The 57,671-nt window shown below is 58.6% G+C and carries 49 protein-coding genes and 2 pseudogenes (2 of these 51 only partly in view); 19 read left to right on the top strand and 32 right to left on the bottom strand.

Annotation, left to right across the window (positions count from 1 at the left end; all coding sequences use genetic code 11):
• Window positions 1-371: the 3' portion of a sensor histidine kinase gene (locus QMK54_RS15410; protein ID WP_110660120.1), read on the top strand. 1,117 nt of this gene lie to the left of the window's left edge; the window shows 371 of its 1,488 coding nt (coding positions 1,118-1,488); its start codon lies beyond the left edge, outside the window; its stop codon occupies window positions 369-371.
• On the opposite strand, the gene QMK54_RS15405 is transcribed toward QMK54_RS15410, so the two are convergent.
• From QMK54_RS15405 to QMK54_RS15380, 6 genes are all read right to left on the bottom strand, one after another.
• The gene (locus tag QMK54_RS15405) at window positions 368-1,069 is read right to left on the bottom strand and encodes a response regulator transcription factor (protein ID WP_320402863.1); all 702 of its coding nucleotides are present in this window, start codon (window positions 1,067-1,069) and stop codon (window positions 368-370) included. The genes QMK54_RS15410 and QMK54_RS15405 overlap by 4 nt on opposite strands.
• 325 nt (window positions 1,070-1,394) lie before the next feature.
• Window positions 1,395-2,471, bottom strand: coding sequence for an alpha/beta fold hydrolase (locus QMK54_RS15400; RefSeq protein WP_320402862.1), 1,077 nt, complete (start codon window positions 2,469-2,471; stop codon window positions 1,395-1,397).
• The gene (locus QMK54_RS15395; RefSeq protein ID WP_320402861.1) at window positions 2,455-2,859 is read right to left on the bottom strand and encodes a hypothetical protein; all 405 of its coding nucleotides are present in this window, start codon (window positions 2,857-2,859) and stop codon (window positions 2,455-2,457) included. Before QMK54_RS15395 ends, QMK54_RS15400 begins: the two co-directional genes overlap by 17 nt.
• 14 nt (window positions 2,860-2,873) lie before the next feature.
• Window positions 2,874-4,190, bottom strand: coding sequence for an alpha/beta hydrolase (locus tag QMK54_RS15390; RefSeq protein WP_320402860.1), 1,317 nt, complete (start codon window positions 4,188-4,190; stop codon window positions 2,874-2,876).
• 267 nt (window positions 4,191-4,457) lie between these two features.
• On the bottom strand, window positions 4,458-6,074 hold the full coding sequence (locus tag QMK54_RS15385; RefSeq protein WP_110660124.1) for a multiheme c-type cytochrome: 1,617 nt from the start codon (window positions 6,072-6,074) through the stop codon (window positions 4,458-4,460).
• A gap of 492 nt (window positions 6,075-6,566) precedes the next feature.
• Window positions 6,567-7,055, bottom strand: coding sequence for an Lrp/AsnC family transcriptional regulator (locus tag QMK54_RS15380; protein WP_103393470.1), 489 nt, complete (start codon window positions 7,053-7,055; stop codon window positions 6,567-6,569).
• Between the two features lie 131 nt (window positions 7,056-7,186).
• Between QMK54_RS15380 and QMK54_RS15375 the strand changes: the two genes are divergently transcribed.
• The gene (locus QMK54_RS15375) at window positions 7,187-8,647 is read left to right on the top strand and encodes a transporter (RefSeq protein WP_320402859.1); all 1,461 of its coding nucleotides are present in this window, start codon (window positions 7,187-7,189) and stop codon (window positions 8,645-8,647) included.
• Window positions 8,648-8,650: 3 nt separating this feature from the next.
• Here the strand turns inward: QMK54_RS15375 and QMK54_RS15370 are convergent.
• Window positions 8,651-9,040: pseudogene (locus QMK54_RS15370) on the bottom strand (MarR family winged helix-turn-helix transcriptional regulator); the annotation flags it as partial.
• Between the two features lie 150 nt (window positions 9,041-9,190).
• The gene (locus QMK54_RS15365; RefSeq protein ID WP_110660913.1) at window positions 9,191-9,835 is read right to left on the bottom strand and encodes a hypothetical protein; all 645 of its coding nucleotides are present in this window, start codon (window positions 9,833-9,835) and stop codon (window positions 9,191-9,193) included.
• Between the two features lie 721 nt (window positions 9,836-10,556).
• Here QMK54_RS15365 and QMK54_RS15360 point away from each other — a divergent pair.
• Complete coding sequence (locus tag QMK54_RS15360; RefSeq protein WP_320402858.1) at window positions 10,557-11,954, top strand: DUF2252 domain-containing protein; 1,398 nt, start codon at window positions 10,557-10,559, stop codon at window positions 11,952-11,954.
• Window positions 11,955-12,045: 91 nt separating this feature from the next.
• On the opposite strand, the gene QMK54_RS15355 is transcribed toward QMK54_RS15360, so the two are convergent.
• Both QMK54_RS15355 and QMK54_RS15350 read right to left on the bottom strand, forming a co-directional pair.
• Window positions 12,046-12,741 (bottom strand): tRNA (adenine(22)-N(1))-methyltransferase, encoded by a 696-nt coding sequence (locus tag QMK54_RS15355; RefSeq protein WP_320402857.1) that lies wholly within the window; start codon window positions 12,739-12,741, stop codon window positions 12,046-12,048.
• A gap of 111 nt (window positions 12,742-12,852) precedes the next feature.
• Complete coding sequence (locus tag QMK54_RS15350) at window positions 12,853-13,809, bottom strand: threonine dehydratase (protein WP_320402856.1); 957 nt, start codon at window positions 13,807-13,809, stop codon at window positions 12,853-12,855.
• A gap of 97 nt (window positions 13,810-13,906) precedes the next feature.
• Between QMK54_RS15350 and QMK54_RS15345 the strand changes: the two genes are divergently transcribed.
• Window positions 13,907-14,725, top strand: a complete 819-nt coding sequence (locus tag QMK54_RS15345; protein ID WP_320402913.1) for an AraC family transcriptional regulator — start codon at window positions 13,907-13,909, stop codon at window positions 14,723-14,725.
• A gap of 24 nt (window positions 14,726-14,749) precedes the next feature.
• On the opposite strand, the gene QMK54_RS15340 is transcribed toward QMK54_RS15345, so the two are convergent.
• Entirely contained in the window at window positions 14,750-20,587 is a 5,838-nt protein-coding gene (locus tag QMK54_RS15340) for a DUF3320 domain-containing protein (RefSeq protein WP_320402855.1), read from the bottom strand.
• 383 nt (window positions 20,588-20,970) lie between these two features.
• Between QMK54_RS15340 and QMK54_RS15335 the strand changes: the two genes are divergently transcribed.
• The 3 genes from QMK54_RS15335 to QMK54_RS15325 all read left to right on the top strand — a co-directional run bounded on the left by QMK54_RS15335 (window position 20,971) and on the right by QMK54_RS15325 (window position 23,402).
• Window positions 20,971-22,179, top strand: a complete 1,209-nt coding sequence (locus QMK54_RS15335) for a patatin-like phospholipase family protein (protein ID WP_320402854.1) — start codon at window positions 20,971-20,973, stop codon at window positions 22,177-22,179.
• A gap of 220 nt (window positions 22,180-22,399) precedes the next feature.
• Complete coding sequence (locus QMK54_RS15330) at window positions 22,400-22,690, top strand: hypothetical protein (RefSeq protein WP_320402853.1); 291 nt, start codon at window positions 22,400-22,402, stop codon at window positions 22,688-22,690.
• A gap of 151 nt (window positions 22,691-22,841) precedes the next feature.
• Window positions 22,842-23,402, top strand: a complete 561-nt coding sequence (locus QMK54_RS15325) for a magnesium transporter (RefSeq protein ID WP_110659543.1) — start codon at window positions 22,842-22,844, stop codon at window positions 23,400-23,402.
• 32 nt (window positions 23,403-23,434) lie between these two features.
• Here the strand turns inward: QMK54_RS15325 and QMK54_RS15320 are convergent, their stop codons facing one another.
• From QMK54_RS15320 to QMK54_RS15300, 5 genes are read right to left on the bottom strand one after another with little or no spacing between them, the layout of a single operon-like run.
• Entirely contained in the window at window positions 23,435-23,752 is a 318-nt protein-coding gene (locus QMK54_RS15320; RefSeq protein WP_110659542.1) for a cytochrome C oxidase subunit IV family protein, read from the bottom strand.
• 13 nt (window positions 23,753-23,765) lie between these two features.
• A complete protein-coding gene (locus QMK54_RS15315) occupies window positions 23,766-24,479 on the bottom strand; it encodes a heme-copper oxidase subunit III family protein (protein ID WP_110659541.1) in 714 nt (237 codons plus the stop codon).
• Window positions 24,480-24,485: 6 nt separating this feature from the next.
• A complete protein-coding gene (locus QMK54_RS15310) occupies window positions 24,486-25,178 on the bottom strand; it encodes a cytochrome c oxidase subunit 3 (RefSeq protein ID WP_320402852.1) in 693 nt (230 codons plus the stop codon).
• Window positions 25,175-26,950, bottom strand: a complete 1,776-nt coding sequence (ctaD, locus tag QMK54_RS15305) for a cytochrome c oxidase subunit I (protein WP_223588658.1) — start codon at window positions 26,948-26,950, stop codon at window positions 25,175-25,177. Before ctaD ends, QMK54_RS15310 begins: the two co-directional genes overlap by 4 nt.
• Window positions 26,951-26,992: 42 nt before the next feature.
• Window positions 26,993-28,456, bottom strand: a complete 1,464-nt coding sequence (locus QMK54_RS15300; protein ID WP_223588509.1) for a cytochrome c oxidase subunit II — start codon at window positions 28,454-28,456, stop codon at window positions 26,993-26,995.
• Between the two features lie 305 nt (window positions 28,457-28,761).
• On the opposite strand from QMK54_RS15300, the gene QMK54_RS15295 reads away from it, so the two are divergent.
• The gene (locus QMK54_RS15295) at window positions 28,762-29,100 is read left to right on the top strand and encodes a hypothetical protein (protein WP_110659548.1); all 339 of its coding nucleotides are present in this window, start codon (window positions 28,762-28,764) and stop codon (window positions 29,098-29,100) included.
• A gap of 175 nt (window positions 29,101-29,275) precedes the next feature.
• Here QMK54_RS15295 and QMK54_RS15290 read toward each other — a convergent pair.
• Window positions 29,276-29,695 (bottom strand): annotated as a pseudogene (locus tag QMK54_RS15290) (tetratricopeptide repeat protein); the annotation flags it as partial.
• 245 nt (window positions 29,696-29,940) lie between these two features.
• On the opposite strand from QMK54_RS15290, the gene QMK54_RS15285 reads away from it, so the two are divergent.
• Window positions 29,941-30,339, top strand: a complete 399-nt coding sequence (locus QMK54_RS15285; protein ID WP_110659537.1) for a hypothetical protein — start codon at window positions 29,941-29,943, stop codon at window positions 30,337-30,339.
• A gap of 39 nt (window positions 30,340-30,378) precedes the next feature.
• On the opposite strand, the gene QMK54_RS15280 is transcribed toward QMK54_RS15285, so the two are convergent.
• Complete coding sequence (locus QMK54_RS15280; protein ID WP_223588506.1) at window positions 30,379-30,771, bottom strand: GFA family protein; 393 nt, start codon at window positions 30,769-30,771, stop codon at window positions 30,379-30,381.
• A gap of 72 nt (window positions 30,772-30,843) precedes the next feature.
• Complete coding sequence (locus QMK54_RS15275; protein WP_413787371.1) at window positions 30,844-31,644, bottom strand: transporter; 801 nt, start codon at window positions 31,642-31,644, stop codon at window positions 30,844-30,846.
• Between the two features lie 306 nt (window positions 31,645-31,950).
• On the opposite strand from QMK54_RS15275, the gene QMK54_RS15270 reads away from it, so the two are divergent.
• The 3 genes from QMK54_RS15270 to QMK54_RS15260 all read left to right on the top strand — a co-directional run bounded on the left by QMK54_RS15270 (window position 31,951) and on the right by QMK54_RS15260 (window position 33,606).
• Entirely contained in the window at window positions 31,951-32,631 is a 681-nt protein-coding gene (locus QMK54_RS15270) for a DUF3313 domain-containing protein (protein WP_103393493.1), read from the top strand.
• A gap of 115 nt (window positions 32,632-32,746) precedes the next feature.
• Window positions 32,747-33,208: a YMGG-like glycine zipper-containing protein gene (locus QMK54_RS15265; protein WP_110659547.1), complete on the top strand. Its 462-nt coding sequence runs from the start codon at window positions 32,747-32,749 to the stop codon at window positions 33,206-33,208.
• 56 nt (window positions 33,209-33,264) lie between these two features.
• Entirely contained in the window at window positions 33,265-33,606 is a 342-nt protein-coding gene (locus tag QMK54_RS15260; RefSeq protein ID WP_320402851.1) for a hypothetical protein, read from the top strand.
• A 797-nt stretch (window positions 33,607-34,403) separates the two neighbouring features.
• On the opposite strand, the gene QMK54_RS15255 is transcribed toward QMK54_RS15260, so the two are convergent.
• The gene (locus QMK54_RS15255) at window positions 34,404-35,462 is read right to left on the bottom strand and encodes an IS110 family transposase (RefSeq protein WP_320402891.1); all 1,059 of its coding nucleotides are present in this window, start codon (window positions 35,460-35,462) and stop codon (window positions 34,404-34,406) included.
• Window positions 35,463-36,355: 893 nt separating this feature from the next.
• On the opposite strand from QMK54_RS15255, the gene QMK54_RS15250 reads away from it, so the two are divergent.
• The 7 genes from QMK54_RS15250 (at window position 36,356) to QMK54_RS15220 (ending at window position 42,129) form a co-directional block, all read left to right on the top strand.
• On the top strand, window positions 36,356-37,177 hold the full coding sequence (locus QMK54_RS15250; RefSeq protein WP_320402850.1) for a transcriptional regulator: 822 nt from the start codon (window positions 36,356-36,358) through the stop codon (window positions 37,175-37,177).
• Window positions 37,174-37,656, top strand: coding sequence for a hypothetical protein (locus QMK54_RS15245; protein WP_223588496.1), 483 nt, complete (start codon window positions 37,174-37,176; stop codon window positions 37,654-37,656). Before QMK54_RS15250 ends, QMK54_RS15245 begins: the two co-directional genes overlap by 4 nt.
• Before the next feature lie 173 nt (window positions 37,657-37,829).
• Entirely contained in the window at window positions 37,830-38,120 is a 291-nt protein-coding gene (locus tag QMK54_RS15240) for a hypothetical protein (RefSeq protein ID WP_110658722.1), read from the top strand.
• Window positions 38,121-38,273: 153 nt separating this feature from the next.
• Window positions 38,274-38,606, top strand: a complete 333-nt coding sequence (locus QMK54_RS15235) for a hypothetical protein (RefSeq protein WP_110658716.1) — start codon at window positions 38,274-38,276, stop codon at window positions 38,604-38,606.
• A 76-nt stretch (window positions 38,607-38,682) separates the two neighbouring features.
• A complete protein-coding gene (locus tag QMK54_RS15230; RefSeq protein ID WP_320402849.1) occupies window positions 38,683-39,720 on the top strand; it encodes a helix-turn-helix domain-containing protein in 1,038 nt (345 codons plus the stop codon).
• 242 nt (window positions 39,721-39,962) lie between these two features.
• The gene (locus QMK54_RS15225) at window positions 39,963-41,558 is read left to right on the top strand and encodes an EAL domain-containing protein (protein WP_320402848.1); all 1,596 of its coding nucleotides are present in this window, start codon (window positions 39,963-39,965) and stop codon (window positions 41,556-41,558) included.
• 70 nt (window positions 41,559-41,628) lie between these two features.
• Complete coding sequence (locus QMK54_RS15220) at window positions 41,629-42,129, top strand: outer membrane beta-barrel protein (RefSeq protein WP_110658710.1); 501 nt, start codon at window positions 41,629-41,631, stop codon at window positions 42,127-42,129.
• Window positions 42,130-42,247: 118 nt separating this feature from the next.
• Here QMK54_RS15220 and QMK54_RS15215 read toward each other — a convergent pair whose 3' ends face one another.
• The 12 genes from QMK54_RS15215 to QMK54_RS15160 form a co-directional block, all read right to left on the bottom strand.
• Window positions 42,248-42,376 carry a hypothetical protein gene (locus tag QMK54_RS15215; protein WP_263295988.1) on the bottom strand — a complete coding sequence of 43 codons (129 nt, stop codon included), beginning with the start codon at window positions 42,374-42,376 and terminating at the stop codon, window positions 42,248-42,250.
• A 25-nt stretch (window positions 42,377-42,401) separates the two neighbouring features.
• On the bottom strand, window positions 42,402-44,012 hold the full coding sequence (locus tag QMK54_RS15210) for a mechanosensitive ion channel family protein (RefSeq protein WP_320402847.1): 1,611 nt from the start codon (window positions 44,010-44,012) through the stop codon (window positions 42,402-42,404).
• A gap of 287 nt (window positions 44,013-44,299) precedes the next feature.
• Window positions 44,300-44,755 carry a YMGG-like glycine zipper-containing protein gene (locus tag QMK54_RS15205; protein ID WP_223588487.1) on the bottom strand — a complete coding sequence of 152 codons (456 nt, stop codon included), beginning with the start codon at window positions 44,753-44,755 and terminating at the stop codon, window positions 44,300-44,302.
• A 1,333-nt stretch (window positions 44,756-46,088) separates the two neighbouring features.
• A complete protein-coding gene (locus QMK54_RS15200) occupies window positions 46,089-46,799 on the bottom strand; it encodes an NAD(P)H-dependent oxidoreductase (protein WP_320402846.1) in 711 nt (236 codons plus the stop codon).
• 9 nt (window positions 46,800-46,808) lie between these two features.
• Window positions 46,809-48,455 (bottom strand): ABC transporter ATP-binding protein, encoded by a 1,647-nt coding sequence (locus QMK54_RS15195; RefSeq protein ID WP_320402845.1) that lies wholly within the window; start codon window positions 48,453-48,455, stop codon window positions 46,809-46,811.
• Between the two features lie 2 nt (window positions 48,456-48,457).
• Entirely contained in the window at window positions 48,458-49,285 is an 828-nt protein-coding gene (locus tag QMK54_RS15190; RefSeq protein WP_110661183.1) for an ABC transporter permease, read from the bottom strand.
• A 3-nt stretch (window positions 49,286-49,288) separates the two neighbouring features.
• Complete coding sequence (locus tag QMK54_RS15185) at window positions 49,289-50,248, bottom strand: ABC transporter permease (RefSeq protein WP_320402844.1); 960 nt, start codon at window positions 50,246-50,248, stop codon at window positions 49,289-49,291.
• 423 nt (window positions 50,249-50,671) lie between these two features.
• Window positions 50,672-52,273, bottom strand: coding sequence for an ABC transporter substrate-binding protein (locus QMK54_RS15180; protein WP_223596445.1), 1,602 nt, complete (start codon window positions 52,271-52,273; stop codon window positions 50,672-50,674).
• 99 nt (window positions 52,274-52,372) lie between these two features.
• Complete coding sequence (locus QMK54_RS15175; RefSeq protein WP_320402843.1) at window positions 52,373-53,788, bottom strand: aldehyde dehydrogenase family protein; 1,416 nt, start codon at window positions 53,786-53,788, stop codon at window positions 52,373-52,375.
• Entirely contained in the window at window positions 53,781-54,971 is a 1,191-nt protein-coding gene (locus tag QMK54_RS15170) for a pyridoxal phosphate-dependent aminotransferase (protein ID WP_110659246.1), read from the bottom strand. Before QMK54_RS15170 ends, QMK54_RS15175 begins: the two co-directional genes overlap by 8 nt.
• Before the next feature lie 24 nt (window positions 54,972-54,995).
• Window positions 54,996-56,603 (bottom strand): 5-guanidino-2-oxopentanoate decarboxylase, encoded by a 1,608-nt coding sequence (locus QMK54_RS15165; protein ID WP_320402842.1) that lies wholly within the window; start codon window positions 56,601-56,603, stop codon window positions 54,996-54,998.
• A gap of 10 nt (window positions 56,604-56,613) precedes the next feature.
• Window positions 56,614-57,671: the 3' portion of an acetate--CoA ligase family protein gene (locus QMK54_RS15160; protein ID WP_320402841.1), read on the bottom strand. It continues 1,042 nt past the right edge of the window; 1,058 of the gene's 2,100 nt are visible here — the last part of the coding sequence; the start codon falls outside the window, past its right edge; it ends in the stop codon at window positions 56,614-56,616.

Raw genomic sequence — 57,671 nt, 5'->3', positions numbered from 1 at the left:
TGGTGGCGCAACGGCATGAGCAACGCACTGGCACCAAGGTCAAATTGACCCTGGGGCCGCTGCCGAAAGCCGCGCCACTGCCGCTCAAACTCTGTCTGTACCGTTTTGTGCAAGAAGCCCTCAACAACGCCTACCGTCATGCCAACGGCGAGGGCCAGGTCATCCAGGCGAAATACATCGACGGCGTATTGAACATCAGCGTCAGGGACAGTGGTCCAGGCATGGCGGCAGACGCCATGCTGCTCGAGAAATCCGGCAGAACCCGGTTGGGGCTCGCCGGTTTGCGTTATCGCGTTGAATCGCTGGGCGGGTTGTTCAACATCGACTCCTGCGCCTCTGGCACGTCGGTAAGGGCACAGTTCAAACTCTAGTCAGGTGCCGTTTCGGCATCCATTGGTGTTTTTGCCACGTCGATGTGAAGTCGCCCGAACGCTTCGCGCTCCCTGTAATGCCGTAGCGCCGTGACCGCCTCGACACGATTTCGGGCGTTGAGCTTCTGCATCACACAGCCCATGTGGTGCTTGACGGTTTTTTCACTGATCAACAGCTTTGACGCCACTTCCCTATTGGTCAGCCCTTTTGAAACCTCACGAATGACCTCCTCCTCGCGGTGGGTCAGATCACACTTGTGAGTTTCCGCTTCGTGCTTCTTGATATTACTCAGCAGTTTGTTGGCAAAATCGGGGGTGATATACGTCTCACCCTTGGCTACCGACCTGATCGCCTGGACCAGGTCCGGTCCGCTGACACCTTTGAGCACATACCCGCGCGCGCCGGCCTCCATGGCCAGGAAGGCGTCATCTTCGGATTCCGAAACCGTCAGCATCAGCACCTTCACTTCCGACAGTTCTGTGGAAATGAAGCGCACTGCGGCGAAAACGTCCCCCGGCATATTGACGTCCATCAACATCACATCCGGTCGCACCCTCGTGGCAATGTCCTTGGCATCCTGCGCATTGGCGCCCTGCTCCACGACCTGGAGATCCGCCCGTTTTCTCAGCGTATTGGCAACGCCCTCACGCAACATCGGATGATCGTCGACAATGCCGATGCGAATGAATGGATTCATGACGCGCTCCCCAAAAGATAAGCACTCGAACATTCATTGATTAATAGCAGGGAATCGGTGATGCCGCCGGTCAGCAGTCGTGTGTCCCGGGTTCATGGCGTCCGGATATCAGACTTAAGTCTGAGCGGATTCGAGCGTCAACAAGCCATCACCTTCACAACTATTTTAATTTGTCACCACAACCTTTTGTTTTAAAACACAGCGGAAATTGTCAATAAACAGACACTCCTATAAAACCTGGATCTTTATTTCATCCGACCAACAGTCGCCCTCCTGCGCATGGGTACAGAGGAAGCCCCGTGCCAATCACACTGCCCTGCTGTATTTACAGGGATCGTCCACTCAACCACTGATCGAGCCTGGGCCACATCCGTTTGACCGCTGCCGACCCCGCCACCAGGCTGACATGGCCGCCCGGCAACATCAGTTCTTCCTTGTCGAGCGAACTCACTCGGGCCACCAATGGTTGCGCACAGTCCGGCGGCACCAGGGAGTCGTATTGCGCGATGATGTGCAGCAACGAGACCTGGATGTTTTTCAGATCGACTTCCCGGCCACCGATGCGCAAGCCGCCTTCGTACAGCGAATTGTTTTGCCCCAGCTCCAGGTGAAGCTGGCGGAAGTATTCGCCGGGAAGCGGCAAGGTTTCGTCATTGAAACGCGCCATCATGCGGTAACCCCTGACGTAATCGTCGTTCCACATGTTGTCCCAAAGCCGGGCCTGACCGGCAATTCGGCCTGCGGGGCGATGCAGCTCAATCGCCTTGATGATCGTCTCTGCCGCGACGAGGCCAGTCGCATCGATCAAGCGCTCGGCCTTGAAGTGGCGCTGTTTGGCCAGGGGCATCTTCGTCCAGTCGATGGGCGTTGTGAAACACACCAGGTTTTTCAGCGGGCCATCGGGATGCAGTGCAGCGTAGAGGGTCGAAAGGACACCGCCCATGCAGTAGCCGATCAGCGTCACGTCTTCCACACCGGTGTCTTGCTGGACTCGGCGAATGCAATCGGGAATGAAGTCGAGCACGTAGTGCTCCAGCTTCAGGTGGGACTCATCCCGGCTCGGCGCATTCCAGTCCATGACATAAACGTCGTAACCCCGGGCGAGCAGAAACTCGATCAGGCTCTGCCCCTTTGTCAGATCGAAAATGGCAGCCTTGCTGGTCGTCGCCATGACGAACAACAGCGGCACGCGGTAAATCTCGTCCGATGTTGCGTGATAGTGGTACAGACACAAGGTGCCGCGACGGTGCACCAGCGTCTTGGGCGTCAAGCCCACCGCTGGCGGCGGCGTGCTGAGGTACTCGAGGCCCTTGAGACCGCGCTTGACCATCATGCCGACCTCCGAGCGAAGTCTATCGGCCAGCGACAGGTCGGCGATCTTGTTGTCATGTGGCCGGGGCATTGTCACTTCCCTCCTTGCTCTTGCGTTTGGATACCCGTTTCAGGGGCGTCTGGCGCTCTACCGCCAGTGGCCGCCGCGTGCGTGGCGGGCGTGACGCAAACGGCGTACTGCCGGGTACTGGCAGCAACTGGTCGAGCTTGTCTTCCACACGCCGCAAGGAGGCGGCAAGCGCGTCGACTTCGGCACGGCTGGGCAGGCCCAAACGCTTGTGCAGCCGCTCCAGCGACGTCTGCGGCAGATGCTGCAAGCCGAGCGTGACCCTGGAGTACTGGTCGATCACCAGGCCAACTTCCTTCGAGTCGATATTACGGGCGGCCAAGGCATTGACGCTGTTTTCGAACCGGGTGATGGCCTCGCGGTACAACTTGAACGGATCAGGTAATGCCATGACGTACTCCTCGATCAAGGGTTCACAGTGCAGTTTTTTTCTGTTGGCCAGGTTTGGCGTGCGGCCAGCCGGTCGAGGCCGGTAATGGCTTTGCGCCGGATCATGACCGTGGGTATCAGCCAGGGTCTGATCAATAGCCGGCAGGCACTGGCCGCCTTTGGCGACAGTAGGCGCAGTAACGCGATACCCCAGCGTTCGGTGACAATCCAGGAGGTCAACGTGGCGGTTGCCAGTTCGTCGGCAGTGACGCGCAGGCGCGAATGCTTGCGTGGCATTCTGTCGGCGATCTCGATCGTTCTGTCCGCTGCCGGTTGCCGTGCGAATACCGTCGCCAGCGCATTGCCGATGCGTTGCAGCGCGTCACGGCTGGCACCGTTGACCGAATCAAAATTGAGGAAACCGTGGAACTGCCCCCGGTAGTGCAACAGTTCCACCGGCACGTCGGCTGCGCGCAAGCGAGCGGCATAGTCCAGACCGTCGTCGCGGATCGGATCGAAACCGACACTGACCACAACCGCCGGCGCCAGGCCGCGCATATCGGGGCTACGGCGAGGCGAATACCAGGGGTCGACCAGGTCGAGAGTCTCAAGCGACGGGGCCAGGGTCTGTTCGATCCATTGCACCGCATGATCGGTCAACAGCGCACGCCCATGGGCGTTCTCTGCGTAGGAGGGAAATTTCTCCAGCAGGTCGGTGGCCGGGTATACCAGCACTTGCAGGTTCGGTACCGGGCCGCCGCGGCGCAGGCTTTCCTGGGCGACCGCAGCACAGAGATTGCCACCTGCCGAATCGCCGCCAATCGCCAGGCGAGTCGTATCGATCCCCCAGTGCGCTCCATTTCTTGCCATCCATTGGAACGCTGCGAGGGCATCGGCGCGGCCGGCAGACAGATCGTGCTCCGGTGCCAGGCGATAGCGCACGGCGATCACGATGCAGTCAGCCGCCAGGGCAATGCTGCGGCAGATGCCATCGGCAGTGTCCAGATCGCCGATGATGAACCCGCCGCCGAAAAACCACATGAACGCAGGTCGCGGTTGGGTGCCATTGTCAGGCTTGAATATGCGCACGGTGATTGCGCCGCCCGGACCGTCGATCAGTTGTTCGGTCACCGAGCCCACCGGCGGATTACGCGCAAGGGCAAGCGCCGTCAATCGCCAACCCAGGCGCAGCTTGGGCAGCGAGTAGTCTTCTGCGCGACGCAGGCTCATGGAGAGGTTGGCCAGGCGCAGGAACGCGCGCGCCTCGCGGTCGGGTTGATGTGCGCGCAATACGCGAGGCATCCCGATGGCCGGTCGCTCAGGGTGCACCTGTAGTTCTTTGTTGTTTTTCATTGCCACTCCGTCCGCAGGGAATCCGTATACCGCGCATCAGCAATAGCTTACGCAGCACCACGGTTGCAGTGGCTACCCTTGTTGGGGGGGAAACCCCGGGCTACTCCGGAAAAGCAGGCAGCCGCAGAGGCACACGCTTGATTGCCGAAGGGAATGGCGCAGCGAATCGCTTCGATGCATCAGGCGAGCAGCAAGCAGTCACGAAAACCTGAATCAGCAGCCTCTGCGGTGAGTGACCGGCCCACCCTGGACGTCGACACGGCTTGGCTAAAAATGCCGCGTATCCGAGCCGACGACTGACACAGTTGTCGCCAGGGGTACGCTCTGCGTGACGTTGGCCATCCGGGTGATTTCCACCTGCACCTTATCCTTGCCGAGCAGGTAGTCGGCCAGCTTCTGGGAAAACGGCCAGTAGTTCAGGTCAGCGGTCAGGGTCAGCGGCCCGACGGCGTCGGCCGGCACCAGGAAGGAGAACTCCCCGACATCGTAGCCCTTGGGCAGGATGCGGTTGTCCGAGAGAATCTGCGTGGCATTCCACACCTCGACGTCCAGCGGATTGCCGTCCTTGTCGCCGATGTGCACTTTGAAATTTCGCGTGTTGTCCTCGGTCTTGCCGTCCTTGATCGAACCCAGTCGATAGAGCTCGCGACCATTGGCATCCTGCACCCGGAAATCGATCCACATCTCCCGGCCCTCCGGAAAGCCGGTCGGCAGCTTGTGCCCGGCACCGACGTTGGTCACCTTGACCGCTATCGAGGTGTATTGCCCGGGGATGATGACGGCCGGCAATTGCTGGAAGGTTATTTCCCCCGCTCGCCCGAGCATGTCGCGGGCGCGTTGCGAGCCCTCTTCCTGACCGAGATGCTTGAGCATCATCGCGTTGGCTCCGCTGAACCAATGCGAGGCGACTTCCTCGCGGTCCGGCCCCATGATTGCGGCCTTGCCCTTGAAGCCCGGCATGTGGCAACTCTGGCAGGTGACATCGTTAAGGCTGTAGGTGCTTTCCTGCCATTCGTCATAGGTGCGCTCGACCGCCACGCTGCTGAACGGGTGCGTGACGTTGTGGCAGGTGCCGCAAAAATCCGAGCGAGTGTGCAGGGCGGAATACACGGTGTCGTGATAAGGCGAAACGGCATCTTTGCGCGGGCCGAACTTGGTCGGTTTACCGTGGGCGCGAGGGCTCATGACATAAGCGCCGTTATCGAGGCCGGTGCGGGCGCTGATGTTGTGGCAGGTCTCGCAATCGACCCCGGGCATCGGATGATTCTTCGCGCTGTCTTCAATCGAGGAGCGGTTGATGTCCGAAGTGATCTGTCCGGTCGTGAGACCGATCGGGGTATGGCAGCCGGTGCAGAAAGTATCGACCTTGCCCTCGGTGGCCGAACTCGCACGCTTGAGCAAGGCTCGATAGATGGGTTCATCCCAGGCCTGGGACATCATTGACGAGCGCCACTGCTTGTAGATCTCCGTATGGCAAGCGCCACATACCTGGGCATTGTCGAAGTCCTTCACATTCAGGACCAGGTTGCCGGTGGTATTGGCCCGGTGCGGAAAGAACGGCATCCCGCCATTCACGTGCATGAGCCTGGAGCGTGCCGGCTCCAGCCACTTCTCATTGCTTTGATTGTCATTGCCGGAAGGCTCGTCAGCCACCACCAGCGTTACCGTCAGCAGGCAAACCACAAAGCAGAAAAGACGGCGAACGAAAGGTCTGATCAGCAGGAGAAAGGGTATGAACAACGTCGCCAGGGAGATATTCAAGTCGACAATGGCCAGCTTGAGGCCTTCCGGGACATTGAAAAAGGCCATGTAAAAACTGGTGCACATCGTCCATGGAATGATCAAGGCCGATAACAGGTGCAGCGCTGACTTGGATGGGTTCATTGGCATTTCCCCTGGACGGTTGCAGAGGATGACTGCAGCACTTCTATTGAGTAGCCAGGGGTATTTCGTGATGCAAACCGATGGTCACGTGCAATCACTCAATGTAGGTACTAACAGATCCACAGTTTCCCGACTCTGCACCTTCGTGCTCGGGTTAGGCTCACTGAGCAATTACCCTGCCATCGATGTAACAACATATGTCACCTGGCCTGGACGCCCTCGCAAACATTGCCCGAGATTTGCAATTCCTGAGCTGATGCATGCGCGAATTCAGCTGGGGAATCGCGCCCATTAGTGGGGGAGTTCACTCCAGAATCGGGGGCGTGGCCTCAGACAAAGGTCAAGTCCTGCCGGACAACCGCCCCGCGACAGCAGCGGTGGCAGAGCAGTCACCAATCCCGGGGTCAGAATCCAGCCGCCACCCCGTGCCCGCATCCGGAGTATTGCGGCCTGGCTCAGGGTCAATGGCACTCGCAAGGATTGAACCAGCGGTTAGCCTGGCGTGCTCGGCACCGCAAGCCCGACTTTCACCCGGTCCAGCGCCACAATGGTCTTGAACCAGGTCACGTTGGCATTTTCGGCGAACAAGCGCCGCGCCAAGGCCTGGTATTCCTGCATGCTGGCAACGGTCAGCACCAGGACGAAATCCACTTCGCCGGTAACGTAGTAGCACTGCTGAACTTCAGGCACCGCGAAGTGTGCCTTCATCGCTTCCAGTTCCGCGAGACTGGTGCGCTCGGTCATCACTTCGACAATGATCGTGATCGGGCGCCCTACGGCGGTGGGGTCGACGATCGCGATGTTGCCCGTGATGACGCCCTTCTCTTCCATCCGTTTGATGCGACGCTGGACCGCGGCCGTGGAGAGATTGACCTGTTCGGCTATCAGGCGTAGCGCCATGGTGTTGTCGCGCTGGACCAGTTCCAGGATTGCGCGATCGAATTTATCCAGTGATTCAGATGCAGCGTCGTGTTTTGCCATGATCGCCCCGCGAGAAATTTTCTCGAAAACTAGCAGAAAACCGCGACCCTTTATCCAGACGTGAGAAATATTATCTTGCCCAGAGCCTGCATTCGCAGCCTGGAAGGGAACTCACACAGGATATTTTTCCCATGGTCGCACTGTTCCATCTCTCCCCTGTCCTGTTGGTGACGGCCATGCTCGTCGTACTGCGCCGGCCGCCCGTTCACGCCGCCATCGCCGGTTCGCTGCTGGTCGTGGTGCTTTGGCTCGCCGGCGCTGCCGACGCCTGGCACTTGGGCAGCATGGTGGCTGCCGCAAAAGATACCGCCGTACTGTTCGCCAGTACCGCGTTCGTGATCGTGCCGGGCCTGGCTTTCGTGATTTATATCGAGCGCCTGGGCATCAACCTGGCGGTCAGCCAATGGGTGCGTTCACTGGGATTGCGACGTGGCGATCAGGTGGCATTCATCGTCCTCGGGTTGGCACCGTTGCTGGAAGCCATGACCGGCTTCGGTGTGTCGTTGATCGCCACAGTGCCGCTGCTGCTCAGCCTGTTCGAGCGCAAGGTGGCACTGCGCATGGCGCTGGCCGGCATGGCGATCATGCCGTGGGGAACGCTGGGGTTGGCATCGGTCATCGGCGCCTCACTGGCTCACCTGGACGTCACCGCGCTGGCTTCGATCTCGGCACTCACCAGCGCACCGGTGTTCCTGGCCCTCAGTGCGATGTCGCTATTTCTGGCCGGCGTCCGTGAGCCACGGCAATGGACGGCGCTGGGCGCTTTCTGGCTGTTGTTTGTGGGGGTGCTCTACGGTGCCAGTCGCTGGCTGGGGCCGGAAGTTGCCGGTGTTGCCGCGGGCCTGGTGACGGCAGCCGCTGTACTCTGCGCCGGGCTGTGGCGCCTGCACCGCAGCGACGGTGAACGCAGTGCGGTGCAGTGGCCACGTCAGGCATGGCCGTATCTGGCGCTGATTGTCTGCATTGTCGCGCTGAAGACGCTGTGGACGCTCACCGCCTGGCAGGATCTCTGGGTCGTACAGGGCGCCCAGGTCTCCTGGAAACCACTGGCCTCCCCCGGGCTGGCACTGCTTCTGCTGTTGGTCTGGCTGGGGGTGCACACGCGCGACAGTCAACGCCGGGCCGCGTCAGATGTCAGCGTGCCTGCCGCGTTGGCAGCGCGCGCGAAGCGGCCGCTGTTGACCATTTTCTTCTTTCTCGCGATGTCGCAGATGATGGTGAAGGCCGGCTTCCTGGCGGGTTTGATGCAGCTGCTCGCGGGTCTTTCGCCCGCCGCCGCGACATCGCTGGTGGCGCTGCTCGGCGCGCTGTCAGGCTACATGACCGGGTCGAACGTGGGCGGCAACGCGATTTTCATGCCGGCTATCGCCATGTTGCCCGAACCCTCTCGCCTGTTGCTGGCAGCGGTACAGAACAGCGCGGCAGGCCACGCTGCACTGGGATCGCTGTCGATTGTCATGCTGATCCTGGGACTGGCTAAAACCCAGGCTACGGAAGAAAGCGAGCTGGTGAGGTTTGGCTTCGCGCTGGCCTGTCTCAACACCGCGTTGGTTGCATTGGGCGCAGCGTTGCTGAGCGGATGGCTTGGATAGCGCTTACTCGCGGTCTTTCGTCGTGCGGATGAGATTACCGCGTAACTTCACAATGGCCTTCTGCATTTGCACGAAGTCGTCGGGATCAAGACCGGTCTGCGGGAAACCGTCTTCACGGAGGCCTTCTCGCAGTTTTCGCCCCTCGTTGGTCAGATTGATCCGCACCTGGCGTTCGTCTTCCGGATCGCGCTGGCGCAGCAAATAACCCATCGCCTCGAGCTTCTTCAGGATTGGCGTGAGGGTATTGGATTCCAGAAACAGCTTTTCGCCGAGGCTGCCCACGGTCTGGTTGTCTTCCTCCCACAGCGCCACCAGGGTGATGTATTGCGTATAGGTCAGGCCGAGCCGTTCGAGCATCGGCTTGTAGGCCTTGCCGAAGGCCAGGTTGCTGGTGAGTCTTGCGATTCGCGAGCCTTCGTCACCGTACCAGGGGCTGAACGGACAACAATCGGCCGCAAAAACAATAACCCCCTCGCATGGAGGGGGTCTGATGTTTCAAAGGTGCAAACGGCTTGAACCGTCTTTACCTGGACTAACGTCCGCTCATCGTGCAGGAATTCCCGCGAACAACCAGGTTTCCTCGGCAGGCTCTGCCGCGCTGCGGCCGCGGGCCCACTGGGTCAGCGCCAACATCATTGCAAAGCCGAGTACGATCAATACCGGATAGGCCATCAGCAACTCGGTCAGCGAGTACTTCCAGGCCAGTGGTCGACCGACACCGAGCATGGCGGCATACAACCAGGACACGCCGGACAGTGCGCCAGAGAACAGGGCAAACATGCGTACATTGACGTGGAGATCAAGCAACGATCCGGCCTTCAGCATTGCCGGCAATACATAACGGTGCAACAGCATGCCGTTGAATGTCAGCAACAAGACAATAATGACTTTGGCTTGAAGTTTAGGGTTGGCAAAATAGGTCATGCCTTTATCAAGGTAATCAATGCCTATAATCGCAGCACCGGAGATCCACAAGAACAGCAACGCATTGGAAACAGACTTCTGCAGGCTGGCCATATGATCATTATCGTGCCCGGACGACACACGGCCCTTCAATAGATCCTTGACCATTGCAACATCGCTGGCAAACACCAGACCAATAGCTACGCAACAAGCCAACAGGTGTACGTATACAACTCCTAAACGCATAAACTCCATGGATTCTTTCTGGCCAAGCAGGCCGATCATTGTATTAATATCCACGATTACATCTCCACTTATTGCGGCAGTGTGAATTGACCATGCCCCAGGCACGCGAAATAATTAATCACGCCTGCACAATCAAACTCACATTGATTAAAGCAACTAGAATTAAAGCAACTAGAATAGTTGGGTATTAGCCGTACAGGAGAGAGCGACTCGACCAGCGAGTCAGTGATGACAACATACTATCACTCCAGGTCTCAGGTAAAAAAAATCCCCATGAGCATTCCATTCAATGCAGATGAGGTATTCGTCCAATTTTTTTCTTAGTTACTAGGGAGTACAGTGCGAAGCTCCAGGGATCCGCCTGCTGGTAGATCAGAGCCCAGCATATCCCGATCGTTCATTTTTCGAACAAAAACCTCGACAGACGGTACTCCATCCAAGCCCTCGCAAGCCCGGTTTCATTGGCTGAAACTGCCGTCCCATGCGGCTGAAACGTTTCATTTTTCAGGCCAAAAAAAAATTCGATTTTTGCACGGAACTCACTCCGTCTGACCCTGCAAACAGCGAACTTTGCCCCCTCGCCGTCACGCCCATTCAATGCTGGCAATACAGCATCCCGGAACGGAACTGCTACGCTTGAACAACGGCTTCGACTCTTTCCGAAACACCCGTGCAGGCGTGCCCTGAAGGCTGATGGAACAGTCGCATTACCAGATCCTGCGCCCGAGGGAGTCAGCCTTCGTTGAGCAAAGGAGTGGACATGCCCCCCCGCAAAAGCAAGTCTGTCGACGACGACACCGGTGACGAGTCGGTTTTTCTCTCGCGCAAGGAGCGCCTGTTCGCCGGTGAACAACTACGCGAACGCCTGCCCCATGCGGCTCACTGCGAATGGAAACCGCCAGGCAAACACCGCGACCCTATCGAACTGCTCGAAGAATCCAACCGTTATCGACTGTCCAACCTGGTACCGCTGCGCTACGGGCGCATGCTGCGCAGCCCTTTTACTTTTCTGCGCGGTTCCGCGGGGTTGATGGCGCATGACCTGGCCACTACCCCGACCACTGGCATCGAGGTGCAGGCCTGCGGCGATTGCCACCTGATGAACTTCGGGTTGTTCGCGACACCCGAGCGCAATCTGATTTTCGACATCAACGATTTCGACGAAACACTCCCTGCCCCGTGGGAGTGGGACGTCAAACGCCTGGCAATCAGTTTTGTCGTGGCCGCACGTGATAACCGGCTCAGCGACAAAGAGGCGCGGGGCATTGCCGTCAAATGCGTGTGTGCTTACCGCGAAGGCTTGCGCAAATTTTCGAAAATGGTCCCGCTGGATGTCTGGTATGACCGCCTGGATGCCCAAGCGATCATCGACATGGCGCCCAATGCGCAAATCAGGAAGATACGCGAACAACTGGTAGCAAAGGCCAGGATGCGTCTGGGGGATTACCTCTACCCCAAGATCAGCAGCGAAGTCGGCGGGAGACGGCGCCTGATCGATCAACCACCCGTGCTTTTTCATGTGTATGAAAAAGGCTTCAAGCAACGAGTTCGTGTCGCATTGCAGGATTATCGTTTGTCGCTGTCCCATGAACGACGCGTGCTCTTCGATCGGTACCGCCTCGAAGACGTTGCGGTCAAAGCGGTCGGCATCGGGAGCGTGGGCACCTACTGTTTTGTCGGCCTGTTTTTTTCTGCGGAAAACCACCCCTTGCTCCTGCAATTCAAGGAAGCCTGCCCCTCGGTATTGGCACCTTATGCAGGCAACAGCGAATACGAGAACCAGGGGCAGCGTGTGGTCACCGGGCAGCGGCTGATGCAGTCTTCCAGCGACATTTTCCTGGGCTGGACACGCGGACAGAATGGCCGGCACTTCTTCGTACGCCAATTGCGCGACATGAAAATGTCAGCCCCCATCGAAGGCATTTCCGCCGCTCGGATGAAGATATACGCCGAGTGGTGCGGGCATACCCTGGCCCGTGCCCATGCCAAATCCGGGGATGCCGCGCTCATCAGTGGCTACCTGGGTAAACTGGACTCCTTCGACCAGGCCATCGGCAAATTTTCCATCGCCTATGCCAATCAAAATGCGAAAGACCATGCCGCACTGCTGGCGGCAGAAAAGTCAGGGCGGATCAACGCACTCCGGGAAGAAGAGTGATGCGCCCGATCCATCACTTTGATGTGTCACGCTGGACTCTGCCACGCCCATCCTGAATCGAGGGTCTTGAGGAGCAGTGCCCTACTCTTCCTCAAGCCAACAACTGGTTGATCCACTGCACCTCACGCGCGAGGTCCTGCACCTTTTCCTCGGGCACGGCCTGCTGCGCCCGGGCAAAGTGGCTCAGGGTCTTCTGCTTCTGGCGCAGCTTGCGCTGCCACTTGAGCAGGAACGCCGGACTGCGGGCCTGCATCTGCAACGGGCCGAAGTACAGCTCCTGGGCGGTGTAGGTCACCGGACCGGCGCGCTCGGCGACGATGATTTCGTAGTCGAATCGATTTTCCCGCAGCACGTCCTCGCAGAGGATGCGATAGCCATTTTCCATCAGCCATTGGCGCAGTGGCTGCTCGCCGCCGTTGGGTTGCAGGATCAAGCGCTCCTGGCCGCTCAGGTAGGCCTTGCCACTGTCGAGGATGTCGCGGATGGTTTCGCCGCCCATGCCGCAGATGCTGACTGCCGTGATCCCGTCGCCCGGCTCGATGGCCGCCAGGCCATTGGCCAGGCGCACGGTGATCTGCGGCTCCAGGCCGTTCTCGCGCACGGTGCGGTTGGCCGCGTGGAACGGCGTCAACGCTACCTCGCCGGCCACCGCCGCCGCGATGGCGCCACGGCGCAGCAACGCCACCGGCAGGTAGCCGTGATCCGAGCCGATATCAGCCAGGCGCGCGCCGGCGGGCACATGTGCCGCCACGCGTTCCAGGCGCATGGACAATGTCTGTTCGTTCAACTGCGGCCCCTTTTCACCACGAGCGTCCGGCGCCTTTGGCCGGATCGGGGCGCGATTGTGTCGGGCAACGCCGTGCATTTCAAATTTATGCGACCACGGCCATAGCCCCCTTCACGAAATCACCCGCGCATACACCGATCTGTCGACGTTGGCGCCGGACAGGATCACACCCACCCTCCTCCCCGACATTGCTTCACGCTCCGCAATGAGCGCCGCCAGCGCCGCCGCACCGGCCCCTTCAGCCAGGTTGTGGGTGTCGGTGTAATACACGCGCATGGCTTCGGCAATCTGCGCATCACTGACCGCGACAATCCGCGCCGCACCTTGCGCGTAGACGGCAAAGGCTTCAGGCACCGGCTTGCGTACGGCCAGACCGTCGGCAAAGGTGGTTGCCGAGGCGGTTTCGCACAGGGCCCCGGAGTCAAACGATAGCTGTGCGGCCGCCGCCTCTGTGGAAACCACGCCCACCACCCGGGTTTTCAGGCCCAGCGCATCGCGGGCGGCGATCACCCCGCAAATGCCCGATCCACAGCCAATCGGTACATACACGGTGTCCAGGTCCGGCGCTGCGTTGAACAGCTCCAGCGCATAGGTGGCGACGCCCTTGACCAGCTCAGTGTGAAATGGCGGCACCAGGAACAGGTCATGCACCAGCGCAAGGCGTGCGGCCTCTTCACGGGCATCATCGAAATCGCGGCCATACTCGACCACTTCCGCGCCAAAGCCGCGCATGGCGTTGTTCTTTTCCAGCGAGTTACCTTCCGGCACAACGATCAAGGCCCGCAACCCCAGTGCGCCCGCCGCCAGCGCCAGGCTCTGGCCATGGTTGCCGCGGGTAGCGCTGACGATGCCCTTCGCCCCCGGGTGCTCGCGTTTGAGCCAGTGCATGAAGGTGATACCGCCACGCACTTTGAATGCACCGGTAGGCGTGTGATTTTCATGCTTGACCCACACCGTGCAGCCCAATCGCTGAGCCAGCAAGGGCCAAGGGTACTGGGCGGTGGCCGGCATGACCTGGTAAACGTGGCGTGCAGCCTGTTCGATATCGTCGCGAGTCAGTCTGTGCATGAGTCATGCTTCCTGGGATTTTGCCCAGTCTGCACACGGGTGCAGTACGCAGGCTTTCAAAAAACCGACCTGACTTTTGTGCCCTCTCTTCACTACTATGGCGTTCATGAGCCATCGAAACCGCCTGCCACCACTTCTGTCCGAACCGGTCCGCCGCATCGAGGCCGGCCCCTGGGCGATCGAATTGCTCCCCGGCTGCGCCTACTCGACCCGATATGTAGCGACCCAGGCGGGAATTGGCTTTGCCTTCGACAGCCAGCGAGGCCGGCACGCGATCGGCAGCGACCGGGTGCAACCGTTCGATGCCATGCCCAACGGCCTGGCGTTCGTCCCGGTCGGGTGTGACGTGTTGTCCGAATCACCCAGGGGCGGTGAATACCTGCGGGTGATGCGCACTGACGGTACCGCATTGTTGGGGGATCGCGCTTTCAACAATCGCATCGATCAGCCAGCCACAGCCCTCGCATGGCGAATACGCGCCGCGCTGTTGCAGGCCTCGGTGGAGGACGATTGGGAGGCCTGGGCACTGGCATTGTCCGAACGGGTGACGGGGAGCGAAGCCGAGTCTACGGCACCCCATGGCTCGATAACCGGCAACCGCATGCGCTTGCTCGATGAGTTCATTGATGCCGGCCTCGATGGCCCGTTGAGTGTATCGGCGATGGCGGGCCTGCTTGGATTGTCCGAAGGCTATTTCATGCGGGCCTTCAAAAACGCCACCGGCAAAAGCCCCCATGCTTACCTGATCGACCGACGACTCGCCAGGGCCCGGGCCCTGATGCACGACTCGACGGCCACGCTGACGCAGATCGCCTACGCCTGCGGGTTCAACTCCCAGGCGCACATGACGACCACCTTCAAGCAACGCCTTGGCGTGAGTCCGGCGCAGTTGCGTCAATATTCAAGGTCCGGTTAGCGCCGGGCTCCCTGTGATCCGATCCTATGCGTTGAGGATTCGCTCAATGCGCTCACGCGCCGCCCCAGTGAGTCGTCTGACGCCTAATAACCTGGCGACCTCCAAGGCTGGGTCCCCCGCATCGATAATGCTCGCGGCGGTACGCAATTCCTCCGCCGCAATCTCCTCGATTGATCGCGAGTCATTGGCCGATGCCGGAACACGGTATGTCGCCCATTCCATCACATCACCCTCGGCGTGCCAGACGAATACCTCCTCAAATCCCGCCTGCTGAACGTGATGGTGCTGTTCGGCCAGTTCCAGCACCCTGTCTCGAATAAGGCGCCCTGATCGCTGGAAACCGTGCGCGCGAGCGATACGCTGGACCAAAAGTGCGTCGAGAATTGGGGCTTCCTGGCGCAGCACCTCTTCAATGATCTGACGGAGCACCGGGTTGTAATCAGGCAAATGAAATTGCTCGGGCTGGATCATGTGCGCAAGAGAAGAAAGATCGGCGACACGATATTCACCTCTCTGCCCCAGATTAATAGGCTGATCACTGTGAGCGCGAGCTATGCGAACGTCTGCAATCTCCACCGGCAATTTACTCACGGAGCTAACGGGCACTGCTGGCAACTCATCACTGATGCTGGAGTCGGTTGAGAAATCGATAACGATAGGAGCGACCGGTGGTTCCTCGGATACTTGACTACCGACTGCCTCGACTCGGGATTGCGCCAGAAGGTCGTTCAGAGCCAAGTGCAGCTTCTGCAACGCGCCTTCCTTGTTTACCCACCATTCCGTGGACCACAGTCGCACCAGATTCCATCCCAAGCCGCTGAGAATCGCGCCTCTGACTTTATCCCGATCCCGAGCAGTGGCGGCACTGTGGTAAGTAGCGCCGTCACATTCGACGCCAGCCAAGTAGTCGCCTGGACGGTCAGGGTGAACAATGCCCAGGTCAATGCGGAAACGCGACACTCCAATTTGTGGGACTACCTGCCAGCCGAGACGGCGTAGCCCTTGGGCAACAGCTTCTTCGAACGGCGAATCGTATCCTCCAACCGAGCCATGTACCGCCTCTGCCAAGGCTCCAGGCCCTCGCTGCGCAAACTCTATGAAGTGCTTCAGATCCCGGACCGCGCGAGCATTGGTCCGGTTAAGGTCGATCATTGATGGATCGAAGGATGAGAACACCAACATCTCTCGTCGGGACCTGGTGATGGCGACGTTCAGCCTGCGCCATCCACCGTCCTTGTTGAGGGGGCCGAAATTCATCGACATGACCTGGGCACCCGGCTCGGTGGGGCCATACCCTATCCCGAGCATGATCAGGTCTCGCTCATCGCCTTGGACCGTCTCCAGGTTTTTGACGACAACCGGTTCTGTCTGGGTGTCCTGGAAGAACGGCTCGATCTGTGGGTATTGCTTACGGGCAGCGTCCAACAGGTCGTTGATCAGCTTTTGCTGATCAGAGTTGAGCGTGATGATCCCGATTGAATGACCCGCAGCGATGAACGCAGGATCGGTCAGACGTTTGACTGTCTCGCTGACGATGGCTTCTGCTTCAACCTGGTTGTAACGCCCTTTCCCTTTTGCATACACGCCTTCAACCCTGCGCCACTCAACAGCACTTGCCCGGGTTTCAGCAGCCGGGAAGGTAATCAGGTTACTGTCGTAATAACGATGGTTGGAGAACGCAATCAGGCTTTCATGGCGACTGCGGTAGTGCCAGCTCAAACTGTGGCTCGGCACCCCGGCTCCCAAGCATTCGTCCAGGATGCTCTCCATGTCTTCTGCTGTGTCGTCATCGCCTGCATTCGGGCCACGGCTGAAGAAGTTCGTAGGCGGCATCTGACGAGGGTCACCGGCGATAACTACCTGCTTGCCACGCGCTATCGAACCGATCGCGTCCCATGGAGCAATCTGCGAAGCTTCATCGAAGATGACCAGATCGAATGGGGGCTGGTCGGCAGGCAAGAACTGCGCAATCGACAGTGGGCTCATGAGCATGCACGGTGCGAGGCGATTCAGCGCGTCCCCCATCTCAATAGCCAACTGTCGGACGGGTTTGTGCCTGCGGGACTTCTGCAATTCATGCTTGAGAATGGCGAAGCCGCTGCTCTTGGGGATGTCATTCTTGGAAGGGATCAGGCCACATAGTTTGGCCCGGATATAACGCACCGTCAGTTTCGCGAGTTCGTCGTCCAAACGAACGAAAGTCCCGATGTCACTCATGTGCTCGGCAGCCACGAAGTTTCTCAAAACCGGTTCGCTGTCGATGCCCTGTGTCGCAAACCAATGAGCATAGGCAGTGACAAAGGTATGCTCGGTTGCCGATGGTGAAAGGCTGCCTGTTTCCAATGCTTGAGCCAGACTGGTCAAACCGGCCTCGCCAGCCTGCTCGCGCACACGACACCAGTCACACCAATCTTTTAGCTGCGATTCTTGCTGCTGTATGGAAAGAGAAGTGGCCCGCAGGGCAGCAACGCTCGGATGCGTCTCTGTGCTCGTTGCAGCCAAACCAGCAAACAACCTGGCGGCCTCCTCGTAGCGTGACAAGCTCTGTTGCAACGCTGATAACGCTGCACTGATTTGCCCGCCCGACGCCAACATTTCATTGGCATCGATGACCAGGCGCGCAACTGCGCCGCGCAATGAAACCAAATGGTCGGGTGATTCAGCCAAACCACTCAGCAGCCCGCGCAGACTTTCAGCCAGTGTGATGGCTCGTAGTGTACGGGAAGTGTCGCTGGTCAGACCTTGCCAGCCAGGGATCGACTGCATGTCACTTGCCAAAGCGTCCAGTTCCACTAGCTGAGAATGCAGGCGCTCGAAAACGGCGAGGTCACCAAGCGTGTCCGGCAAGCCCGCCGCGCCACCCAAAACGGCGAGTTTCTTGGCGACCTTTTTCTTGGCGAAAGTAGCCAGGAACCAGAACTTACCCTCAGCCTCTCGCCATTCATTGTTAATTACTTCGAATGGAATGCGACGGCAGGCTTCGTCGGCATAATTTAGCGACAGGCTTTCTTCCAGCTCGCGATAGCTCTCGATCAGCTGGCAAGCACGTCGGGCTGCGTCGATTCGTGTGACCGCATCGGGAGCGAATGCGAACGAAAGGTTCAGGCCATGGGATTCCAGGATCAGAGTAGCCAGTTCATTTAACTGCTGGACCTGGATTACTTCGGCCGTCGACAACGGCAGGTGCGTAAGCTTAAGCAGCCTTTCACTCGAATCATTCAAGGCGTCAAGAGCCTGCGGCAACTCACGTGAGGTGCTGGCGATCTCTGCCTGCCAGGCATTTGACCATTGGGTCTGCGCCAGAGCGCCAAACTTTCCTGACAGGTCGCGCGCAGCAACACCGTTAAGTCCGAGCCGACGCGAGAGGTCAAGTAACTGGCCGTACTCGGCGGCATCGTGCTGCGTGCTTGGAGGCCAAGCCAGTCTCGGCGTCTGAGGACCATGATCACGCACGACGCGACCAATCGCTTGATGCAGGGAAAGACCGTTGCTCCAGCGTCGATGCAAGACCTCGACCAACTGATTAAGTCGCGACCGCAGCGTTTGCAATCGAGCGGCCTCACGCTCCCAATCCTCGGCGCTCAATGCGTCACTCACATCCCATGCGCGATCCAACTGCTTGAGTACTTCAACTTTGGACGCTTTGCTTGAGTGCAGCTCCAGGCAAAACTCGCCCAGCCCCTTCTCTGCCAAGCGACGATAAACCACGTCAAGGGCGGCCCGTTTCTCTGCCACGAACAAAACGCGACGGCCTAGCGCAAGGTTATGCGCAATCATGTTGGCAATGGTCTGCGACTTACCGGTTCCCGGAGGCCCATCCATTACAAAGCTATGAGTGCTGGCCGAAGCCACCACGGCAGACAACTGCGAAGAGTCAGCTGGCAATGGAGCAAAAAGCTGAGCAGGCGTTACTGATGAGTCCAGGCGATCCGGCCGAGGAAACTCGTCTGAGCCAGAGAAGCCCTCACCGGCTTCTTTAGGCTCCAACAAATGTTTGACCAATGGACTTTGCAGTAGCTGCGCCCCGTTGGCATTCAGGTCCTTCCACATCAAGTATTTGGCAAATGAGAAGGTACCCAAAACCAGTTCGGTGCTCACCTCAAATCCGGGCACATCGCGTACCGCTCGCCGCACCATGTTCCAGATGCCGGTCACATCGATGCCGCTTTCATCACTCGGCAGTTCGCCGTCGAGCCCGGGTATCACCAACTCAAAATCATGGCGCAGCAATTCAAGTAGAGTCAGGTTGAAACGAGGTTCCTCGTCGAGTAGCGTCAGCGTTACACCAGACAACGCACTTTTGCGCTCAAGTTTTACCGGCAGCAAAATCAGTGGTGCGGAGTAGGTTTTCGGGTCTTCTGCGCTTTTCTTCCATTTAAGAAAGCCGATTGCCAGGAACAGCGTGTTTGCCCCGCCCTCCTCCAGATCACTGCGCGCCTTTCGGAACAGCTCAATCAGGGTTGCTTCAAGCTTGATCTTCTCCAGGCTGGCGAGCACTTCACCCCGTGCGAGTGCTTGACGGGCGACTTCGTCCAACAGGCTTACATTATTCTGCTGCTCGTACACGGCCACATCACGGCCACTGCTATTGAGCTCAGGTACCGGCACCACTCGAATGCGCTGGCCACTCGAAAGAAGGTCTTCGAGAGCGGCAGGATCCGGGCAGAGAAGACGTACGCCTTTAGCGCTGTCTGGCAAATGCAGTAGACGATTGCGCGTAGTCAGATCGAGGAGCTTGCGTTGCCACAGCGTTAATTTGCCGGCTGGGCCTTCGTTACCCTCGTTAATTTCGACATCGAACCCTGGCAGTGCCGGGGCTTCCTCCAACCCCTCGACAGCTGGCGGAGCATCGTCGGTCACATCGGGTGCATTAACGGCTGACACGAGCGCCATTGGGCGGATCTTCTGCATCCGGGCACGGTGCAAATCGATGGCCATGATGAACTGCTCATCATCGAGTTGCCGCTGCGCAGCTGCGACCGCTTGGCTAAAATTCGGAGCCGGCGATTGGGTCGCCAAGGTGGTCTCGAAAACCACCATTTCCTTCAGATCCAAGCGTTTGCGAACTGCCGATGCTTCGTCAGTCAACAGCTGGGAAAACTCTTGAGGCTGCAACCAAACGCCTGCAAATGCGTGCCCCTTCGTCATGATAAGCAGGGCATTCAATCCAGCCTGCTCCAAAGCCGCGGCGAACAGCAATGCCGTGTCCAGACAAGTTGCCACGCCGTTTTCCAGAATGACGCTTGGCGGCCTGATCTTCTGGCCCTGTTGCTCAAAACTGGCTGGCGGCAATGCATAGCTCAACTGAAAGCTGCACACCCCGGACCAAATGGCGGAGGCAAGCTCCCATGTGCGTGTGCGTGACTTGCTTTCGTAGCCATCAATGCCGTCTTTCTTTCCTGCACGCCGCAAGACTTGAGAAGCAGCTTTGAGCACTCGGTCTACCGCTGGATCATTGGGCATGCAGAAGGCCGCCAGCAACTCCGGCATGGCGCTCAAACCACCCCATTCAGTGCGAGCGAGCAGCTCAGTGGGAAAGCGCTGCTCGACAAGCAGGTTCTCGCCTTGGGACAAGCGCATGACCACATCGGCGCTCAGGCTTTCACTCAGCCCGGACAGATAGCCAGCGTTAAGTTTGATGTCGCGTTCAGAGATGCCAAGGCGATCACCTGCATGAATACGGTCAATATGCCAAGTCCGGCTTTCAACGAAATCCGGGTCGGTGCTTAAAGTCAGTATCAGATTTTCAAGATTTGTTTCTTCCTGGTTCCAAATGCTCAATTCTCGTACAAGCGGAATGGCGTTCTGGTGGGAAGCGAAGCCGATCTTGCGAGCGATCAGCGCTTCAATCTTGATGTTCATCCACGGGCTCCTGAAGCTACCAGTGCTTGCCTCATGAAGAGGCAGCTAAAAAAGCCCCTATAGTCCATGACTAATCGCTGGTTGGGAATGTGTTTATCTAAAAAATCCAGTCGTATTGGCGGCGAAGCCGGCCACTCTTACGCCTGAGGAGCAGCGACAGGTTTCTATCGGCCAGGAGTAGCCGGTCATGCAACCCAGGTTCTTCTCAGTGATGTTGCCCTGTGTCCGCTTTGGGTTGAGTCCACAGTCGAAAGCTGACGCTTGGTAGGTGCGTATAAGGCTGTATGTCACTACGCTCAAGAACATCATCTACCAAGTTCATCTGCCATGATCAAAAGCTCTCAGCGATAGCCAGGCTCGCCGGCAGGGCCGGAGGAGGCGATTTGAAACCATTTCCGCTCAGACCTGGCGCCTCTCTGGACATGTTTCTGCAAGCGTGCCTGCCACGCCGGGACGCTGTTCCGCCAACCTTGACGGAAAAAGCCGTCATCCCGGGCATCCCTAATGCTCGCTACCGGTTGGACCACGACCGGACGCCTTTCATCGTCGATGCGATTCAGTCCAACAAGCGTGAGAGCCAGGTGCTCGCCGAGGCTGGAAAGCCGAACAATATCCTGCCGCTGGCACACATGCTGGCGGTTTCCGGCGGTGGCGATGCAGGCGCATTCGCAGCGGGACTGATTGCTGGATGGACCACGCATGGGACCCGCCCGATGTTCAAGGTCGTCACGGGCATTAGCGCGGGTGCCCTGGTCGCCCCGTTCGCTTACCTGGGGTCCGAGTACGACGGCGTGATTCGTCATGTCTCCAACGGGATCGGTCCAAAAGACATTTTTCATTCGCGAAACGTGCTGACCCGCTTTGCGAGCGACGGTATTGCGGACAGCAAGCCACTGTCGCGGCTCATCGCAAAATACGTCACTGCGCAGCTTCTTGCGGCGATCGCGTCGGAATACGCCAAAGGACGAATACTGCTGATCGGCACAACTGACCTTGATTCAGGGCGGCCAGTCACTTGGAACATGGGCGCTATTGCCTCTAGCCAAACACCCGGAGCGCTCGACTTGTTTCGCAATATCATGCTTGCGTCAATGAGCATTCCAGGTGCTGTTTCACCCGTCATGATCGATGTGGAGGTTGAAGGCAAACAGTTTCACGAAATGCACGTGGACGGAGGGGTAATTACTCAAGTGTTTCTTTACCCACCTAGCACCTTGATGGCGCTGAACAAATCCACCGATGCCCCTCTACGACTCGAACGTCACTTCTACGTCATTCGCAATGGCACACTGGACCCTCAGTGGTCCGGGACAAAGCGCCGTACATTGAGCATCGGCGGTCGAGCCATCAGTACATTGATTCAAACCCAGGGGGTCAGCGACCTGGATCGAATCTACCGTATGGCGCAGCAGGATGGAGCGGATTTCAATCTTGCCTACATTGGCTCCGACTTTGACTTTGCGCACGATCGTAAATTCGATGGCGAGTATATGAAGCGTTTGTTCGATTACGCCTTCCAACTCAGCGCAAAGGGCTATCCGTGGCATAAATCGCTGCCCTCGCAAAACACTGACCCGCGAATCACCCGCTGAATGATTGAGTCAATCTGGCGCATCGATCGGTTGAGTCCACAGCCTCAAGCCACCCTCCATGACAGACACAGTCGGTCAACGGTGGCCGGTGGTCGTTGCATGTCGATTGTCGCTGGCGTTTGGCTAAGCTTATTGAATCAGGGCGTACTGAAATCAGGGTGATTGCAGCCATCAACAGATCTGCATTGGCATCAAGACGGTACTCCCAAAGGAGACGACCATGTATGCAGTGATAAGAACCTACCTGGGTACTGGAGCCAAGCAGCTATTCGCGCTTATGGAAGAGCGCAAAGTCGACATCGACGCTACCTTGCGGACAGTCCCCGGGCTCGTAAGCTACACACTGCTCAATACCGGTGATGGTGGTACTTCTATCACCGTCTGCACGGACAAGGCCGGCAGTGATGCGAGCCTGAAAGTTGCGCGTGAGTGGGTTCAGAAAAACACCTCGCATATCCACGCGAACCCGCCAGTCGTAACGGAAGGTCCGGTCATTGTGCAGATCAACTAGCGACCGGTCCGCAGGGTGGCGAGTGCTATACTTTTTTTCAGATTGCATGAAATCTGCAATGTTTCCCACGGTACAGATACTGACTGCAAATTTCGGTTAACGGCTGCCGGACAGAGGAGGTCTACAGCAAACACGAGTCGGGAGGTGTGGCATGAATCGGCACTATTACATCAGTGACAATCTCAACGATCTTGAAACCGTTGAATATGAACTGGAAGCCAGTGGCATCAATTCCGAACAGATTCATGTGCTCAGTGAAAAAGTTGCTGATGTCGAACAACATCACCTCCACGAGGTTAACTCGTTAATGGAACAGGATGCTGTTCACTCTGGTGAGATTGGAGCAGTGATCGGTTTGCCACTCGCCGCGCTGGTACTGGGTGGCGCTTATTGGATGGGCTGGACCGAATCCGCCGCAGGCTGGATGCCCTTTATCTTCCTTTCCATTGTCATTTTGGGCTTCTGCATCTGGGAAGGCGGCTTTTTTGGATTCCAGGTGACAAACACTCACTTCCGCAATTTCAAGCAGGTGGTAACCGAGGGCAAACATATCTTCTTCGTCGATGTTGAGCCGAACCAGGAATCGCTACTGGATCAGGTAATCAGACAACATCCAAAGCTGACGATCGCTGGCACTGGCGCGGCAGCCCCCCACTGGACAGTGGCCTGGCAGCACAAATGGCATCAGTTCAAGCGAGTGATATCGGGATAGCGCCTGACGTCTCAAGGCCATCCGAAAACTGCTTACTGGCCAAAGGAAATGACCCGGCTGAGGAAGACATAGTCTGCTTCGGTGGCCATTAGTCCGACGAGTACCAGCAAACATAACGGTGGCACCAATATGGCGTAGACCATGGCCAACCGCTCCCATGCCATGTGCATGAAGATGGAGACAATCAAGCCTGCCTTCAACAACATGAAAGTGATGATCAGGGACCACCGAAGGTAGCCATGGAAGTGGAAATAGTCGACAAGGTACGACAGCGTGCTGAGGACGAATAACAGCCCCCAGATCTTGAGGTACAAACTGATTGGATGCTGTTGTCCCTGAACATGTGCCATCACCTGTGCTCCTCTACCATAAATAGAAGAATGCAAAAATAAACACCCACACCAAATCCACGAAGTGCCAGTAAAGCCCGGCTATCTCGACGTTCTGGTAGTTTCCGGAGCGCTCATAATCTCCGCGAAAAACCTTCAACGCCACAATGCTGAGGTAGATGGCGCCGATTGACACATGCAGCCCGTGAAAGCCGGTAATCATGAAGAAGCTGGCACCGAATTGCGCCGCCCCCATGGGGTTTCCCCACGGACGCACCCCTTCCGCGATGAGCTTGCTCCATTCGAAAGCCTGCATGCTGACGAAAGTCACGCCCAAGGCAGCGGTCGCCAGCATCAGGGCAGTGGTTTTTTTACGATCGCGGCGATAGGCAAAGTTAACGGCCATGGCCATGGTGCCGCTGCTGCTGATCAGCACAAAGGTCATGATGGCGATCAGGATAAGCGGGATTTCCCTGCCTCCAATGGTCAATGCAAACACTTCACTCGGGTTCGGCCAGGCCGTAGTGATGGTCATGCGTACCGACATGTAGCCGGTCAGGAAGCAGGTGAATATAAACGTATCGCTGAGCAGGAATATCCACATCATCGCCTTGCCCCAGGGCACCTGCTTGAAGGCCTCTTTGTCCGAGGACCAGTCGCTGGCGATGCCCTCCCATCCCGGTGCAGGCGGCGAGCCTGGTGGATTGGATGAACTGGAATCGACTGGGGCTTGCGGGTGCGATGCCATGGTTTTTCACCTCAGGCCGCAGAATCTGGCGATGGCTTCATAGGTTTGCGGCGTGCTGGCCAGCAGAGCGAAAAGCACCAGCCAGAGACCCAGCAAGTAATGCCAATAGATGGCACAGAGCTCTACGCTGGCGCTCAGTTGCGCCAGTGGTACATGACGCAGGAATTTAGCGACGATCCAGCACCAGGCAATCAGCCCGCCCAGCAGGTGGAGCCCATGCAGGCCGGTCAACAGGAAGAAGAAGCTGTTGGCCGGATTGCTGGCGACAAAGTAGCCCCAGGCGACAAACTGCTGCCAGACCCAGAGTTGCCCCGCCAGAAAGGCAATGGCAAAGACGCCCCCCAATGCAAAACCGACCACAGTGGCGCCCGGCCGAGCCTGTCGGGCGGCCATACGCGACCCTTGCAGTGCGATGCAACCGAGTATCAGAAAAGCCGAATTCAGCCATAGCGGCCAGAGATTGGCCAGCGGTGCCAAAGGCTCTGTCAGGGGTTGCCAGTCGGCCATTTGTGAACGGGCAACAAAGGCAATCAGGAAGAGGAAAAACAACGAACTGACCACCACCAGAAACAAGCGCAGGCCTACTTTTGCGGTTTGCTTCCTATTGGCACTCTCGGCGGCCTGGATACCCTCAGGGTCATGACTCCAGCTGCCACCGGGGTCATCGCTGCCGGCGCTCTTCAATAGCAGTCTGTTCATGTCTTGACGTCCGCTATTTTAGTCCCGGCACTGAGTTGTCGCATTTGCTCCAGTTCCTCGGCAGAGACCGTTTGAGGAACGAAGTCCTGGTCTATCCCCGGCACACTGTAGTCATAGGCCCAGCGATGCACGACCGGCAACTTCGCTCCCCAGTTACCGTGTTTCGGCGGGGTGTGCGGTGTTTGCCATTCCAGGCTGGCGGCGCCCCAGGGATTACTGCCCGCGGGCTTGCCTTTGAATGTACTCCACGCCAGGTTGAACACGAACAGCAATTGGGAAACGCCGACGGTCAAGGCGACTACCGTAATGAAGGCATTCAACTCTTGCGCCGACTGCGGGATGAATGCGTAGTTTTCATAGGCGTAGTAGCGACGTGGCATGCCCTGGAAACCCAGGTAGTGCATGGGGAAGAAGATGGCGTAGGTGCCCAGGAAGGTAATCCAGAAATGCAGCTTGCCCAGGGTATCGTTGGTCATGCGCCCGGTTACTTTCGGAAACCAGTGATAAATGCCGCCGAACACCACCAGTACCGGGGCGACCCCCATGACCATATGGAAGTGGGCCACGACGAAATAGGTGTCCGAGAGCGGTATGTCCACGATCACATTGCCGAGAAACAAACCGGTCAGGCCACCGACCAGGAAGGTGACAATAAAGGCCAGGGCAAACAGCATCGGCACGGTCAGATGGATGTCGCCGCGCCACAGGGTCAGTACCCAGTTATAGACTTTCAGCGCAGTGGGCACCGCAATGATCAAGGTGCTGACGGCGAAAAAAAAGCCGAAGTACGGGTTCATTCCGCTGACATACATGTGGTGCGCCCACACCACAAAACTGAGTACCCCGATCGCAATAATGGCCCACACCATCATGCGGTAGCCGAAGATATTCTTGCGCGCATGCGTGCTGATCAGGTCGGAGACCAGGCCAAATGCAGGGAGCGCAACGATGTAGACTTCCGGGTGGCCGAAGAACCAGAACAGGTGCTGGAACAATATCGGGCTGCCACCCTGGTGATCGAGTTGCTGCCCCAGCGAGACCATCGCCGGCATGAAGAAGCTGGTGCCCAACAGCTTGTCAAACAGCATCATGACCGCGCTGACGAACAACGCCGGGAAAGCCAGCAAGGCCATGATCGAGGCCATGAAGATTCCCCATACCGAGAGCGGCATGCGAAACAGGGTCATGCCGTGCGTGCGCGCCTGCAACACCGTGGTGACGTAGTTCAACCCGCCCATGGTGGCGGCGACAATAAAGATCGCCAGTGAGACGAGCATCAGGACAATGCCCCACTCGACTCCCGGTGTCCCCCGAGCTATGGACTGTGGCGGATAAAGCGTCCAGCCGGCACCTGTGGGACCGCCCGGGACGAAAAAACTGCTGAGCAACACCAGTACCGCCAGCAGGTAAAACCAGTAACTGAGCATGTTGACATAGGGGAAGACCATGTCGCGGGCGCCCACCATCAGTGGGATCAGATAGTTGCCGAAGCCCCCCAGAAACAAGGCCGTCAGCAAGTAGATGACCATGATCATGCCGTGCATGGTCATCGCCTGATAGTAAGTATTGGCATCCATGAACGCCAAACTGCCGGGGAAGCCTATCTGCATGCGCATCAAATCGGACAACACCAGGGCGATGAGCCCCACGAACAGAGCCGTCAAGGAGTATTGAACGGCTATGACCTTGTGGTCCTGACTCCAGATGTATTTGGTCAGGAAGCTTTTAGGCTCGTGCAGTGCTTCTGTTTCGGCTTGCTCCGCATAGGCCATCACGTCATCTCCTGTCGAAGTTTCAGTGTCTTCCTGGCTGCTTTACGGGGACTTCCCTGGCTCCGCCTTGCTCGCATCAGCGTCAGCGTTCGCTTTGGATTTGATAAAAGCGATCAGTGCATTCAGCTCCTCGTCACTCGGAGCAAAGGCCGGCATGACGGCCGCATAACCCTTGACGATCTTGGCACTGGGATGAAGAACCGAGTCTTTCAAATAGGCCTCATCGACCTTGACGCGGGTATCGTCGGCAAGGGTTTCGGTCTTGCCGTACAGGCCCTGCCAGCTGGGGCCGACGCCCTTGTTGCCATCGACACTGTGGCAGGCCAGGCAACCAAGCGACCCGGCCAGTCGCTGCCCCTGCGTCACCAGGTCTTCCGACGGTTCACCTGTAGCAGCATCTTGCCCCGCAGCACCCAGTGATTTGATCAGGGTGATGACTGCACCCAGTTCATCGTCATTGAGAGTATAGGCCACCATGACCGGCGGATAACCCTGTACCAGTCGGGCCTGCGGATCGAGAATCGACTCCTTCAGGTAGGCCTCGTCGACCTGCACACTGGTGCCATCGGCAAGCTGTTCAGTACGACCGTACAGCCCCTTCCATCCCGGACCGAGGCTGGCACTGCCATCCTGGCTATGGCAGGCCTTGCAGCCGTGCTGTTCGACCAACTGCCGGCCTTTTTCCAGCACGCTGTCTCGACCGGGTTTAGCCGCTGTCGCCAATGTCTGCGCAAAAGTCGGTTGGCCTTTTAGCCATTGATCGAAGGCGCCCTGCTCTTCCACGATCATATGGCCGCGCATGTTGTAATGACCTACGCCACAAAACTCAGCACAGAGGACTTCATAGTTTCCGGTTTTAGTTGGCGTAAACCAAAAGTACGACACCATCCCCGGCACCATATCCATCTTGCTGCGAATTTGCGGAACATAAAAATCGTGCAGGACATCTTTGGAGCGCAGCAAAACTTTCACCGGCCGATCGAGCGGAAGGCGAACTTCGTTATTCATTACAAGCACATCGTCCTGCCCTGCAGGGTCCTTGGGATCAAGACCGAGGGGATTGGCTGAATCGACAAACCTGACGTCCGATTTGCCCAGCTTTGCGTCTTGCCCGGCAAAACGATAGGCCCACTGCCACTGCTGGCCGACCACTTCAAGTTCGTAGGCATTTTTCGGCACGCTGATGAAGTCGTTATAGACAACCAGGCCTGGCGCCAACATCGCGGCAATGCCTACCGAAGTAACGATAATCAACCATGATTCCAGCTTTTTGTTTTCCGGCTGGTAGGCTGCCCTGGCACCTTCCTTGTGACGATACCGAATCAGCGCTACCGCCATGAACCCGATGATGGCAATGAAAAATATTCCGCTGATGATCAGGGTGATGAACAGGGTGGTGTCTATGGATCCCCAGTTGGAAGCTGCCGCTGTCGCATGCCAGGGTGCCAGTATGTGGAATAGCACTGATGCAATAACGATTAGTATCAGGACAATTGCTATTGCCATTTGCTCTTCATCCTATTCCTGTTGTTCATTGGTTATGCAAAAGCATCGCCGCTGACGTCCAAGCAGGGCAGGCAAATACCACCCGTCCGGGCGATAAAGTCAGTAAGAAGTATAGAGCCATCGGCTTGTAGCGTGAGGCTGGCAAGGGAGTTCCGGTTGCCAGCTATACTTGATTTCTGACGACGGACGGCTGAGTTCGGCCTGAAAGAACGAACCCTGCCCTTGTTCAGTCGTCAAACGTAGGTGATGACATTGAGCAGGGACGATCGCTATACAGTCCAGCAATCCACATGGGAGGTTTCGTCATGAGTGCCCTGACGATCGAAGGCTGGTGCAAAACCAGCGGTGCCCAAAAGTCCACCCCGATGGGGGAAGTCCATTTCTACGTCGACGGGCCTCTGCATGCCCGCCTGGAAGAAGCCGAAGAGCGCCTGCAAAAGACCCACGAGCCAGAAGCCATGGTCGATGTCGATATGGACTCGATGGATTTGATCATGCCCGAGGGATATGCCCCCTTGTCCGACTGCCAGATGCGAGTCTATCTGCAACACACGCGCGGACAGTTCCATCTGGTCGGGCACCGAGCGAGTGACGGCAGCCTGATCTACACCAACGCCGTGTTGATCGATCAGTTGCTTGAGTAGCGGCGAGATTCGCTGCATCGATCTTTGTGCGCGGTGTTGTGGCGAAAACTCACTGGTCCTTGAATCGGAATCCGGTGTGTTTTTGGCCGGTTGAATTTACAGACAGAACCGCACGCCCGGAGTATCAATCGTGCACCAGACGGACTCCGGTCGGAGCCCGTTATCAGTCATCCCGCCCCTTTTGTACCGCAACCAGGCCCGCTTTGGCTTCAGGTGGAGTATTCGAAGCCTGGGCGTGCCGCGCCGCCTGGATCAATTGGAAGTTGCGGTTGCGTAACTCGACGTTGCGACCCACCCGCATGTTCGAGCGCGCCGCCAACGTTTCAGCCTGCTGGTACTGCCCCTGCTGAAGACGCAACACACCAAGGTAATGCAGCGTCGCGGGATTGTTCGGCTGAATATGCAGGGCACGCTCCAGCGTGGCAGCGGCCTGGTCTAACTGGCCATTCGCATACTGCCGCGAGGCGGTTTCGATCAGAGTGGTTGATGCGCTGTTACTTTGCGCGGGAGCTCTTCGCTCGGCGGCAATAGAACATGGCGACGCGAAGACGCAGTACGCCAGGAGGAGACCCGGTAGAAAATTCTTGGTTGGCATCAGGGGACGGACTCGACTGATCTCGGACGGCACTGCTCGGCATCTGCGATACAGGGCCCTGTTGACCTGGCCAGCACCTCGAAGTTCCCGCGATAAAGGCCGCCCTCGTTGGCTATTTAAGCAGCGGCTCTCTAGAACTTTTCCTTATTTATCGGTCTATGTGCTTAGCCACACCCGCTCGGTAAGTGCGTACCCGCAGGCAGATGGCCACACGTCCAATTGTCAATCAGAGGTTGTCTTCGTTCATGAAATTCCATGACCCACGGATGGTGCTCTTCGGCCTGTTCGCGTTCGCTGCAGTGGGCTCGGCATCGGCAACACAGATGATGACCTCTACCCCAGCCTTGGCCCCTGAAGTCGTAGCCGTTCAGGCGCCGGTCCAGGCTGCCGGCAACCCTTGGCCGACCCTGTCCAGTATCGCCGGCGAGCATCCAGGACCGTTGCTTGCCCATGATGACCGGTACTGGCATGACGGCCATTGGCACTATCGCAGGGACGATTGGCGCCGAGACGACTGGCATAGAGATCAGTGGCGTAGAGAGCAAGCCCGCCGGGAAGCCGAACGCCGTCGTGATTGGGAGCGCCACCAGGATCGGGCCATGCGACACCGTTACGAGGACGATCACCGCTACTATCGTCGCTAGCAGCCCGCTCAAGACCTGGCGTACAGCAATGCGTGCCCGCTAGCCCTCAAAACGCCCCGTGGAATCCCGATCGCGCTCGTAGCGTCGCGTGAGCGTAAACACCGGCAACCAGGCCTCGCGACGCACGACCCAGCTCTCGTAGGTCGGTGTCAGTTGGTCCGGGGCATCGAGGGATCCGAGGTTCACCTCGATTTCGTCTGCACTGCGCGCGAACACCGATGAACCGCAGCGCGGACAGAAATGCCGCCCTGCGTAGTCATGTGTTTCGCCTTCGATCGTCACGGCATCCTGATGAAATATCGCGGATGCATGAAACAGCGCCCCATGATGCTTGCGGCAGTCGAGACAGTGACAAACGCCAACCCGGAACGGGCGCCCCGATGCGATGAATCGCACGTTGCCGCACAGGCAACCACCGGTGAATCGGTCCATGTTGCGTCTCCTCTGAATCATGCCGTCGGGATGTTCATCAACGCCACGCCGGTCGCATCACGAAACGGTGCCTCAGCGCGGAAACAGGAATGTCACCGCGGCGCGAAAGCCCCACCCTTGCGGGCCGTCGTCCGGGCTGTCGAGCCAGTAGCGCGGGCCAGCCTGCACCGTCAGCGGTTGTCCGCCGATCTTCAACAGCTGGGTGACCGTCAGGTTGATCGGTACCGACCATTCGCGCGATTGCCAATTGTAGGTCGACTCGGTATTCACCCCATAGGTCGTGAGCGTATGGGTGGTGTAAGAGAGGAAGGGTTGCAGGAAGGTCTGGTTGACCTTTTCCTTGTCGTCCGGCGGGCTGTCGTCCAGGCCCCAGATATGGTTGGCCAGGATGCCTCGGGTCCAGCCATTCGACTGTTTCAACGCCACCGCCGTCGGGCCGAGGCCCCATTGCTCACTGCCGAGCAATTCGTCACTGCCGGTCGGAATCAAGATCGCAGGGCCGGCACCGAGTATCCAGCCACTTTCCGTGGGCTTCGTCGGCGAAAAGAAAAAACTCTGGGTGATATCGCCGGTGCCGGATTTGTCCGCCGCGCCATTGGGGGCCAGGCCGTGCTGGTCGATGATCGGCAGAATAGTGCGCGAAATGAGGTTCCAGTCTTCGTTCAAGACAAACGGCAGCACGGGCTGGATATTGGTCACGCTGTGCATGCCCTCGCCGGTCGGCCCCATCTTCTGGTCCCAGTTGTACTGCACCGGCAGGCTGTACATCGCCGCGACCGGGTTGAGAGCTTTCTTCGCCAATTCGGCCGAATCTTCGGCCTGAGCCACCGGGATAACGCCCATCGCAACGACGACTGTCGACGCGGTAACCATCCATCGTTCTTTCACATCCATTCTCTCTCACCTGTAGGCGCCCAACCGGGTTGCTAAGCGTTAGCGTAGGCAACTGTAATCCATGTGCAATCCTTTCTGGCCATGTGTTTAACAGTTTTTGAGGGTTATTGATTCGGATTATCCCGCTGCCACGGGCAGCATTCGGCCCGCATTGAACGGCGTGCAAGCACCTGCTTTGCGTACCCGACCGGCGAGTAACAGTGCCCGGATACAGGGGCACCCAGACCAATGCCTGGAGCCAGGCCGGAACCCGAATGACAACTTCATCACTTGAGAACCAAATACATGGGCATGTCGAATAAATGGATTGTGGGTATTGCTTTGAGCTGTGTATTTCAGGTCGGCTGTGTCTCGAAAGTCGCGCAGCAAGAGCAATACTCGGGCTTCCTGGGCAATTACCAGGGCCTGGAGGAGCAAACTACCCCGAGTGAACAGAAGGTATTGCGCTGGGTATCACCGGGGTTCGATCCTCGCGCGTATTCCACCGTGGTGTTCAGGCAGATGGAGCTGTATCCAGCGCCGCAGCCGACCGCGCGCGTCAGCCTGAAGACGCTCAAAGACTTGCAATTGATGGCCAGCGACAGCGTCAAGAACGCCTTTGCCCGTCGCTATGCGATCGTTTCTTATCCGCAGCTGGCGCCGACCGATTCAAGGTCGCTGATCCTGCAGGCGGCGATCACTCACGTCAGTGCCAACAACGAAGGCATGCACTGGTATGAGGCCGTTCCAATCGGGGCAATTGTCGGGGCAACACAAGCAGCCACCGGCCATCGTGACCAGACCGCCGAGATGTACATCGAAGCCAACCTGATCGACGCCAAAACCGGTTTGCCGGTGGCGAAGATCGTTCGCAAGGTGTTTGGCGAGACACTCGAAAATGCCGAACAGCCGATTGTTGCCAATGACTTCAAGGTTGCACTCAAAGGCATGACAGACGATATGCAGGCCCTCCTCCTCAAGCGTTGACGCTCAAGCAAACCCCATCGCCAGCAGACCGGCATGGGGTTTCATAGTGGCGCCACGTCGTGTTTTCCCCCTGACAAACCGTCAGCCGTGCCGACGCCTGACGTGAGACTCAATGATGAAAATACTCGCCCATGCCTTAACGGCCTGTTTAGTGCTCCTGAGCAATAACGCCCTGGCGGCGACGGTGGTTCCCCTCAAGGGGCAGACATCCCAGACCATCCAGCAGGACACCAGTGCCTGCCAATCCCAGGCCAACGCGCAACATCCGGTCCAAGGCACCGTGCCTTCCGGCGGCCGGGTAAAGGGCGCCGCAACCGCCGCGGTAGCCGGCGCGACCGCGGCAGAAGTGCGCGGCCGCCAACATGAAAACCTCTATGACCAGATCGACGACGATACCAAACAAGACTATCGCCAGAACCGGGCACACAGTGCCGCGGCGGCCGGCGCCGTCGTGGGGGCTTCCAGGCAACGTCAGGCGCGTCGGCAGAATCTTGCCGCGAGTCAGCAAAGCGTTACCGCCAACAACTCTGTCTACAGCAGTTGCCTGCAACAACGTGGTTACGATGTCTTGCCTTGATCGGCGGCGACCATGACTCAACGAATCAAACCGAATCGAACTTGAGGGCTCCACCTATGCGCCTTGCCTGTGTTCCTGTCGTGATGTTCGCTGCCTGGCTCCTGGCCGGTTGCGCTTCATCCCCGAACAACCCGACTTCAACGTTGCAAACGGACAAATCGCCCGAGCAGTATGTCGACTGCCTCGTACCCAAGTTGAAGGACCAGGAGATGAACCCTGTCGTGACCGCACGCGAACGCAGTTACCGGGTGGTTGTTTCGAGCAAGATCGCCGTAGACACGGTGCTGCAAACCCATAGGGCACAGGATGGCGGCAAGGTGTATTTGTACGAGCGCCAATTGCTGGCCTCGACCTTCAAGCCATCGGGCTTCGAGCGCACCGCACAGGAATGTTTGTAGCGCCAGACCGCGATTAGCCGGCTCAAATGTTCAGGAGCAATCTCAGCGCTGTCTCACCTGCCCTTCTCCTCTCCAGGCCTGGCCTGCGACTCCCCAGACGCTAACCCCCAATTCGGCATTCAGGTAATGCACAACGCAAAAACAGGTTCTTCACGCATTCCCGGAAAACTGTAGGAGCCGGCTTGCTGGCGATGGACTCACGTGCGCCGCGCTTATCCAGTTCATACGCGTCATCGTTAACGACCATCGCTGGCAAGCCAGCTCCTACAGGGGACCGCGTCCTGGTCGAAATGATTTGGACGCCAAACTGTAGGAGCCGGCTTGCTGGCGATGGACTCACGTGCGCCGCGTTTATCCGGTTCGTACGCGTTATCGTTAACGACCATCGCTGGCAAGCCAGCTCCTACAGGGGACCGCGTCCTGGTCGAAATGATGTGAGCTCCAAACTGTAGGAGCCGGCTTGCTGGCGATGGACGCAAGTGCGCCGCGTTTATCCAGTTCATACGCGTCATCGTTAACGACCATCGCTGGCAAGCCAGCTCCTATGTATGGACTCGCCCCCACTGTCTACCCGCTTTTGAAAAACCGCTGCCCCGTTGCATCTATGTATTAGGCCTATTCGTGGAAGCCGTCTTCGGCTTCTGGCCAAAATTGGAAAAGCTCGTGGTATGCCGATTACAGTCAGGCCTCGAAGGCCAGTAGGAGCTTAGGCATCAATCCACGCCGGTCTTACCTGGGGTCAATTTTTTTCAGCAGAGGGTCAGACGGTTAGTACCTCGGTGGCAGAACTCTGTCGCTCAGTGGCCCATCGTCGCTGGCTGGCCATCACCCGCGTGGCGACGATAAGTCTGGTCATTCTGTAGAAGCACCCAGACGATTCGCAGGTTGCGGTTGGCTAGCCTGATCGCAGCCTCCTTACGGCCCAACCGGCTCATCCAGTGCAACAAGCGGCGGTCATCGGGTTGCTGGGAATCAGGTCGTAGTTGTTGCAGCACCGCATGGGCTCCCTGGATCATCAGGCTGCGTAAATAAGCATCACCTCGCTTGGTCATGCCCCCCAACCGGACCGTCTCCCCGCTGCTGTGCTGGTCAGGCACCATGCCAAAGTACGCGGCAAACTTGCGGGCATTGGGAAATCGCTCAGGCTTGGTTTCCTTGGCCACCAGTGCCGTGGCAGTGACCGGGCCGATGCCGCGCACAGTCATTAGCCGCTTCGCCGTCATGTCAGCGTTGGCGGCCACTTCCAGGCGTCCCGTCAGTACGCTGATGCGCTCGCCCAAATGGCGCCACTCGGCCAACAGTTCGTCGATCAGCTCACGCAGCAGGCCCGGCACCGGCTGGGTGGCATCTTCCAGCACCCGCGGGATTTTCTGGCTGATCGCAACATCGCCCTGTGCCAAGGCTACGCCGTGCTCAAGCAGCAGGCCGCGCATCTGATTACTGAGGGCCGTGCGTCGACGCACATAGCCCTGGCGGGCACGATGCAACGCCTGCATTGCCAGCGCCGCAACGCTTTTGACCGGTACTGCGCAGATTTTTTCATCGCGATTGGCCCGCAGAATCGCCAGCGCATCGTTGCGATCATTTTTAGGCCCGCTGCGATGTGTGGCCACCAAACCGGCTGGAAGAATCCGCACCGGATTACCTTGCTCTTGCAGCTGCCGGGCCCAGGCCTGGGCACCCGGACCGGTCTCCATCAAAACCACGACATGCGCCGGCAACTGTCGGAGAAAATCATAAAACGCCTCGCGCGACTTGATCCGCTGCTCGTAGCGCACCTGGCCGAGGATATCTTCACCGGCGACCTGAAAGACCTGTTTGGCCAAGTCGACCGCCAAGGTTGTGCAGGCCGACAAATCGGAAGAAGACACGGATTGATCAAACGAACTATGATTTTTCATGGACTCGCCCTCGCTGTCGTTGGCTGTTTAGACTGCCACCGTGGCGCATTGACGCCTCGGCTTGGGCGAGTCCATCCAATTACAAGGGACCGCGTCCTGGTTGAAATGATTTGGACGCCAAACTGTAGGAGCCGGCTTGCTGGCGATGGACGCAAGTGCGCCGCGTTTATCCGGTTCGTACGAGGGACCGCGTCTGGGTCGACAATGAGGGGGCCGCTAATCCCGTGAAAGAACCAAAAAAAACCCCGCGTCCGCCATGGAAGGACGCGGGGTAAAGGTCGTTGAAACAAGAGGCGAGGATCGTTTAATACCGACAAACAAACCATGAACGTGATTTGTGCCAACGCTCCTCAAGATCCATTTAAAACTGCAACGATCCAGATTCAAAGCTAATTGGCATCAATAATAATCATCCATGAATCGGGCGCGCTAAAAACCATCATTGATCTGTATCCCGAGGACCTCGAACAACTCAGGTAACAATTAATACCTTGACGAAACAGTTAGTTCGACTCGCTCAAACCTTGGCCCAGCGCAATGCCAACTGCCCGAGCTTGCAGTTTTCGGATAGCGCAGTTAGTCCGTTCCAAGCATCATTATCGAGTCAAATTCAAAACCCATGGGTAATCCAGCCATGCTTTTCCTTTGTTCGATTCAACTGCTACCAATGACGGGCAGGTTTGTTTTCCGCACTGCACGCCGCTGAAACGAGCCAATCCCGCATTGTCCGGTGACACCCGGTGCACCTTCCGCCTGGCCTCTCATCTGCGCACACTCTCCGACCAGAATGTACCGTGCCAAATCCGGCCCCTATACTCAGGCCCGAATCGCCTGAACGGAAGATTTCTATGAGCCACACCTTCAAGTTGAAAAATGGCGCCGTGGCCGTATTCGACCCAGACAGCGCCGTGCTTTGCATTACAACACCCCATGGAGATGTACAAAACTCCACGCTAGGTAGAGCTGAGTCGCGCCTGTTGGACCTGCTGCTCATGGAGCCGGGAGTCACTAAAAGCCGCGACGAAATCATCGACTACACCTGGAACGACCGCGTGGTTGCCTCCGGTAGTTTGAATCAAACCGTTTTCTCACTACGCAATATTCTTAATGACGGTCGAGATCACGAGATTCTGATGACTGTTCCTCGACGAGGATACTGCTTCAACCGACACTGTATGGTCGATGCTGCGGCAGATATAACAGCACCCACAGAGGAAGTTGTGCAACCAGTCGCTCCCGGCCCTGGACAACCAGCGTCACCTGGTATTGATGAGCCGCCGGCACCATCAGCCAAAACTGAACAATCCACCCGCATCACAAAGGCTCAACTGATCGCTTACATCGTTACGCTGGCAGTCGGTGCCTTTACTATTTTTCAGTTTGACTTCGACGCGCCAAAAATTGAAATTTCCAGTATCGACAACAATGGACTGGTCATACACGCCGTGGGCAGCGATCTTGCCGAGGCTAAAGCGCTGATGGACCTGTCGGTCAAACAAACTGAACAGCTATCGCCAAGCCTGAAGGGCCAGGTCTGGATCAACCTGTATAAAGCCAATTACTCCGTTTCGTGTATCCGCCCGGACCAAAGCACTGCAAATCTACAATTGAACAGCAGCGAAAGAGACCTCGCCTTGATGATTCGTCAATGTCTGGAAGTCACCTTATGAAGTTTAAAATTCCGCAAGCCGTTCACTGGCCGATCATTGCCTTGATCAATGCACTCTGTCTTTTTTCCCTTTTCTACTCTCCCTCGCGCTACATGGAAAACACCAGTTATCAAACAAAAACAAGGCAATGGCTGGAAGATCTCAATCAACTCAATACCGAAGAGTACCTGACTATCGGGCATGGCCGACTCACTGGGACAACCCTGGAAAGCCTGAATGGGAAAATCCGCAATGCGACCATTTCAGCGAATATCATCGGAGAAAGCAGTACACACGTCGAGATCAAGGTCAGCAACATCAAGCTCAGCCAGGACAATGAACTTTTTGCCATTGAAAAGACTCCCGACCTGTTCTTCAGACGTCAATACGTCTTGCAGGAAGGTGCCATTCTAAATTACGAATTGATTCCAACACCTGACAAAAGCGCCGTGTGCTTTTATGTACATGAACTTGGCCGCCTGCGCTGTATGAACCATTGACCGGCCTCGCGAACCGACTCGACATCCAAACAACTTCTCAAACAAAAATAACCCTTATTGATTTGAATCAATCACCTCTCCTGCCAAAAATCCCTCGCCGATAACCTTTAGAATCGAGCCAGCTTGATTCTCGTCCGGGACAATGCCCTACACAGGAGAATCAAGTGAAAGCCATGCATTTCCTGCGAATTCATAAATCGACGACATTCGGATTCCTGGCGGTTGCATTTTTGTCCGCCATGCCAGCTTATTCGTTAGCGCACGACGAGCACTCTGTCGAAAGCACGACCATTGAGTATTATGAAATTGAAACAAGCCCGGACGACGTTCAGAAACTATCGCATCTGAAAATTCATAGTGAAAATGTGTATCACGCGGACGAGCAGGACGATGATTTCCCTCTCTCAACCCCGCCACAAGGTGATGCCGGCACGAGTTACGCCAGTTCGCTGATAATACTCTGACGCGCATGCGACCCATCCTGGCGACCTCGTAAATATGAGTTATTGACTTTGGCAGGCACTATCGAAGTGAGAGTATTTGCAGCCCAAGTCGTGGCAGAGCCGCAACTGACATTCTGCTCTGCCTGAATAAACTGTTAACAAGGAATCGCCTCGATGCTACTGAAAAAATTCGTCACCGTGTCGTTTGGTTTATTGCTTTCCCTCAAGGCCATGGCCGACGACAAGGGCATCTACAGTACAAAATTGACGAGTGTCGAAACCAACAAAAAGGCCCCAAGCACCGTGAAAACTGGCTATCAGGTAAAAACCGGTTATCGTATTGACGATTTTTACTCCTTTACAGCAGCAGCCATTGACCCGATGAAACCCCAATCGCAGATCTTCAGTTCGAAAATCGACCCGCGCAACGTTCAGCACATGGATGACTCGGCGTTGGCCAGCAAGTACGCGTTTTCGGCGGAATTGGAACTGATCCGGGGACTCTGACACGCCGATGCGTATCTTCCCCATGACTGCCCGTCAGGCCTGATCCTGATCATTTAACAGATGAGCTTTCAATTTCATGAGTATTGCACCGCCCGATGAAATCTTTCATTTGTCTTCTGCCTCGCCGAGCCAACTGAACAGAACAATTGGCAATTGGGAAATGAGCCTGATCCCGACTGAGCATGAGGCGCGCATTCGGCAACACAAACTCTTTCACAGCCCCGTACTCCAGTGCAGTCGCCTTGAGTTCGACTCATCCGTCACCCTGGTCAGTTCTGTCCCTGCCGGATTCGTGACGTTCGCCATTTCCCAGTCGCCGATTGGGTGCCCCGTCGTAAACAATCACAAACTACGGCCGAATGAAGTCATCGTATTGCACAGCGATGAATCGGTGCATTACACCTGCGAACCGAACGAAACACTTTTCACCATCACCACAACGCTGGAGCACTATGACCGATGCCGCCAACAACACCGTGTCATAGACATCCTTGCCAACAGGACAAACCACAGTTTTCAGGCTGAAAACTTTCAATTCATCCAGTCGGCCATTCAAGCCATCAGCGCTGCGTGCGTAGACATCAACGACTGTGCCTCACCACAACTGGGCGAAGCGCAGCGTTCAGCGATAGAAAGTACGGTACTTGCTTCGCTATTGCAGGCGTTGACACCCGCTGGCGGCATCAACCGCAAGGTGCCAACCAGGCGAAAGGTGGCGATACAAGCCATCGAGTACATTCATGAAAATACAAAAAAAACACTCAATATAAAATCACTCGTAAGGCAACTTGAAACCACCACACGCACCCTGCACTTTGGTTTTATTGAAACCTTCGGGATGTCACCAATGGCCTATATCAGAAATTTGAGACTGGCAAGTGCCCGTCGCGACCTGATTAATAAAACCTGGCCCACCGTGACAGAAACCGCGATGTTCTGGAACTTTCACCATCTGGGTCGGTTTTCCAAGGCCTATCAGATTGCTTACGGAGAGTCACCGTCAGAAACGGCCAGGCGCAACTCAGCCAAACCCAGGAACACCACCTCATCCATTTACAACCAGATGGCTGACCAGAGAAGTTATCTCGTTAACGGACTTTCATCAAAGCCCTGAAAATGATGATTAATAATTTTCCTTGATCAACCACAGGTACCCACAATTGCTTATTTTCCCACTCAAGGAGATAAGCATGCATCATCGAATAAATACACTGCCACTCAAGCAGAAGATCGCTCTATGCATTGCCGTCTACGCAAGCGGCATCTTATTGGCCTGGGTCATTGACTGGTACTGAAGGCGTTTTATCCACGACGACAGCAGTGCACAGTGAAATATTGACACCTCGGGGTTTTTCGATGGTTGCCGCATATAAAGCGTTACTTGGAAGGCACGCAGTCGCTGTATGCCTGATTGCTGCGGCGGGTTGGGCCGCATGGTTCTGTGCTGGAGGAATGGCGGAGCTATTCATTGCACGGAAGTTGAACAACGTTTATGCCGATCTGCGCGCGGCTCAAGTGGAGCCCAATGCGCAGATCGACAAGGTACTGGAAACGCTCGGCGATTTTGATCGTTCGGGCCAGGCATGCTCTGTCGAGCAATATTCACAACTGTCCGATCTGGTTAAAAACCTGCGTTTTGTTGATCAGGCGGCAATCCAGTTGCCCAATGGCAAGATCTGTTCCTCCTACGGACAAGAACTCCCGTCGATACTGGCCGGTAACGAAAAGCGCAAGTTTTCCGTTGGAAAGCGAACCTATTGGGTGGATTCTGGCCACGCAGTTTCCGCGGACAGCGACTTCATCATCGTGTCGGAACGATCAACCTATGTCTGGGCAAACAAGAAGATCCTGCTCGACAATTTGAAGTTCCCCAAGGACCTGCAACTGGACCTGATCGGTCCCGGCGGCGCAGTCCCCATTGCCTCCACGGCCGCCACCCCCCTGACGATGCAGAAGCCGTTCCACCTTGAAGAACTGGTGACCTCGACAGACAAGGTCCTCATCGCCTTTGCCGGCAACCGAAATGAACTGATTTCCGTCATTTCTCTGCCGTTGAGTGCCCTGACAGACCTCAAATTCAAATTATTCATTGGCCTTGCCTGCGTGTTCGCAGTGCTGCTCTTGCTCGCAAGGTGTATCCAGCGTCATTACACCTCGACCGCCGTCCGGCTTCGCCATGCCCTGAAAGCCAACGCACTGGGTGTTCACTATCAGCCCATCGTCAATTTGACGACAGGTTATCTGGTGGGCGCCGAATCTCTTTCTCACTGGAGCGACAACGGCACCCCTATGCCTGCGGACGTTTTCATTGCGGTGGCGGAGAAGTCTGACTTGATCCGCAAACTGACGCGTTCGGTGATTCGACAAGTAGCGGAGGACTACAGCACTTACCTTTGGGCGTGCAAGGATTTCTACATTACGGTCAATCTTTGCGCCCAGGATATTCAGGACCCGAGCTTTCCAGACTATGTGGCCAGCGTGCTGGCGACCTACAACATGCCTGCGTCAGCCATGGCCTTTGAAATTACCGAAAGAACCCTGCTCGACCAGAAGCCTGCCGCCATGCAACTGCAACGGCTTCGGGCGTGCGGTCATCGCATTGCCGTGGACGACTTCGGTATCGGTTACTCCAACCTCGCGCTCCTCGATTCAGTGCCTTTCGACATTCTCAAAATAGATCGCTCGTTCATCGCAGGCGACAGGATCGCGGCCAAGGATGCCCTGTGGCGACACATTGCCCAGTTGGCCAGGTCGCTAAGACTCAAGGTCGTGGCCGAAGGTGTCGAGACTGCGGAGCAACTGCCGCACCTGGTGTCGGAGGGAGTCCTATTGGCGCAAGGCTGGTTGTTCTGCAAAGCGCTGCCCATCCAAGCGTTGGCAAGACGCTACTTTCAATGTCCGGCAAACATCCCGCCCTACGCCTCAAAAATACCAATCAATGACTTCTATTAACCCCTCATGGCCCATCAAATGCTCGCCGAACCCTAACACCTGACAAACCTGTACAAGGACTCCACAACCCATGCTACTTCGAAACCTTGGCTTCGCTTCACTGCTATCGTTGCTGTCTGTCCAGGCGCTTGCTGATGACAAAGGTTTATATCTTGGCGCTGGCGTAACCAGCATTCAGACCGATGAATCCCGGCTCGACGACGAGGACACCAGCTACAAGGTTTATGCAGGTTATCGCGTCAATAGCTACCTGGCCTTCGAGGGGGCCTATGTCGATCTCGGTCAATTCAAGGACAAGAACGTCGATTTCGATGGCAAGTCGGCCCAGGCTGCCGCCCATGTCGGCTTTCCGCTGGGTGACCGATTGCGGTTATTCGGCAGCGTCGGCGCTCACGCCTGGGATGCCGATGGCAATGCCACCGACGACGATACCGGGGTTGACCTGACCTACGGCGTCGGCGTGGAGTTCGATGTCTTTCGCAACATCGGCCTGCGCGCGGAATACGAAGTCCTGGAGGTCGGAGAGATCGACCTGAACCAGACGACCGCATCGGCCTACATGCTTTTCTAATACCGCTACAACTGAGCGGCCTTGCCGGTCGCTCAACGCACTCTATCCCCCCGCATAGCGCCAAAAAAGCCATTAACGCCAAAACCCGGAGCCCTTGCCGGCGCTTTTGAGTACCCCGCTAACCGGCTACCGAGCCGAGGTGAAAACTGCCAATGTGGATGCGGCCGATGAAGACGCCCAGGGCAATGGCCAGGAACACCGCGATTTCCTGGTCGGTCCGCAAGGCATGGAGCACAAACTCGATCATGGTGCGAACTCCCTTTCAGGCGTAATCAGGATTCCTTCGGTTCTTGCGCGGGTGCCGTGTACCACTTGTCCCGGGGCACCCATTTCTCTTGCTGCGGATCGCCCAGATAGTGCGGCGACATGATCTGCACGCCGTACTCGTTGAACACATCCTGGATGTTGGCGTGCAGCATGCTCAGCAGCACCGCTCGAGGCCGGGGCTGACTGGGAATGGCCTGGGCCACCAGCCGATATTCCGGGTAGAAGTCCGACAATGCGGTCTGGAACACCTGGGCCGGCGGCACTTCGAGAATCCCCGGCGTGCGTGCCGCGGCCTCCAGCAGCATCGCCTCCACCTGGCGCCACGGCGTGTCGTAGCCGATGGTCACGACGGTGTCGACCACGTAGCCGGGGCCTTGCACCACCCGCGAGTAGTTCTTGGTGACGGTGCCGGTGATCATCGAATTGGGCAGGGTCAGCACCTCGCCCAGGCCGGTGCGAATGCTGGTGGTGAACATGCCAAGTTCGGTCACCGTGCCTTCGTAGTCGCCAATACGCACGAACTCACCGGGGCGCAGGGTTCGGGTGTAGGTCAGGATCAACCCCGCCGCCGCCTGGCCGACCACGCTGGTGGCGCCCAGGGAAATCATCAGGCCGATCAACACCGACAAGCCTTTGAATGCATCGGTGCCGGCACCCGGCAGGTACGGATAAGCCATGGCCAGGGCAAACAGCCAGATCGCCAGGGAGGTCAGGCGTTGGGTCGGTTGCAGGGTTTCATGGTTCAGCCAGCTGAAGGTGCCCGGTGCCGCCATGCGCCGCAGTATCCGCCGCATGAATGCGGTTACACCACGGGCGATAAAGAATATCGCCAGCGCCACGCCCAGCCCGGGTATGGCACCGACGATCCCTTGCAGCAGATAGTCGCCGAGTTCCAGCAGATAGTTGTTGAGGCTTTCGCCCCAGGGCCGGGTATAGGGAAAACGTGACAGGACAAAGCCCAGCCATTCGTACGTCAGCAGCAACACGACGATCCAGCGCACCAGCTCCAGCAGGCGGCTGGCCAACGGGTACAGATAATTGGCGTCGACCAGCGGAACCCGCCCGACCTTAAGGGCCTTGGTGTGCCGATGCATCAGTTCGGGCAGCTTCTTCAGCACTCTGCGCCGCAGGTACGACATGCCAAACAGCAGCGCGATGTAAATGCCGGTGGCGATCAACGCGGCGACTACCGAGCGCAGGATCAACTGCAGGCTGCGGGCTTCGCGGGTTTCGGCCACGACCTGGCGCAGTCTGTCGGCCGCGGCTTCGGCGGCCTGCTGCACCGAGTCATATTCAGTCTCGTCGAAGTCCTTGGGCGAAACGATAAAGGCGCGCCGGCTGCCCAGCAGCACCATGTAGCTTTTCATGATCGGGTCGAGGGTGACATTGAGGTCGTCAGCGTCATCCAGCACCTCACCGATCACGGTTTTCGCCCGTTTGACCCGCGAGGCCGGGCCTTCGCCGAGGAGGGTCGCACGAAACACCATGACGCTGCGGTTGGCGACTTTCAATTCAGCGGGAGCATCAACCACTTTCGGCGCGTCCTCGGCCCACAGTTGCACCGACCAAAACATCCCGAAAACAGTAAACATTACAGCGAGCAGCCTGCTCCGCATGTGTCGGATCCTTACTTCACATAATTCAAATCGAGGGTACGTACCGCAGCGTAGTTCACCGATGAACGGTTGTCAGATTTGAGCTACACGCAGTTTCCTTGCCCGTCTGTTTCCTTGAAACATCGAGCTCAAGCCCCTGAAAATATGCTCTGAGCGGATTCTCGAAACACTGAAGATCCCTGTGGGAGCGAGCCTGCTCACGAAGACGGTGTATCAGACACCTTGATGTTGAATGTGCCGCCGCCATCGCGAGCAGGCTCGCTCCCACAATATGTTCCGTACCCGATTCAAGGATTGACCTGATAACCCTTGCCCTGCAAACAGCTGCTGTAAGCCGACGCGGTGTTCGCCTGGGTGGTTTTCTCGTCCGCCCGGCGTTCCTGGCGCTGACGCGAACCACCGACCACCATCCCGGCCGCTGCCGTCGATTTGGCCTGGTTCTGGCGATAGTCCTGTTTCCTGTCATCGTCGACACGATCATAGGCTTCGTCATGCTGATTGCCGCGCACCTGGGCAGCCGTTGCGCCAGCGGCGGCCCCGACAGCGGCACCCTTGACCCGCCCGCCCGAAGGGGTAGAGGACGTCGAAGCGCTTTGGCTGGCGGCGATGCTGTTGCATTCGTTGATGTCGGCCTGGGTTTGTTGCGAACTTTGCCCTTTCATCGGCACTACCGTTTGCGCCCATCCCGGGGCACTGAAAACCGACAGGGCGATGCACAAGCTGAGCGGTGAAAACCTTTTCATGATGACCTCCGGAAGACCGCGGTTCACCCCCAAAAGGAGTTTAGATCAGCCCCGCTCAGCCACCCGGTTACTGACCAACGGTGGGTTCGATTTCCACCTGTAGGAGAGCTGGTTTGTCGGGGCGCCGCATCGCAGCGATGGCGTCTTGTCAGTCGACGCCTGTTTCGTCTGACACACCGCCATCGCCAGCAAGCCGGCTCCTACAAGGGACCGTGTCCTGGTCGAAATGATGTGAACGCCAAACTGTAGGAGCCGGCTTGCTGGCGATGGCCTCAGGTGCGCCGCGTTTATCCGGTTCACACGCGTTATCGTTAACGACCATCGCTGGCAAGCCAGCCCCTACAAGGGACCGTGTCCTGGTCGAAATGATGTGAACGCCAAACTGTAGGAGCCGGCTTGCTGGCGATGGACTCATGTGCGCCGCGTTTATCCGGTTGATGCGCGTTATCGTTAACGACCATCGCTGGCAAGCCAGCTCCTACAAGGGACCGCGTCCGGGTCGAAATGATGTGAACACCAAACTGTAGGAGCCGGCTTGCTGGCGATGAACTCCAGTGCGCCGCGATTATCCAGGTCCTACGCGTCATCGTTAACCACCATCGCTGGCAAGCCAGCCCCTACAAGGGACCGCGTCCGGGTCGAAATGATGTGAACACCAAACTGTAGGAGCCGGCTTGCTGGCGATGAACTCATGTGCGCCGCGTTTATCCGGTTGATGCGCGTTATCGTTAACGACCATCGCTGGCAAGCCAGCTCCTACAAGGGACCGCGTCCGGGTCGAAATGATGTGAACGCCAAACTGTAGGAGCCGGCTTGCTGGCGATGAACTCCAGTGCGCCGCGTTTATCCAGGTCATACGCGTCATCGTTAACCACCATCGCTGGCAAGCCAGCCCCTACAAGGGACCGCGTCCGGGTCGAAATGATGTGAACACCAAACTGTAGGAGCCGGCTTGCTGGCGATGAACTCCAGTGCGCCGCGATTATCCAGGTCATACGCGTCATCGTTAACGACCATCGCTGGCAAGCCAGCCCCTACAAGGGACCGCGTCCGGGTCGAAATGATGTGAGCGCCAAACTGTAGGAGCCGGCTTGCTGGCGATGAACTCCAGTGCGCCGCGTTTATCCAGGTCATACGCGTCATCGTTAACCACCATCGCTGGCAAGCCAGCCCCTACAAGGGACCGCGTCCGGGTCGAAATGATGTGAACACCAAACTGTAGGAGCCGGCTTGCTGGCGATGGCCTCATGTGCGCCGCGTTTATCCGGTTCACACGCGTTATCGTTAACGACCATCGCTGGCAAGCCAGCTCCTACAGGTTTTGTGGCGCTGATCAGGCTTTTGTGGTCAGCGGATAGAGCTTGTCATCGAACTGCGCCAGCTTCGGGAATACCAGCGGCTGGTCGTCGCTCAGGTGCTGCAACCGCTGGTCGTAGTCGACCAGAAATTGCTGGCGTGCCTCTGCACTGATGTACGGCACATGCCAGGCCACGAACGGTTCCAGCACATCGAACCCGACGTAAGCCAACGTGCCACGCAGGATCGGCCGCAGCATGTCCTCCAGCGGCCCATGAATCGCGCCTTCGCCAAACATGTGTTCACGACCACCCAGGGTCACGGTCACCAGCGCCTTTTTGCCAGCCAGGCCACCCTGATCGTAGAAGCGCTTGCCGCCATAGCAAATCCCCGACACCAGCACGCGGTCGATCCAGCCCTTGAGCATCGCCGGGGCAGAGAACCAGAAAATCGGGAAGTTGAGGATCAACAGGTCGGCCCACAGCAGCTTGTCCAGTTCAGACTGGATGTCCGCCGCCAGTGATTGGCTCTTCGCGCCCAGGCGTTGTTCCAGGGCATAGACCAGGTATTCGGGGTTTTCCCGATTCGAGAAGTCCGCGTCGCTGGCCACCGGGTTCCAGTTCATTTTGTACAGGTCGCTGACCTGCACTTCGTGGCCCTGGGCTTCGAGAGATGCAACGGCCTGGTCGCGCAGGGCGGCGGTGAAGGATTGCGGCTCCGGGTGAGCGTGGACGATCAGTACTTTCATGGTGGTTCCTTAGACTTGTTCCAGCGTATCGGTTGAAGAAGTGGAAGCGCGCGTGGCCAGCAACCGGTCGAGCCAGTCGGGGTCCATTTGCGGTTCGGAAGAAAACAGCAGCCCGGTGTAGTCCTGATGCGGCGGGGTGAAGATCTGGCTGCGCGAGCCGTGGTCCACCACCCTGCCCCGTTGCATGACCAATACCTCATCGGCAATGGCCCGCACTGTAGCAACATCGTGGGTGATGAACAGGTAGGCGACACCCAGTTGTTGCTGGATGCGGTTGAGCAATTTCAGCACGCCTTCGGCCACCAGTTGGTCCAGCGCCGAGGTCACTTCGTCGCAAATGATCAGTTGCGGATCGGCCGCCAACGCCCGGGCGATGCAGATGCGTTGTTTCTGCCCGCCGGACAGTTCACGGGGCTGACGCTCCATGAAGGTCGCCGGGTCGAGTTCGATCATCTCCAGCAGCTCGGCAACCCGGGCACGCATGGCCTTGCCCTTGAGGCCGAGGTAGAACGTCAGCGGCCGGCCGATGATGTCGACGATGCGCTGACGCGGATTAAGCGCAGTGTCGGGGATCTGGTAGATCATCTGGATGCGCCGAAGTTGCTCCTTGCTGCGCTGGCGGAAGTCCGCCGGCAATGGCTCGCCGTCGTACAGCACCTGGCCGTAGGTCCGTGGCAACAAACCGGTGATCAGCCGCGCCGTTGAGCTTTTGCCGCTGCCGGATTCACCGATCACCGCCAGGGTCTGGCCGCGATACAGCTTCAACGACACGTCGTGCAGCACCGGTTGCTGGCCGTAGCTGGCGCAACTGTTGCGCAGTTCCAGCAAGGGTTGTTCCTGCTGCGGACAGGCCTTGGGTTCGGTGCGGAAACTGCGCACCGCCCACAGCGACTTGGTGTAGTCCTCCTGCGGGTCGCCGAGCATTTTGCGCGTCTCGGCCTCTTCCACCAGTTTGCCGTGGCGCAATACCATGATGCGGTCGGCCATCTGCGCCACCACCGCCAGGTCGTGGCTGATGTAGATGGCGGCGCTGCCGTAGGTGGCTACCGCATTGCGAATGGCCGCCAGCACTTCGATCTGGGTGGTGACGTCCAGGGCCGTGGTCGGTTCATCGAAGATGATCAGGTCCGGATGACAAGCCATGGCCATGGCGGTCATGACCCGCTGCAACTGGCCGCCGGAGACCTGGTGCGGATAACGCTGGCCGATGGTTTCGGGATTGGGTAAACGCAGCACCCGATACAACTCCTCCGCTTCGCGCATCGCCTGTTCGCGGCTCATACCGCCGTTCTTCACGGCGGTTTCGACGTGCTGGTCGATCAGTCGGTGGGCCGGGTTGAACGAGGCCGCCGCGCTCTGTGCCACATAGGCGATGCGCAGGCCGCGCAGCTTGCGCAGGGCTTCGGGCTTGGCCTTGAGCAAGTCGATGCCGTCGAAATGCACCGAGCCGCCGGTGATCCGGCAGCCGTCGCGGGTATAACCCATGGCCGACAAGCCGAGGGTCGACTTGCCCGCGCCGGACTCGCCGATCAGCCCGAGTACCTCACCCCGCTGCAGGGTCAGGTCGATGCCCTTGATCAGTGGATGCCAGGCGTCTTCGTAATGGCCTTCGATGTGCAGGTTGCGGATTTCCAGCAAAGGTTTCGAAGTCGTCATGTTCAGCATTCCTTAAGGCCGCTGGATTTGTGCAGCATCCAGTCGACGACGAAATTGACGCTGACCGTGATCACGGCCACGGCCAGGGCGGGCAGCAACGGGCTGATGTCGCCGAAGGTGATCAGCACCGCGTTGTCGCGCACCATGCTGCCCCAGTCGGCGGTGGGCGGCTGGATGCCCAGGCCAAGGAACGACAGCGCACTGATGAACAGGAACACAAAGCAGAAGCGCAGGCCGAACTCGGCAATCAGCGGTGCCGCTGCGTTTGGCAGCACTTCGCGGGTCACCAGCCACCACAGGCCTTCACCGCGCAGACGTGCGGCTTCGACGAAGTCCTGCACCACTACGTTCATCGCCACCGCGCGAGACAGTCGGAACACCCGCGTCGCATCCAGCAGCGCAATCACCAACACCAGCGACGTGGCGTTGGTGCCGACCACGCTGAGGATCAGCAAGGCAAAGATCAGTTGCGGGATGGCCATCAGGATGTCCACCACCCGCGACAATCCCTGGTCGACCCAGCCGCCCTTGATCGCCGCAATCAGGCCGCTCAAGCCACCGAGCAGAAACGCCAGCACCGTGGTCAGGAAGGCAATGCCCAGGGTGTTGCGCGCGCCATAGACCAGGCGGCTGAACATGTCGCGCCCCAGGTTATCGGTGCCCAACAGGAACTGCCCGCCCCACGGTTCAAAGCCCCCGCCCACCACCTGGGTTTCGCCGAACGGCGCCAGGACCGGGGCGAACACCGCCACCAGCACGTACAGCACGATCATCAACAAACCGAACTTGGCGCTCAGGGGCGCCCGCCACACTTGTTTCAACAGGCTCATGGTCTACCCCTTCGGATGCATCAGGCGTGGGTTGCTGGCAATCGACAGCACATCGGCACTGGTGTTGAGCAGGATGTAGGTCGCGGCGAAGATCAGGCTGCAGGCCTGCACCACCGGGATATCGCGCTTGGCCACCGAGTCCACCAGCAACTGGCCGAGGCCCGGATAGACGAACACCACCTCGACCACCACCACGCCGACCACCAGGTACGCCAGATTCAGCGCCACCACGTTGACGATCGGCGCCAGGGCGTTGGGCAAGGCGTGGCGAAAGATGATCCGCGACTGGCTGATGCCCTTGAGCCGGGCCATTTCGATGTAGGGGCTGGCCAGCAGGTTGATCAGGGATGCGCGAGTCATGCGCATCATCTGCGCGATCACCACCAGGCTCAGGGTCGCCACCGGCAGTACCGAGCGTTCCAGTATCGTGCCCAAGGAAGCGTCCGGCGCCAGGTTGGAAATGCTCGGGAACCAGTTGAGCTTCACCGCGAACACCAGGATCAGGATGTAGGCGACGAAGAACTCGGGGAACGACACCGCGCTCAGGGCCGAGGTGTTGAGCAACCGGTCGAACCAGCTGTTGCGGTACAAGGCTGCGAGCATGCCCAGCAGCAACGCCGTAGGTACTGAAACCAGTGCCGCCAGCAGTGCAAGGCTGAAGGTGTTGCCCAAACGGCTGGCGACCAGATCGGCAATGGGCCGCTGGTTGGCCAGCGACACACCGAGATCACCGTGCAGCAACTGCCAGATCCAGTGGCCGAAACGGGTCAGCGGCGGCAGGTCCAGGCCCAGTTGCGCGCGGTAGGCCGCCACGGTTTCCGGGGTGGCCGACTGGCCGAGCATGGCCTGGGCGATATCGCCCGGGAGCATGCCGACGGCGAGGAAGATGATCACTGAAACGGCGAACAGCGAGAGCAGGCCTAAAGCAAGGCGCTGCCCCAACAGCTTGAAAATACTTCTCATCGTGCGGTTCCTTGAATTGGGCACGTTGGCAACAAGTGCGAATGACCATTTGTAGGAGCCGGCTTGCCGGCGATGGCGTTTGCATGGTCGGTGCACGTCTAGCGGCCGCCATCGCTGGCAAGCCAGCTCCTACAGTGATGGGTGTTGGTACAAACTCCTCTACCGAACGCCGAACCTGTAGGAGCCGGCTTGCCGGCGATGGCGTTTGCATGGTCGGTGCACGTCTTGCGGCCGCCATCGCTGGCAAGCCAGCTCCTACAGTGATGGGTGTTGGTACAAATTCCTCTACCGAACGCCGAACCTGTGGGAGCGGGCTTGCTCGCGAAAGCGGTGTGTCAGTTGGCAAATGTGTCAGCTGACAGGGCCTATTCGCGAGCAAGCCCGCTCCCACAGTTGATTGTCATTGTTAGATGGATCCGGGCATCACGCCTGCCACCAACGCTCGATCACCCGCAGCCCATCCAGCTCACCGTAAGGCGCGGTCTGCCCGCCGTGAACAACCTTGTTCGAGCGCGCCGCCACGGAACTGGCGAACAGCGGCACGATCGCCCCGCCCTCGTCGCGGCACAGCGCCTGCATTTCGTTGTACATCTCGCGGCGCAGCGGGTCGTTCATCTCGCCCCGGGCGGCGTTGAGCAGCTGGTTGAAACGCGGGTTGTCCCAATGGGTTTCGTTCCAGGCCGCGCCCTTGGCGTAGCCGATACTGAACATGCGGTCGGCGGTCAGGCTGCTGTACCAAAAGGAGGTGGTGAACGGTTGCTTCATCCACACGTTGGAGAAGAACCCATCGGCCGGCTCGCGCACCACGTCGATGTCAATCCCCGCGGCACGCGCCTGCTCCTTGAACAGCACCGAGGCGTCCACGGCGCCGGTGTAGGCGGCGTCGGAGGCTTGCAGGCGTACCTTGAGCGAATCCAGGCCGGCCTTTTTCAGGTAGAAGCGCGACTTGTCCGGATCGTAGGTGCGTTGTTCCAGTGCCGTATTGATGAAGCGGCTGCCGGGCTGGATCGGGTGGTCGTTACCCACCAGGCCATAGCCGTGCAGCACCGAGGCCAGCAGGGTTTCGCGGTTGATCGCATGCTTCATCGCCAGCCGCACGTCGTTGTTCAGGAACACCTGGCTGTCAGTAAGCATCGGGAAGGTGTAGTGCTGGGCGCCTTTGGTTTCTTCGATGACCAGGTTCGGGTTGCGCTTGAGCAGCGCCACGGTTTTCAGGTCGACCTTGTTGATCACGTCCACCTGCCCGGTGACCAGCGCATTGACCCGTGCCGCGCCGTCGGAGATGGCGATCAACTCGGCGCTGGCGAAGTGCGCCCGCCCTGGTTTCCAGTAATCCGGGCTGCGTTCCAGGGTCATGCGCACGCCCGGCTCGAAATCTTTGAGGCGATAGCCACCGGTGCCGGCGCCAGCCTGCCAGTCCGCCGCGCCATCCTTGCTCGGCATGATCGCCAGGTGGTAATCGGCAACCACATAGGAGAAATCGGCGTTGCCCGAGTGCAGTTCGAACACCACGCTGTCGCTGCCGTTGGCGCTGACCTTGGCCACGTCGCCCAGCACGGTCTTGGCCGCCGAGGTGGATTTCTCGCCGAGGTGATGCTGGATCGAAGCAACCACGTCGTCAGCGGTCAGGGTCTTGCCGTTGTGGAAGGTCACGCCCTGACGGATCTTGAAGGTCCAGATACGCGCGTCCGGGGTCGAACTCCAGCTTTCGGCCAGTTCGGGGATGGCCGTGCCGTCGACGGCAATTTCGGTCAGGGTGTTATAGACCGCCGAGAAGCCGACGAAGGTGAAGGTGTCGGCCCAGGAACCCGGATCTTTCGAGTCAGTGGTGCTGCCCCCCGCCAGGCCCAGACGCAGGACACCGCCCGGTTTTGGCGTGGCGTCTGCAGCGAAGGCGCCAAACGGCAGGCCCATGGAGAACGCCCCGGCCACGGCAGCGGCTGCAGCGCTGTACTTGAGGAAGTCCCTACGCGGGAAGCTGAATTCATGGTTCGCTTGAGTAATCTTGTTTTTGTTATCGCTCATTGCATTGCCCCTGATCAAAAAGCTAATGAATTACCGGTTCAAAACCACGCAAGACACCGGGCCAGGGCCCGGTGCATACAACGTCTGAATCGCCAACTGTCACACCTGGATCGCCTTCACTTCGACGAACTCGTTGAGTCCCTCCTCACCCCATTCGCGACCGTTACCCGACTGTTTGTAGCCACCGAACGGCGCTTGATAATTGAATGCCGCACCGTTGAGGAAGCACTGGCCGGCGCGCATCTGCCGCCCCAGGTGCAAGGCGCGCTCGGCACTGCCGGCCCACACGCCGCTGGACAGGCCGAACGGCGAGTCGTTGGCGATCTGGATCGCCTGTGCTTCGTCGGTGTAAGGGATCAGGCACAGCACCGGGCCGAAGATTTCTTCCTGGGCGATGCGCATGCGGTTGTCGACATCGGCGAACAGCGTCGGGCTGACATAGAAGCCGCGTTCGAAAGCCGACGGCGTATCACCGCCGCACAGCAGCCGTGCGCCTTCCTGTTGGCCGACCTTGATGTAGTCGAGCACGGTGCGTTTTTGCCCGGCCGAACACATCGGGCCGAGGAAGCTTTGCGGGTCGAGGGGATCGCCCATGCGCAGGCTCAGGGTTTCCGTCAGCGCCAGTTCGACGGCCTCGGCGTAACGGCTGGCCGGCAGCAGCATGCGGGTCAACGCGGTGCAGGTCTGCCCGGAGTTGATCATCACGTCCTGCACGCCGTAGCGCACCGCCGCTGCCAGATCGGCATCCTCGGCGATCAGCAACGGCGACTTGCCACCCAGCTCCAGGCACACGCGCTTGACCGAAGGTGCTGCTGCTTGCGCCACGCGAACGCCCGCGCCGGTGGAACCGGTGAACGACACCATGTCCACGTCCGGATGCTTGGCCAGTGCTTCGCCGACTTTCGAGCCCGGCCCGCTGACCAGGTTGAACACCCCGGCCGGCAGGCCGATGTCCTCGATCATTTGCGCCAGCAGGAAGGCGTGCAGCGGGGTTTCCTGGCTCGGCTTGACCACCACCGTGCAACCGGCGGCCAGTGCCGGGGCGAGTTTGCCGATCAGCTGGTGCAACGGGTAATTCCACGGATTGATGAACGCGCAGACACCTACCGCCTCGCGGATCACCAGCGAATTGCCGACTTCACGCACCTCGTCCATGAGATGAGCCAGTTCGACGTACTGCTCAAGGCCAGCGATCGGCCCGTCTACTTGCACCGAGCGACACCATTGCACCGGCATGCCCAGTTCCGAGGTGATGACGGCGGCCATCTCATCGGCACGCCTGCGCAGTTGTTCTGCCAGTGCACGGATGTAACCGGCACGCACGCTGGAGGGTGTGCGCGACCATGAGTCAAAGGCCCGGCGTGCAGCCGCCACGGCGTTTTCGACGTCAAGCTCATCACCCAGCGGAACACTGCCGCACACCTCCTCGGTGGCCGGGTTGATCACCTCGGCGATGCCCTGCCCCGAGGGTTTCTGCCAGCGCCCATCAATAAACAACGCCTTGTGGTTAAGCATGAGCCTGGGCCTCCATCAGTTCTTGAGCACAACGGGCAATGCGCTGGCAGGCATCGCGCAGGGGTTCGGCGCCGACCACCAGACCTAGGCGTATATGCCCCGCCGCGCTCGGACCAAAGGCCTCGCCCGCCAATACCGACACGCCGTGACGATCCAGCAAACGGTCGGCGAACGCCTGGGCGCTGAGCCCGGTCTGGCGGATATCGAGCATCACGAACATCCCGCCGTCAGGCTTCAACGCCCGCACGCCGGGGCAATCGGCCAGGCTGTCGCACACCAGGTCACGACGCTGGCGATAGGCTTCGCGCATGGCTTCGAGTTCCGGCAGGTTGCTTTCCAGTGCGATAACCGCTGCGTCCTGAATGAAATCCGGTGAGCCGTAGAGCATGCACAACGCGAGGTTTTCCAGGTGCGCGGCCAGGGACGGCGGCGCCACCACCCAGCCGACGCGCCAACCGGTCATGGCATGGGATTTCGACAGGCTGTTGAGGGTCGCGGTGCGCTCGGCCATGCCCGGCAGGCTCGCCGGGCTGACGTGTTCGCCTTCGAACAGCAGTTCGCTGTAGACCTCGTCGGAAATCAGCCACAGGTCGTGGGCGATGCACAACTCGGCCAACGCGGCCCAGGTGCTGCGCGGCAGACTGGCGCCGGACGGGTTGTGCGGGCTGTTCAGCGCCAGTGCCCGGGTGCGTGGGGTGATGCGCGCGGCGACATCTTCGGGCAGCACGCGAAAACCGTTTTCCGAACGCACCGGCACCGGCACCACCACGGCGCCGCAGGCACCGAACACCGCTTCGTAGGTGACGTACATCGGTTCGGCGACGATCACTTCGTCACCGGGATTGAGCACGCATTGGGCCACACTGAACAGCGCACATTGCGCCCCGGCCAGCACCGTGACCTGATCGGCCGAAACCGATTGGCCGCTGCGCTGTTGATGCCGCTTGGCGATGGCTTCACGCAGGGCACGCTTGCCGCGCACCTCGGCGTAATGGGTGTTGCCGCTCCGCAAACTGTCGATGGCGCCTTGCACGATAGGCTGTGGCGTGTCGAAATCCGGGTCGCCCACGGACAACAGCAATATGTCTTCGCCCTGCTCGCGCAGTGCCAGGGCGCGGTAGTGAATGTCCCACGCGGCGGCGCCGTCGCCGGCGATTCGTTGAGTCAGATCGGAAAAGCGCATGGCTTCATCCCCTTTAAATGCAGATCAATGCGCACAGGCATGCTTGAGTTCGATCAGGGTCACGCCGTTGCGCTTGAAGCCGTGGCGCAGGTCGGTCTGCAACTCGGCCAGGCTTTGCGGCTGAGTCACGGTGCAGCCGAACGCACGCGCGAGGGCGGCGAAATCCGGGTTGCGTGGCAATACGCCGATGGGCTCGATATCCAGCCCGAGCATGTCGTCGCGAATCTGCCCCAGCGCGTCGTTGTTCCACAGCAGCACCACCAGCGGGCTGTCCAGTTCTTCAACAGCCGTGGCCAGTTCCTGGGCGGTGTAGAGGAAACCGCCGTCGCCGACCAGCACCAGGCCAGGCCGTTGCGGCGCGCCGAATTTGGCGCCGATCCCGGCTGGCAGGCCGTAACCCAAGGTGCCGTAGCCAGTCGGGTGCAACCAGCTGCGGGTGGCGGCGCTGTCGAAGGCGTAGTTACCCGTATACGCAAGCTGGGTCATGTCGGTGCTGATGAAGGCGTTGTCCGGCAATTCCGCGGCGATACGGTCGAGAATCGCTTGATGGATGGACTGCAACGGGCCATGGCTGCCTTTGACCGCTTCACGCAGGGCGGCGACCGCGGCCACCGCTGCGCTGGCATCGCGCACGTCGCTCGGCAGGCGCTCAAGCAAACCGCTGAGGGTTTGTTGGGCGTCGCCATGCAGGGCCACTGCGCATGGGTAGAAGTCGTTGAACTTGCGCGGGTCGATGTCGACGCGCAGCAACTCGGCATTGAGCGGCAAACGCTCGCGCCAGAAGTCGGTGTCGGCCATTTCGGTGCCGACCGCCAGCACCACGTCGGCCTCGGCGATCAGGTTCCAGCCCGGTTCCACACACAGGGAGGAACCGGCGTTGAGCGGTGCATCCGGCGGCAGCAAGCCCTTGCCGGCAACACTGGTGAACAGCGGCGCTGCGAGCTGGGTGCTGATGGCTTGCAGCTGCGCAGCAGCATTCAGCGCACCGCCACCGGCAATGATCATCGGACGCTTGGCAGCATTGAGCCTGGCCACGGCCTGGTCCAGCGCAGTGGCGGATGCCGGACCACGGCCCAGACGACGCACCACCTCATTGCTCCAGTCGCGGGCAATGGGCGCCGCCAATACATCCAGCGGCACCGAGATGTGCACCGGGCGCGGCCGCTCGCTGTCGAACACCGCGTAGGCACGGGCGATCAGTTCCGGCAGGTCTTCAGCGGTCAGTGCCACGGCCGAGAACGCAGTAATCGGCGCGGTCATCGCCCGCTGGTCCTGACACTCGTGCAGGCTGCCCCAGCCCTTGCCCAGGCTGGCGCTGTGGTTGACGCTGGAAATCACCAGCATCGGAATCGAGTCGGCGTAGGCCTGGCCGATGCCAGTGGCGGCGTTGGTCACGCCGGGGCCGGTGATGACGAAGCACACGCCGGGTTTGCCGCTGACCCGGGCATAGCCGTCGGCCATGAAGCTGGCGCCCTGCTCATGACGGGTCAGCACGTGGCGGATGCCGCTGCCGGGCAAGCCGCGATACAGCTCCAGGGTGTGTACGCCGGGGATGCCGAACACGGTATCGACGCCGTAATTGGCCAACAGGCGCACCAGGGCCTGGCCGCCGGTCAAGGTTTTGCTTTGCATATTCATGTCCTCACGCGTGGCCGAGGCGAATCAACGCATCGACCGCAGTCGTGCCATGGGCACCGACCAACAATGGGTTCACATCCAGTTCGAGCAGTTGCGCGGCGTTTTCGCAGGCGTAATCGGCCACGGCGCGGATCGCCGTCACCAAGGCGTCGAGATCGGCGCACTCGCGACCACGGAAACCTTGCAGCAACGGGGCGCTGCGCAGGTTGAGCACGGCATTGCGGATGGCGCCGTCGGTGGTCGGCAGCAGCAGGCTGCGACTGTCCTTGAGCAGTTCCACCAGAATGCCGCCGGCACCGATCACCAGGGCGAGGCCGAAATCGTTTTCGCGCTTGATGCCGACAATCAGTTCAGCCAGTGGCGGCTTGGCCATCGGCTCCAGCAATAGCTGGTCGAAGGGTACGCCCGGGGCGTAAGCGGCAATGCTGGCGCACATCTTCTCCAGTGCAGCGCTCAATGCCGTGCCGTCCTTGAGGTTCAGCGCCACGGCACCGGCCTCGGTCTTGTGCGGCAACTGAGCGCTGACGGCTTTCAAGACCAGTGGATAGCCCAGTAATTCGGCGTCTTTCAAAGCTTGATCCGGGGTACTCAAAACACCGTTCGGAATCGGCAAGCCAAAGGCTTTCAACGCCTGTTTGGAATCCCATTCATTGAGCAAACGCCCTTCGCCTTCCAGCGCGTGCGGGCACAGCGGCACCAGCGCCGACTCACCCAGAGCCAACAACGCCTGGCGATTGCGCTGATAACCGGCGATGCGGCCCCAGGCGGCCAGTCCGTCTTCAACACCCTGCAACGCCGCTACGCCTTGGGCGTGCAGACGCTCACGGGCATGGGCCGGTAGCAACTCGGGGAAAGCCGAGGTGACAAAGCCGCTCTTGCCGTGACGTTGCAGCGCCGCGCAGTACAGTTCCAGCAGCAGGTCGCACTCCTTGCGCTCGCCGGTGAACTCCGCCGGGTAGTCGAGCACCAGCATCGCTGCATCGGCTTCGGTGCGCAGGGCGCTGTCGAGCATGCGGTTCAAGGCTTCACCGTCGCCCCATATTGCCGTGGTGAAATCCAGTG

This window comes from Pseudomonas sp. P5_109, from assembly GCF_034009455.1.
Classification (GTDB): domain Bacteria; phylum Pseudomonadota; class Gammaproteobacteria; order Pseudomonadales; family Pseudomonadaceae; genus Aquipseudomonas.
Note: the sequence above shows the minus strand (reverse complement) of the source record. Positions and strands in the feature narration are given on the sequence as shown.

Coding starts and splice junctions, on each gene's coding strand:
- QMK54_RS15380 (WP_103393470.1), bottom strand. CDS start 7,055: ATGGCAAAACACGACGCTGCATCTGAATCACTGGATAAATTCGATCGC.
- QMK54_RS15390 (WP_320402860.1), bottom strand. CDS start 4,190: ATGAAAAACAACAAAGAACTACAGGTGCACCCTGAGCGACCGGCCATC.
- ctaD (WP_223588658.1), bottom strand. CDS start 26,950: ATGGCCTATGCGGAGCAAGCCGAAACAGAAGCACTGCACGAGCCTAAA.
- QMK54_RS15235 (WP_110658716.1), top strand. CDS start 38,274: ATGCTACTGAAAAAATTCGTCACCGTGTCGTTTGGTTTATTGCTTTCC.
- QMK54_RS15375 (WP_320402859.1), top strand. CDS start 7,187: ATGGTCGCACTGTTCCATCTCTCCCCTGTCCTGTTGGTGACGGCCATG.
- QMK54_RS15350 (WP_320402856.1), bottom strand. CDS start 13,809: ATGCACAGACTGACTCGCGACGATATCGAACAGGCTGCACGCCACGTT.
- QMK54_RS15405 (WP_320402863.1), bottom strand. CDS start 1,069: ATGAATCCATTCATTCGCATCGGCATTGTCGACGATCATCCGATGTTG.
- QMK54_RS15205 (WP_223588487.1), bottom strand. CDS start 44,755: ATGAAAAGGTTTTCACCGCTCAGCTTGTGCATCGCCCTGTCGGTTTTC.
- QMK54_RS15385 (WP_110660124.1), bottom strand. CDS start 6,074: ATGAACCCATCCAAGTCAGCGCTGCACCTGTTATCGGCCTTGATCATT.
- QMK54_RS15195 (WP_320402845.1), bottom strand. CDS start 48,455: ATGACGACTTCGAAACCTTTGCTGGAAATCCGCAACCTGCACATCGAA.
- QMK54_RS15240 (WP_110658722.1), top strand. CDS start 37,830: ATGCATTTCCTGCGAATTCATAAATCGACGACATTCGGATTCCTGGCG.
- QMK54_RS15185 (WP_320402844.1), bottom strand. CDS start 50,248: ATGAGAAGTATTTTCAAGCTGTTGGGGCAGCGCCTTGCTTTAGGCCTG.
- QMK54_RS15320 (WP_110659542.1), bottom strand. CDS start 23,752: ATGGCACATGTTCAGGGACAACAGCATCCAATCAGTTTGTACCTCAAG.
- QMK54_RS15295 (WP_110659548.1), top strand. CDS start 28,762: ATGAGTGCCCTGACGATCGAAGGCTGGTGCAAAACCAGCGGTGCCCAA.
- QMK54_RS15315 (WP_110659541.1), bottom strand. CDS start 24,479: ATGGCATCGCACCCGCAAGCCCCAGTCGATTCCAGTTCATCCAATCCA.
- QMK54_RS15245 (WP_223588496.1), top strand. CDS start 37,174: ATGAAGTTTAAAATTCCGCAAGCCGTTCACTGGCCGATCATTGCCTTG.
- QMK54_RS15270 (WP_103393493.1), top strand. CDS start 31,951: ATGGGCATGTCGAATAAATGGATTGTGGGTATTGCTTTGAGCTGTGTA.
- QMK54_RS15360 (WP_320402858.1), top strand. CDS start 10,557: ATGCCCCCCCGCAAAAGCAAGTCTGTCGACGACGACACCGGTGACGAG.
- QMK54_RS15165 (WP_320402842.1), bottom strand. CDS start 56,603: ATGCAAAGCAAAACCTTGACCGGCGGCCAGGCCCTGGTGCGCCTGTTG.
- QMK54_RS15260 (WP_320402851.1), top strand. CDS start 33,265: ATGCGCCTTGCCTGTGTTCCTGTCGTGATGTTCGCTGCCTGGCTCCTG.
- QMK54_RS15215 (WP_263295988.1), bottom strand. CDS start 42,376: ATGATCGAGTTTGTGCTCCATGCCTTGCGGACCGACCAGGAAATCGCG.
- QMK54_RS15400 (WP_320402862.1), bottom strand. CDS start 2,471: ATGCCCCGGCCACATGACAACAAGATCGCCGACCTGTCGCTGGCCGAT.
- QMK54_RS15340 (WP_320402855.1), bottom strand. CDS start 20,587: ATGAACATCAAGATTGAAGCGCTGATCGCTCGCAAGATCGGCTTCGCT.
- QMK54_RS15275 (WP_413787371.1), bottom strand. CDS start 31,644: ATGGTTACCGCGTCGACAGTCGTCGTTGCGATGGGCGTTATCCCGGTG.
- QMK54_RS15175 (WP_320402843.1), bottom strand. CDS start 53,788: ATGCTTAACCACAAGGCGTTGTTTATTGATGGGCGCTGGCAGAAACCC.
- QMK54_RS15280 (WP_223588506.1), bottom strand. CDS start 30,771: ATGGACCGATTCACCGGTGGTTGCCTGTGCGGCAACGTGCGATTCATC.
- QMK54_RS15330 (WP_320402853.1), top strand. CDS start 22,400: ATGTATGCAGTGATAAGAACCTACCTGGGTACTGGAGCCAAGCAGCTA.
- QMK54_RS15220 (WP_110658710.1), top strand. CDS start 41,629: ATGCTACTTCGAAACCTTGGCTTCGCTTCACTGCTATCGTTGCTGTCT.
- QMK54_RS15200 (WP_320402846.1), bottom strand. CDS start 46,799: ATGAAAGTACTGATCGTCCACGCTCACCCGGAGCCGCAATCCTTCACC.
- QMK54_RS15300 (WP_223588509.1), bottom strand. CDS start 28,456: ATGGCAATAGCAATTGTCCTGATACTAATCGTTATTGCATCAGTGCTA.
- QMK54_RS15250 (WP_320402850.1), top strand. CDS start 36,356: ATGAGCCACACCTTCAAGTTGAAAAATGGCGCCGTGGCCGTATTCGAC.
- QMK54_RS15190 (WP_110661183.1), bottom strand. CDS start 49,285: ATGAGCCTGTTGAAACAAGTGTGGCGGGCGCCCCTGAGCGCCAAGTTC.
- QMK54_RS15310 (WP_320402852.1), bottom strand. CDS start 25,178: ATGAACAGACTGCTATTGAAGAGCGCCGGCAGCGATGACCCCGGTGGC.
- QMK54_RS15210 (WP_320402847.1), bottom strand. CDS start 44,012: ATGCGGAGCAGGCTGCTCGCTGTAATGTTTACTGTTTTCGGGATGTTT.
- QMK54_RS15395 (WP_320402861.1), bottom strand. CDS start 2,859: ATGGCATTACCTGATCCGTTCAAGTTGTACCGCGAGGCCATCACCCGG.
- QMK54_RS15230 (WP_320402849.1), top strand. CDS start 38,683: ATGAGTATTGCACCGCCCGATGAAATCTTTCATTTGTCTTCTGCCTCG.
- QMK54_RS15365 (WP_110660913.1), bottom strand. CDS start 9,835: ATGATCGGCCTGCTTGGCCAGAAAGAATCCATGGAGTTTATGCGTTTA.
- QMK54_RS15345 (WP_320402913.1), top strand. CDS start 13,907: ATGGCGTTCATGAGCCATCGAAACCGCCTGCCACCACTTCTGTCCGAA.
- QMK54_RS15225 (WP_320402848.1), top strand. CDS start 39,963: ATGGTTGCCGCATATAAAGCGTTACTTGGAAGGCACGCAGTCGCTGTA.
- QMK54_RS15265 (WP_110659547.1), top strand. CDS start 32,747: ATGAAAATACTCGCCCATGCCTTAACGGCCTGTTTAGTGCTCCTGAGC.
- QMK54_RS15170 (WP_110659246.1), bottom strand. CDS start 54,971: ATGCGCTTTTCCGATCTGACTCAACGAATCGCCGGCGACGGCGCCGCC.
- QMK54_RS15325 (WP_110659543.1), top strand. CDS start 22,842: ATGAATCGGCACTATTACATCAGTGACAATCTCAACGATCTTGAAACC.
- QMK54_RS15285 (WP_110659537.1), top strand. CDS start 29,941: ATGAAATTCCATGACCCACGGATGGTGCTCTTCGGCCTGTTCGCGTTC.
- QMK54_RS15180 (WP_223596445.1), bottom strand. CDS start 52,273: ATGAGCGATAACAAAAACAAGATTACTCAAGCGAACCATGAATTCAGC.